At 67.4% G+C, this 56,201-nt stretch carries 50 protein-coding genes (1 of these 50 running past the window's edge); 33 read left to right on the forward strand and 17 right to left on the reverse strand.

What is annotated here, in order from left to right; all coding sequences use genetic code 11:
• Positions 1–662: AMP-binding enzyme (locus AC1Q6V_RS24585; protein ID WP_492316412.1), on the forward strand; the 662-nt coding region annotated here is incomplete at its 5' end.
• Between the two features lie 227 nt (positions 663–889).
• On the opposite strand, the gene AC1Q6V_RS24590 is transcribed toward AC1Q6V_RS24585, so the two are convergent.
• Positions 890–2,569 carry a Na/Pi cotransporter family protein gene (locus AC1Q6V_RS24590; protein ID WP_454749373.1) on the reverse strand — a complete coding sequence of 560 codons (1,680 nt, stop codon included), beginning with the start codon at positions 2,567–2,569 and terminating at the stop codon, positions 890–892.
• An 88-nt stretch (positions 2,570–2,657) separates the two neighbouring features.
• Entirely contained in the window at positions 2,658–3,878 is a 1,221-nt protein-coding gene (phnA, locus tag AC1Q6V_RS24595) for a phosphonoacetate hydrolase (protein ID WP_439669801.1), read from the reverse strand.
• A gap of 112 nt (positions 3,879–3,990) precedes the next feature.
• On the opposite strand from phnA, the gene AC1Q6V_RS24600 reads away from it, so the two are divergent.
• The gene (locus tag AC1Q6V_RS24600; protein WP_439669802.1) at positions 3,991–4,887 is read left to right on the forward strand and encodes a LysR substrate-binding domain-containing protein; all 897 of its coding nucleotides are present in this window, start codon (positions 3,991–3,993) and stop codon (positions 4,885–4,887) included.
• Positions 4,888–4,962: 75 nt separating this feature from the next.
• Here AC1Q6V_RS24600 and AC1Q6V_RS24605 read toward each other — a convergent pair whose 3' ends face one another.
• Both AC1Q6V_RS24605 and AC1Q6V_RS24610 read right to left on the reverse strand, forming a co-directional pair.
• Positions 4,963–5,358 (reverse strand): hypothetical protein, encoded by a 396-nt coding sequence (locus tag AC1Q6V_RS24605; protein WP_062804663.1) that lies wholly within the window; start codon positions 5,356–5,358, stop codon positions 4,963–4,965.
• 157 nt (positions 5,359–5,515) lie between these two features.
• On the reverse strand, positions 5,516–6,220 hold the full coding sequence (locus tag AC1Q6V_RS24610; protein WP_454749372.1) for a Crp/Fnr family transcriptional regulator: 705 nt from the start codon (positions 6,218–6,220) through the stop codon (positions 5,516–5,518).
• A 109-nt stretch (positions 6,221–6,329) separates the two neighbouring features.
• On the opposite strand from AC1Q6V_RS24610, the gene AC1Q6V_RS24615 reads away from it, so the two are divergent.
• Both AC1Q6V_RS24615 and AC1Q6V_RS24620 read left to right on the forward strand, forming a co-directional pair.
• Positions 6,330–7,100 carry a class II aldolase/adducin family protein gene (locus tag AC1Q6V_RS24615; protein ID WP_010813368.1) on the forward strand — a complete coding sequence of 257 codons (771 nt, stop codon included), beginning with the start codon at positions 6,330–6,332 and terminating at the stop codon, positions 7,098–7,100.
• A gap of 2 nt (positions 7,101–7,102) precedes the next feature.
• Complete coding sequence (locus AC1Q6V_RS24620) at positions 7,103–8,032, forward strand: 2-hydroxyacid dehydrogenase (protein WP_011616835.1); 930 nt, start codon at positions 7,103–7,105, stop codon at positions 8,030–8,032.
• Positions 8,033–8,061: 29 nt separating this feature from the next.
• Here AC1Q6V_RS24620 and AC1Q6V_RS24625 read toward each other — a convergent pair whose 3' ends face one another.
• Complete coding sequence (locus AC1Q6V_RS24625) at positions 8,062–10,071, reverse strand: alkaline phosphatase D family protein (protein ID WP_439672548.1); 2,010 nt, start codon at positions 10,069–10,071, stop codon at positions 8,062–8,064.
• A gap of 291 nt (positions 10,072–10,362) precedes the next feature.
• On the opposite strand from AC1Q6V_RS24625, the gene AC1Q6V_RS24630 reads away from it, so the two are divergent.
• Positions 10,363–11,196, forward strand: a complete 834-nt coding sequence (locus AC1Q6V_RS24630; protein ID WP_439669804.1) for a universal stress protein — start codon at positions 10,363–10,365, stop codon at positions 11,194–11,196.
• A 58-nt stretch (positions 11,197–11,254) separates the two neighbouring features.
• Here the strand turns inward: AC1Q6V_RS24630 and AC1Q6V_RS24635 are convergent, their stop codons facing one another.
• From AC1Q6V_RS24635 to AC1Q6V_RS24645, 3 genes are all read right to left on the reverse strand, one after another.
• Entirely contained in the window at positions 11,255–12,280 is a 1,026-nt protein-coding gene (locus AC1Q6V_RS24635; protein WP_011616837.1) for a Bug family tripartite tricarboxylate transporter substrate binding protein, read from the reverse strand.
• A gap of 9 nt (positions 12,281–12,289) precedes the next feature.
• On the reverse strand, positions 12,290–13,543 hold the full coding sequence (locus tag AC1Q6V_RS24640; protein ID WP_454749371.1) for an alkyl sulfatase dimerization domain-containing protein: 1,254 nt from the start codon (positions 13,541–13,543) through the stop codon (positions 12,290–12,292).
• Between the two features lie 222 nt (positions 13,544–13,765).
• Positions 13,766–14,698 (reverse strand): LysR family transcriptional regulator, encoded by a 933-nt coding sequence (locus AC1Q6V_RS24645; RefSeq protein ID WP_010813374.1) that lies wholly within the window; start codon positions 14,696–14,698, stop codon positions 13,766–13,768.
• Between the two features lie 200 nt (positions 14,699–14,898).
• Here AC1Q6V_RS24645 and AC1Q6V_RS24650 point away from each other — a divergent pair, with 200 nt between their 5' ends.
• From AC1Q6V_RS24650 to AC1Q6V_RS24705, 12 genes are all read left to right on the forward strand, one after another.
• Positions 14,899–16,122 carry a CaiB/BaiF CoA transferase family protein gene (locus AC1Q6V_RS24650; RefSeq protein WP_011616839.1) on the forward strand — a complete coding sequence of 408 codons (1,224 nt, stop codon included), beginning with the start codon at positions 14,899–14,901 and terminating at the stop codon, positions 16,120–16,122.
• Positions 16,119–16,808, forward strand: coding sequence for an enoyl-CoA hydratase/isomerase family protein (locus AC1Q6V_RS24655; protein WP_010813376.1), 690 nt, complete (start codon positions 16,119–16,121; stop codon positions 16,806–16,808). The genes AC1Q6V_RS24650 and AC1Q6V_RS24655 overlap by 4 nt, the downstream gene beginning before the upstream one ends.
• A gap of 14 nt (positions 16,809–16,822) precedes the next feature.
• Positions 16,823–18,046, forward strand: a complete 1,224-nt coding sequence (locus AC1Q6V_RS24660) for an acyl-CoA dehydrogenase family protein (RefSeq protein WP_439672550.1) — start codon at positions 16,823–16,825, stop codon at positions 18,044–18,046.
• 43 nt (positions 18,047–18,089) lie between these two features.
• Entirely contained in the window at positions 18,090–19,235 is a 1,146-nt protein-coding gene (locus tag AC1Q6V_RS24665) for an acyl-CoA dehydrogenase family protein (RefSeq protein ID WP_062804662.1), read from the forward strand.
• Between the two features lie 105 nt (positions 19,236–19,340).
• Positions 19,341–20,348 (forward strand): Bug family tripartite tricarboxylate transporter substrate binding protein, encoded by a 1,008-nt coding sequence (locus tag AC1Q6V_RS24670; protein WP_454749370.1) that lies wholly within the window; start codon positions 19,341–19,343, stop codon positions 20,346–20,348.
• 52 nt (positions 20,349–20,400) lie between these two features.
• The gene (locus AC1Q6V_RS24675; protein ID WP_454749374.1) at positions 20,401–21,426 is read left to right on the forward strand and encodes a porin; all 1,026 of its coding nucleotides are present in this window, start codon (positions 20,401–20,403) and stop codon (positions 21,424–21,426) included.
• Between the two features lie 453 nt (positions 21,427–21,879).
• On the forward strand, positions 21,880–24,354 hold the full coding sequence (locus tag AC1Q6V_RS24680) for a type VI secretion system Vgr family protein (RefSeq protein ID WP_492316411.1): 2,475 nt from the start codon (positions 21,880–21,882) through the stop codon (positions 24,352–24,354).
• A gap of 8 nt (positions 24,355–24,362) precedes the next feature.
• On the forward strand, positions 24,363–25,277 hold the full coding sequence (locus tag AC1Q6V_RS24685) for a DUF4123 domain-containing protein (RefSeq protein ID WP_454750028.1): 915 nt from the start codon (positions 24,363–24,365) through the stop codon (positions 25,275–25,277).
• Positions 25,264–27,870 (forward strand): T6SS effector BTH_I2691 family protein, encoded by a 2,607-nt coding sequence (locus AC1Q6V_RS24690; RefSeq protein WP_492316410.1) that lies wholly within the window; start codon positions 25,264–25,266, stop codon positions 27,868–27,870. The genes AC1Q6V_RS24685 and AC1Q6V_RS24690 overlap by 14 nt, the downstream gene beginning before the upstream one ends.
• Positions 27,871–27,879: 9 nt before the next feature.
• Positions 27,880–28,995, forward strand: a complete 1,116-nt coding sequence (locus tag AC1Q6V_RS24695; RefSeq protein ID WP_010813384.1) for a DUF6708 domain-containing protein — start codon at positions 27,880–27,882, stop codon at positions 28,993–28,995.
• Complete coding sequence (locus AC1Q6V_RS24700; RefSeq protein ID WP_454749195.1) at positions 28,992–29,654, forward strand: hypothetical protein; 663 nt, start codon at positions 28,992–28,994, stop codon at positions 29,652–29,654. Before AC1Q6V_RS24695 ends, AC1Q6V_RS24700 begins: the two co-directional genes overlap by 4 nt.
• Before the next feature lie 6 nt (positions 29,655–29,660).
• Positions 29,661–29,918, forward strand: a complete 258-nt coding sequence (locus AC1Q6V_RS24705; protein WP_454749194.1) for a PAAR domain-containing protein — start codon at positions 29,661–29,663, stop codon at positions 29,916–29,918.
• Positions 29,919–30,080: 162 nt separating this feature from the next.
• Here AC1Q6V_RS24705 and AC1Q6V_RS24710 read toward each other — a convergent pair whose 3' ends face one another.
• The 4 genes from AC1Q6V_RS24710 to sorA all read right to left on the reverse strand — a co-directional run bounded on the left by AC1Q6V_RS24710 (position 30,081) and on the right by sorA (position 32,978).
• Positions 30,081–30,566 carry an SRPBCC family protein gene (locus tag AC1Q6V_RS24710; RefSeq protein WP_010813386.1) on the reverse strand — a complete coding sequence of 162 codons (486 nt, stop codon included), beginning with the start codon at positions 30,564–30,566 and terminating at the stop codon, positions 30,081–30,083.
• Positions 30,556–30,942 (reverse strand): ArsR/SmtB family transcription factor, encoded by a 387-nt coding sequence (locus AC1Q6V_RS24715; protein ID WP_051398556.1) that lies wholly within the window; start codon positions 30,940–30,942, stop codon positions 30,556–30,558. The genes AC1Q6V_RS24710 and AC1Q6V_RS24715 overlap by 11 nt, the downstream gene beginning before the upstream one ends.
• Before the next feature lie 100 nt (positions 30,943–31,042).
• Complete coding sequence (sorB, locus tag AC1Q6V_RS24720) at positions 31,043–31,705, reverse strand: SorB family sulfite dehydrogenase c-type cytochrome subunit (protein WP_010813388.1); 663 nt, start codon at positions 31,703–31,705, stop codon at positions 31,043–31,045.
• A gap of 10 nt (positions 31,706–31,715) precedes the next feature.
• Complete coding sequence (gene sorA, locus AC1Q6V_RS24725) at positions 31,716–32,978, reverse strand: SorA family sulfite dehydrogenase catalytic subunit (protein ID WP_454749193.1); 1,263 nt, start codon at positions 32,976–32,978, stop codon at positions 31,716–31,718.
• 301 nt (positions 32,979–33,279) lie between these two features.
• On the opposite strand from sorA, the gene AC1Q6V_RS24730 reads away from it, so the two are divergent.
• Genes AC1Q6V_RS24730 through AC1Q6V_RS24740 form a run of 3 tightly spaced genes read left to right on the forward strand, consistent with a single transcriptional unit; the run spans position 33,280 to position 36,807 of the window.
• Positions 33,280–34,629, forward strand: a complete 1,350-nt coding sequence (locus AC1Q6V_RS24730) for a uracil-xanthine permease family protein (RefSeq protein ID WP_010813390.1) — start codon at positions 33,280–33,282, stop codon at positions 34,627–34,629.
• Between the two features lie 19 nt (positions 34,630–34,648).
• Positions 34,649–36,097 (forward strand): amidohydrolase family protein, encoded by a 1,449-nt coding sequence (locus tag AC1Q6V_RS24735; RefSeq protein WP_454749192.1) that lies wholly within the window; start codon positions 34,649–34,651, stop codon positions 36,095–36,097.
• A 2-nt stretch (positions 36,098–36,099) separates the two neighbouring features.
• A complete protein-coding gene (locus AC1Q6V_RS24740; protein ID WP_010813392.1) occupies positions 36,100–36,807 on the forward strand; it encodes a sulfite exporter TauE/SafE family protein in 708 nt (235 codons plus the stop codon).
• 4 nt (positions 36,808–36,811) lie between these two features.
• Here the strand turns inward: AC1Q6V_RS24740 and AC1Q6V_RS24745 are convergent, their stop codons facing one another.
• Entirely contained in the window at positions 36,812–37,849 is a 1,038-nt protein-coding gene (locus AC1Q6V_RS24745; protein ID WP_041688032.1) for a LacI family DNA-binding transcriptional regulator, read from the reverse strand.
• A 59-nt stretch (positions 37,850–37,908) separates the two neighbouring features.
• The gene (locus AC1Q6V_RS24750) at positions 37,909–38,844 is read right to left on the reverse strand and encodes a LysR family transcriptional regulator (protein WP_011616851.1); all 936 of its coding nucleotides are present in this window, start codon (positions 38,842–38,844) and stop codon (positions 37,909–37,911) included.
• 155 nt (positions 38,845–38,999) lie between these two features.
• Here AC1Q6V_RS24750 and AC1Q6V_RS24755 point away from each other — a divergent pair, with 155 nt between their 5' ends.
• From AC1Q6V_RS24755 to AC1Q6V_RS24770, 4 genes are read left to right on the forward strand one after another with little or no spacing between them, the layout of a single operon-like run.
• The gene (locus AC1Q6V_RS24755) at positions 39,000–39,206 is read left to right on the forward strand and encodes a DUF3311 domain-containing protein (protein ID WP_010813395.1); all 207 of its coding nucleotides are present in this window, start codon (positions 39,000–39,002) and stop codon (positions 39,204–39,206) included.
• Positions 39,207–39,218: 12 nt separating this feature from the next.
• Positions 39,219–40,601: a sodium:solute symporter family protein gene (locus tag AC1Q6V_RS24760; RefSeq protein WP_011616852.1), complete on the forward strand. Its 1,383-nt coding sequence runs from the start codon at positions 39,219–39,221 to the stop codon at positions 40,599–40,601.
• 12 nt (positions 40,602–40,613) lie between these two features.
• Positions 40,614–42,278: an amidohydrolase gene (locus AC1Q6V_RS24765; protein ID WP_371852247.1), complete on the forward strand. Its 1,665-nt coding sequence runs from the start codon at positions 40,614–40,616 to the stop codon at positions 42,276–42,278.
• Entirely contained in the window at positions 42,275–43,225 is a 951-nt protein-coding gene (locus AC1Q6V_RS24770) for a CobW family GTP-binding protein (RefSeq protein ID WP_010813398.1), read from the forward strand. Before AC1Q6V_RS24765 ends, AC1Q6V_RS24770 begins: the two co-directional genes overlap by 4 nt.
• A gap of 33 nt (positions 43,226–43,258) precedes the next feature.
• Here the strand turns inward: AC1Q6V_RS24770 and AC1Q6V_RS24775 are convergent, their stop codons facing one another.
• Positions 43,259–44,170: a YihY/virulence factor BrkB family protein gene (locus AC1Q6V_RS24775; protein ID WP_011616855.1), complete on the reverse strand. Its 912-nt coding sequence runs from the start codon at positions 44,168–44,170 to the stop codon at positions 43,259–43,261.
• Between the two features lie 201 nt (positions 44,171–44,371).
• Between AC1Q6V_RS24775 and AC1Q6V_RS24780 the strand changes: the two genes are divergently transcribed.
• Entirely contained in the window at positions 44,372–45,727 is a 1,356-nt protein-coding gene (locus AC1Q6V_RS24780; RefSeq protein ID WP_011616856.1) for a serine hydrolase domain-containing protein, read from the forward strand.
• Between the two features lie 39 nt (positions 45,728–45,766).
• On the opposite strand, the gene AC1Q6V_RS24785 is transcribed toward AC1Q6V_RS24780, so the two are convergent.
• Positions 45,767–46,705: a LysR family transcriptional regulator gene (locus tag AC1Q6V_RS24785; RefSeq protein ID WP_011616857.1), complete on the reverse strand. Its 939-nt coding sequence runs from the start codon at positions 46,703–46,705 to the stop codon at positions 45,767–45,769.
• A gap of 154 nt (positions 46,706–46,859) precedes the next feature.
• Here AC1Q6V_RS24785 and gtdA point away from each other — a divergent pair, with 154 nt between their 5' ends.
• From gtdA to AC1Q6V_RS24810, 5 genes are all read left to right on the forward strand, one after another.
• Positions 46,860–47,906, forward strand: coding sequence for a gentisate 1,2-dioxygenase (gtdA, locus tag AC1Q6V_RS24790; RefSeq protein WP_010813402.1), 1,047 nt, complete (start codon positions 46,860–46,862; stop codon positions 47,904–47,906).
• A 95-nt stretch (positions 47,907–48,001) separates the two neighbouring features.
• Positions 48,002–48,700 (forward strand): fumarylacetoacetate hydrolase family protein, encoded by a 699-nt coding sequence (locus AC1Q6V_RS24795; protein WP_010813403.1) that lies wholly within the window; start codon positions 48,002–48,004, stop codon positions 48,698–48,700.
• Positions 48,701–48,732: 32 nt separating this feature from the next.
• A complete protein-coding gene (gene maiA, locus AC1Q6V_RS24800) occupies positions 48,733–49,374 on the forward strand; it encodes a maleylacetoacetate isomerase (RefSeq protein WP_011616858.1) in 642 nt (213 codons plus the stop codon).
• 27 nt (positions 49,375–49,401) lie between these two features.
• The gene (locus tag AC1Q6V_RS24805) at positions 49,402–50,616 is read left to right on the forward strand and encodes a 3-hydroxybenzoate 6-monooxygenase (RefSeq protein ID WP_011616859.1); all 1,215 of its coding nucleotides are present in this window, start codon (positions 49,402–49,404) and stop codon (positions 50,614–50,616) included.
• A gap of 109 nt (positions 50,617–50,725) precedes the next feature.
• On the forward strand, positions 50,726–52,066 hold the full coding sequence (locus tag AC1Q6V_RS24810; protein WP_454749191.1) for an MFS transporter: 1,341 nt from the start codon (positions 50,726–50,728) through the stop codon (positions 52,064–52,066).
• 116 nt (positions 52,067–52,182) lie between these two features.
• Here AC1Q6V_RS24810 and AC1Q6V_RS24815 read toward each other — a convergent pair whose 3' ends face one another.
• The gene (locus AC1Q6V_RS24815) at positions 52,183–52,872 is read right to left on the reverse strand and encodes a GntR family transcriptional regulator (protein ID WP_041688034.1); all 690 of its coding nucleotides are present in this window, start codon (positions 52,870–52,872) and stop codon (positions 52,183–52,185) included.
• Positions 52,873–53,253: 381 nt separating this feature from the next.
• Here AC1Q6V_RS24815 and AC1Q6V_RS24820 point away from each other — a divergent pair, with 381 nt between their 5' ends.
• The 3 genes from AC1Q6V_RS24820 to AC1Q6V_RS24830 form a co-directional block, all read left to right on the forward strand.
• Entirely contained in the window at positions 53,254–54,201 is a 948-nt protein-coding gene (locus AC1Q6V_RS24820; protein ID WP_081225766.1) for an IclR family transcriptional regulator, read from the forward strand.
• Between the two features lie 102 nt (positions 54,202–54,303).
• Positions 54,304–54,963, forward strand: coding sequence for a TRAP transporter small permease subunit (locus AC1Q6V_RS24825; protein WP_231881493.1), 660 nt, complete (start codon positions 54,304–54,306; stop codon positions 54,961–54,963).
• Positions 54,960–56,201 carry the 5' portion of a TRAP transporter large permease gene (locus tag AC1Q6V_RS24830; protein ID WP_011616863.1) on the forward strand. It continues 66 nt past the right edge of the window, so only the first 1,242 of its 1,308 coding nucleotides appear in the window; its start codon is at positions 54,960–54,962; the stop codon falls past the right edge of the window. The genes AC1Q6V_RS24825 and AC1Q6V_RS24830 overlap by 4 nt, the downstream gene beginning before the upstream one ends.

Below are 56,201 nucleotides of genomic sequence, written 5' to 3' on the forward strand. Positions count from 1 at the left end.
CGCTGGTGCCGGGTTCGTGCACGCTGCCGCTGCCGGGCATCATGGCCGCCATCGTCGACGAGACCGGCCATGACGTGGCCAACGGCAACGGCGGCATCCTGGTGGTCAAGCGTCCGTGGCCGGCCATGATCCGCACCATCTGGGGCGATCCGGAGCGCTTCAGGAAGAGCTACTTCCCCGAAGAGCTCGGCGGCAAGCTCTACCTGGCCGGCGACGGCTCGATCCGCGACAAGGACACCGGCTACTTCACCATCATGGGCCGCATCGACGACGTGCTGAACGTGTCGGGCCACCGCATGGGGACGATGGAGATCGAGTCCGCGCTGGTGTCCAACCCGCTGGTGGCTGAAGCCGCCGTGGTGGGCCGCCCCGACGACATGACCGGCGAGGCCATCTGCGCCTTCGTCGTGCTCAAGCGTTCGCGTCCGACTGGCGAAGAGGCCGTCAAGATCGCGACGGAGCTGCGCAACTGGGTCGGCAAGGAGATCGGCCCGATCGCCAAGCCCAAGGACATCCGCTTTGGCGACAACCTGCCCAAGACGCGCTCGGGCAAGATCATGCGGCGCCTGCTGCGGTCGCTGGCCAAGGGAGAGGAGATCACGCAGGACACCTCGACGCTGGAGAATCCGGCCATCCTGGAGCAGCTTGGCCAGGCACGCTGAAGATGCGGCGCGCACAAGCCGTGCGCGCCGCGGCGCGACTATGCCCGATTCAGACAAGGTCGGCAATTGTGCAGTGCCGCCGAGCGCTGGCCCAAGGTGACCGCAGCCCCTTGAGCTTTCCAGACTTGACGCGCGGGATCATTCCGCAATGGTCTCGATCGTCAGGGTGACCTCGCCGCCCATCGCGGCCAGCATGGCCGGGCCGCCGCCCTTGTAGGCGACATGGGTCATGTCGAGCTTGGCCTGGGACTTGCGTGCGGCGTGCCGTGGTTGCCGGCAGCCAGGAACGAAGGGTCTTCGCGCAGGGCGCCAGGCATGCCTGCCGGCGCGGCGCACAGCAGCGCGTTCATCTGGGACAGCTCGCGCAGGGTGTCCAGGTGCAATGCGCTGGTTTCCACGCTCGCGGTGCGGCGCTGCGCCACCCGGGCAATGTGGCGGGCGGTGAAGCGCTCGGCGCGCGCCTGGAAGTCGCCGGCGCATTCGAGAAGCAATGCCGAAGCTGCGCGGTCGTTGGCAACAAAGAGCGACATCCTGGTACGCAGGTTGGCCACCAGCATGTCGCATAGTTCCAGCAGTTCGGCGCTGCCCTCGGCCGAGAAGCAGAAGTTGCGGGTGAGCTTGCGCTGGTCCAGGTCGACCAGGATCCGTTCGACGATATCGCCCGCGTACTCCAGGTTGATATTGACCAGCATGATCGCATCCCAGCGTTCCGCATCCTCACCGTCGAGGCTGCCGGCGTCGACGTCGGTCAGGTACATCTTGACGGACGAATAGAGGTCGTCGATGCGGTCGTCCAGCGCGCGGCAGCGGGCGTTAGCGGCGCGGTCGTTGCCCACGATCGAGAGCTTCATGCCATCGAGCATTTCCTCGATCACGTCGCCGATGCGCACGACCTCGCGCGTGGCATTGCCCAGCGCGACGGACGGGTGCCGCAGGTCGCCCTGGCTCAGGTAGCGCGCGCCGCCGGGCGCTGCGTCGTCGTGCGCATCAGGCAGCCATCGGGTGCAGAGGGCCGCCACCGGGTTGACAAACCAGATCAGCGTTGCGGCCAGGGTCAGGTTGAAGGCCATGTGGAAGTCGATGGCCATGGTGCCGGCACTGCTGCCCAGGCGCGCCAGCAGCCAGGGGATGGCGTCCAGCAGCGGCAGGAATGCCAGTATCCCCGCGAACCGGAAGATCAGGTTCGCGAGCGATACCCGTCGCGCGGCAGGCGAACTGCCGGAATTGGCCAGGCAGGCAATCAGGCCACTGCCCAGATTGGCGCCAAGCACCAGCGGCAAGGCGGTGGCAGGTCCGATGACGCCGCCCATGGCCAGCGTAGCGGTGAGCAATACCGCGGCCAGGCTGGAGTAGGCCAGCAAGGTCACGAAGGCGCCGATCACCAGGGCCAGCAGTGCGTCGTTACCAAGCGAGGTGAAGATGGCGCGCACGATCTCGGCGTGCAGCAGCGGCGCGGCGTAGAGGCGGATCAGCTGCAAGGCCAGCGTGATCAACCCCAGTCCCACGATGACTTCGCCGGCCTGTCCGCGCAGGCTGGCCTTGCCGGACAGGCGCAGTGCGATGCCGATCACCAGCAGCAGTGGCGAGAGCCAGGAGATATCGACCGTCAGCAGGCGCGCCATCAGGCTGGTGCCGACGTCGGCACCGAGCACGATCGGCAGTGCCGCCGGCAACGACACCAGGCCCCCTGCAACGAAGGCGCTGGTCATCAGCGCCGTGGCGCTGCTGCTCTGGATCAGTGCGGTCACGCCAAGCCCGGCCAGGAAGCCACGCGCGGGACTGGCCGTGCCCGCGGCCAGCACCAGCCGCAAGCGCGGCCCCAACAGCTCCAGCATGCCGTGGCGCGTCACATGCGCGCCCCAGATCAGTAGTGCGACCCCGGACATCAGGGAAAGCAGGATTTGCATGGCGCCGCCCCCTGGTGGTGGCTGTCTTCGCGGCCACCTTTATCTGCTTGTTGAGGAAGCGTGCCGGCCAGGCCGGCACGCACCGGACTTAGTCCGCGTGGTTCAGCGCCAGCCGCAGGATGTCGAAGTTGCGCAGCCGCTGGCCTGCGGGCGCAGTGACCTTGCGGTTGAACAGCAGCGGCACCTTTTGCTCGGACAGGCCGCCATGCGAGCGCAGCGGGGCATCCAGGCCGCTCAGGTCATGGCGCGCCGGCGTGGTGCCGAGCACGGTCAGGCGTTCGCTGACCACCACCAGGTCGCCGATGCGGTCGGGCGGCAGTTCGAAGCGCTCGCTGGCGGCGCGCTTGTCCAGCACCAGTTCGATCCCGGGCAGTGCGGCGATGGCTTCATGCACGGCCTGTTGATTGGTGCCGGCAGGCAGGTACACGGTCGCGTAGGAGCCCAGTGCGCCATGGTGGGCGACGTAGGGATCGGTGATCGGCAGCAGCACGCGCGTGGCGTCCGCGCCGAAACGCTCGTCCAGCACCTGCTGCAGGAACAGGATGTTGGCCTTGCCCAGCGAATCGGTCTTGGCATTCATGCCGTGGTCGGCGGTGACGCCGATGACCGCACCGAGCGCGTCCAGGCGCTGCAGGTAGCTGTCGATCATGGCGTAGAAGGCATTGGCCTGCGGCGTTCCCGGGGCATGCTTGTGCTGGATGTAGTCCGTGGTGGATAGGTACATCAGGTCGGGGCGGACGGTTTCCAGCAAGGCCACGCCGGCGGCGAACACGAACTCGGACAGGTCGGCGCTGTAGACCGAGGGCAGCGGCATGCCGACCTTGCGCAGCACGTCGTCGATGCCGTTGTCTTCGATGGTGGCCTGGTCGGCCTTCTCCGCCGAGAAGCAGATGCCCTTGAGGCTGTGGCCCAGCAGCGCGCGCAGCTTGTCCTTGGCGGTGACCACCGCCACCGATGCGCCGGCCTGCGCTGCCGCAGCCAGCACGGTGGGCGCGCGCAGGTAGCGGGCGTCGTTCATCAGCACTTCGGCGCCGGCTTCGGTGTCGTAGAAGAAGTTGCCGCAGATGCCGTGCACCGACGGCGGCACGCCGGTCACGATCGACAGGTTGTTGGGGTTGGTGAACGACGGCACCACGCAATCGCCGGTCAGGACGGTGCCGCGTTTGGCCAGGCTGGCGAAGAACGGGGTGGCGCCCGCCTGCACGGCAAGGTTGATGTATTCCTGCTCGCAGCCATCGATGCAGACGATGACGGTGGGGCGGGCGGGAAGCTGGTAGTGGTGGCCGTTGACCTGGATCTGGGTGCTCATGGCGTCTCTTGCGGAAGGATTGTGAAGGGGATTTGCCTGAGACCCATGCTAAGTTAGGCGATAAACTCTCACAATCGAGTTTATTTTCCAGATTCTGTCAGGAAATCTCACAATGCCGCACAAGCTGCCCCCGCTCAACGCCCTGCGCATCTTCGAGGTTGCCGCCCGCGCCGGCAGCTATTCGGCGGCCGCGCGCGAGCTGCACCTGACCCATGGCGCGGTCAGCCGGCAGATCGAGATCCTGGAGCAATGGCTGGGGCAGCCGCTGTTTATCCGCCAGGGCCAGCGCATGGTGCCGACTGTCCACGCGCAGGCGTTCGCGCGCGAGATCAGCACGGCGTTCGACCAGATCAGCGCCGCTTCCGAGCGCTATGGCCGCATCGCCACGCGCAAGGTGGTGCGCGTCAATGCCCCGGCAACCTTTGCCATGCGCTGGCTGATTCCGCGGCTGGATGACTTCCGGCACCGGCAGCCCGAGGTCGACGTGCGTGTGTCGACCGCCTTCAGCAACGAGGCAGGATTCAATGGCACCTTTGACGTGGCGATACGGCGCACCCTCGAACGTGGCGAACAGTTCGAGTCAGTGCCGATCTTTTCGGAGTACCAGACGGTGATCGCCAGTCCGGCGATGCTGGAGCAGGTGCCGTTGCAAGGTGTAGAGGACCTGGTGGAGGGCGTCTTCCTCTATACGGAGACCCGGCCGGGAAGCTGGGAATCGTGGCTGCAGCAGGCGGGACATGCCTCGCTGCTGCCGGTGCGAACGCTGCGCTTCGACCATTTCTTTGTCACGCTGCAGGCGGTGGTGGACAGCCTTGGCTTTGCCATCGGCACCTTTCCGACCCTGGAAACGGACCGCGCGGGCGGGCGCATTGCGACGCCGTTTGCCGCCATCCGCGCACCGGGCAATACCTATCATGCGCTGGTGCCGCGCGATGCCGACAAGCCGCTGCATCTGCGCGCGTTCCTGGAGTGGCTGCAGCAGCAGGGGCAGACGGCCGCAGCGACCTGAAGCGGCGCGAGCCGGGGAAGCGGGGCGAGTGTGGCGCGCGGCCCGCGCGATGCGGGCCTGCGCTGAGACGGGAGCTCAGGCCCCGTCGAGGAACGCGCTGCGCTGGCCCAGGCGCGAGCCGAGCGCATCGGGGGCCAGGCTCATGCTGGCGGGGTCCACGGCCGAGGCGGGGCTGCCTGCCATGGTCGGGTCGGCGGCTGCCGGCGCCATGCCCGGCTGGGCCGCCTGTACGGGAGCCTGGGCATAGCTGCCGCCCGCTGCGGGTGCCACCTGGGCCGACGGCGCTGCCGACGGCATGGCTTGCACGGGCTGGGCGGACTGCACCGGCTGACTGGATTGCATCGGCTGCATCGGCTGCGTCATTGGCATCGGCTGGCTCGGCTGCAGGGGCTGAGCCTGCTGCGCAAACAGCGGGTAGGACGCGATCATCGCGCCAGCCACGACCAGGGATTTCGCCAGATGTTGCTTCATTCGTGTACCTCCTAGAACGCCTACAGGCAAGGGAACAGTCACTGTAGCGCCGCAGCACCTGACATTCTGTTTGATTTTGCAACGGTCGTTAACCAGCCTTGCCATTGCGGCCAGGGCAGGTTAATTGCGCGCGCGGCCTGCAAATCTTGCGCGGCCGTCAACGCCGGGCCAATCGCTTGAGCGCCGCGGGGTCCAGCAGTTCGATCTGGCGGTACTCGCGGCGGATCAGGCCCGCGTCTTCCCACGCCTGCAGGTACTTGGCCACGGTCTGGCGCGAGCGGTTGACCATGTCGCCAAGGTCCTCAGCGCTGATGCGCACGACATGGTCGGTGCGGTCGGCCAGTTCCAGCAGGCGCGCCGCCATGCGCGCGTCGATGGGCGCCTGCGCCGCGCTTTGCGCGTGGTCGAACGCTACGCGCAGGCGCGCGCAGATCTGCTGCACGATCAGCTGCATGCCTTCCGGATGCGCGGCCAGGATGCGGTGGAAGTCGCGCTGGCTCAGCACCATCAGTTCCGTATTGCCTACGGCGAAGGCGTCGTGCGTGCGCGGCTTGCCGTCCAGCAGCGAGATCTCGCCGAACCAGCGGCCACGCCCGATCACCGAGTACACCGACTCGCGCCCGCCCGTGCTGACCCGGCTCATGCGCACCCGGCCCGACAGCACCATGCAGAAGTAGGTGGGCGGATCGCTGCGCGCGAAGATCATCTCGCCGTCGCCAAAGCGCAGGCGGCGTGCGGCGTTCGCCACGGCATCGAGCACGCCCGGCGGCGCATTGCGCAGCCAGCCGCTGGCCAGCACGCTGCGCGGCAGCGTGCGCGCCGGCTCCACCGCTCTCGATCCACTCTTCACATCAGCCTTCACATCGCTCCCCTGCTGGAGCCGAGATTGTCCAATACTTAACAGACTTTGGCGCGGTGCGCCCGGACAATGCATCGATTCAATGACTCACATGCCCCCGGGAGGTACGCATATGGCGCAAATCCAGCTCGTCGATTCAATCAGGGACCGCGTCTCCGACGCCGAATGGCAGATGCGCGTGGACCTGGCGGCCGCGTACCGCCTGGTCGCCCACTTCGGCTGGGACGACCTGATCTTCACCCATATCTCGGCACGCGTGCCCGATGCGCCGGACCAGTTCCTGATCAACCCGTACGGGATGATGTTCGACGAGATCACGGCATCGAGCCTGGTCAAGGTCGACCACGAAGGGCAGCCCGTGCTGGAAACGCCGTATGACGTCAACCCGGCCGGCTTCATCATCCACAGCGCCGTGCACGAGGCGCGCCCCGAAGTCGGCTGCGTGATGCACACGCATACCTCGCACGGCGTCGCCGTCTCGGCGCAGCAGGCGGGCCTGCTGCCGATTTCGCAGCAGTCGATGTTCGCGCTGACCGGGCTGGCGTACCACGACTATGAAGGCGTGGCGCTGCGCGAGGACGAAAAGGCGCGGCTGGTGGCAGACCTGGGCCGCTGCAAGCAGATGATCCTGCGCAACCATGGCCTGCTGACGTGCGGGCGCACGGTATCCGATGCTTTCCTGACCATGTACACGCTCGAGTCCGCCTGCCGCATCCAGATCCTGGCGCAAAGCGGCGGCACGCCGCTGACCATGGTGCCCGAAGCCGCCAGCGCCAACATGGGCCAGCAGGCGCGCCAGGCCACCAAGGGCAAGGGCTCCAACCTGGCCTGGCCGGGCCTGCTGCGCCGCCTCGACCGCATCAACCCTGACTACCGCAACTGACCATGGCCATCCTCGTTCACCTGCCGTCGTTCATGGCGGTTCCCATCACTGCCGCGCTGCGCGAAGCCGCGCCGGACATCACCGTGTGGAACGGCCGCGAGGCCGCCGTCGCGGAACAGGTCGAAGCCATCATCGCCTGGGGCCTGAAGCCCGGCGTGCTGCCGGCCTACCCGAAGCTGCGGCTGGTCTGCGCTGCCACCGCGGGCGTCGACAAGCTGCTGGCGGCGCCGGACCTGCCGCCTGGCATGCCGGTCACGCGCATCGTCGATCCCGGCCAGCAGGCCGGCATCGCCCACTACGTGCTGGCGATGGCGCTGCGCCATACCCGCGCGCTCGGCCGGTACGCCGAACAGCAGCGCCGCGGCGAATGGAAGCGCCACCCCGGGCGCGATGTGTCGCGCTGCCGCGTGGGTGTGCTGGGGCTGGGCGAGATCGGCAGCGAGGTGGCGCGCATGTTTGCCGCCATCGGCTACCCGGTCAGCGGCTGGAGCCGCAGCGCCAAGCATCTGCCCGGCGTGACCGACTTCACCGGCGACGACGGGCTGGATGCCATGCTCGCGCACAGCGACATCCTGGTCTGCACGCTGCCGCTGACGCCGCGCACCGAGGGCATGCTGAACCGCCAGACGCTGTCGCGGCTGCCCAAGGGGGCGTTCCTGATCAACGTCGGGCGTGGCGAGCATGTGGTCGAGCCAGACCTGGTCGCACTGATCGACGAAGGCCACCTTGCCGGCGCGGCGCTTGATGTGTTCGCCAAGGAGCCGCCCTCGGCGGACGATCCGGTCTGGAACCATCCCCGCATCGAGGCCACGCCGCATATCGCGGCCGACCCCTCGTACGAACTGGTGGCGCGGCAATGCATCGAGAACCTGCGGCGCGCGCGCGACGGGCGTGAACTGTTGAACCAGGTGGACCGGCAAGCGGGCTACTGAGCGCCCGGCGTGCCGGTCCGTCCGGGTGGCTATGTCACGCTTACATCCGCGGTTCCCGCCGCCACCTCCAGCAGCCGCGTGCTCGCCGTGGCAGGTAGCGCCGGCGCCGTGCCGCCCTCGAGCGGCTTGAGCGTATGGAAGGTGCAGCTCAGCTTCTCGGGCGTCAGGGTGACCAGCGTGTAGCCCTCGGCGTTGGAGTCGGCATGGCGCAGCCACGCGTTGAAGGTGCGCAAGGTGGTGTCGAAGGTGTTCACCACCGTGCTGCCCACGTCGCTGTAGACCAGTTCACGCAGTGCGGCGAAGGCCTGGTCGTTGTCGACGATCGAGCGGAATGAACTGAGCAGGGAGTTGCTCGACAGTCCGGCCGTGACCAGGTCCACCATCACCGGCGCTGGCGTCGCCGCATCGTAGTCGTCCATCACCTGGCCGGCAAAGAATGCGTGGATATCGCCGCTCAGCGCCACCACATTGCGCACGCCGTTGTTCTTCAGGAACGCCATCAGGTTCTTGCGCTCGGCGTTGTAGCCATCCCACTGGTCGGCATTGAGGATAAAGCGGTCGAGCAGCGCGATGGCCGGCAACCGGCTTTCGATCAGCGGCTTGATGTTGGCATCGAACGTGGCGCTGTCGATGCCGACCTGCGCCAGTACATTGCGCAGCGCCGTGTAGGCCAGGTTGGCATAGGTGCCGGCGGTCTTGGCCGCGCGCAGGTCGTCGGCCAGCGCATTGGCAATGGCGCTCTCCAGCGAGGACAGGGAATTGTTGGCCAGCACCAGCGCCCTGGCGATCAGCCGTGCCACCGCCTGGATCACATCCACCTGCATGCGCAACAGCGACAACTGGTTGGCCCACAGCTTCCACGCGGTGGCGTCGGCGCCGACGCGGTCCTGCCACCACGCGCGCTGCGCATCGCCCAGCATCGACACCGGTGTCAGCGTGCCGCCGGCGGCGGCAATCTTCTGCGCTTCGGCCGCAGCCAGTGTCTCGGCCGGGACGAAGTACAGGGCGCCGACTGCGCGGCCGGTGGCTTGCTCGGAGATGATGTGGTCGGCGCGGTACAGGCGCTCGTCGGTCATCAGCAGGGTGGCGAGATTGCCGAAGGTGAACGAGCGATAGATCTGGATGTTCTGGAACGACGGGTTGTTGACGTCCAGGCTGACATCGGCCGGCATGAACTCGAACCACGCCTGGTTGGCAGCGCGCCGGCGCGCGGTGCGCGGCGTCAGGTCGTCGTCGGAGTCGTAGGTCTGCCGGTCCTGCCAGCAATTGTCCGAGAATTCATGGTCGTCCCAGATCGCAATCATCGGGAACGCGGCATGCAGGGCCTGCAGGCGCGCGTCGGTGCGATAGCTGCGGTACAGGTAGCGATAGTCGTCCAGCGTGGTGGCGTAGACGCTGCCGTCCGGCAGCGCGGTGCCATTGGGCAGTTGCAGCACGCCGTGGCGATCCTCCACATTGCCGGCGCGCGAGCCGCCCGGGACGGCCTCGTAGATGTAGTCGCCGACATGGACGATGAAGTCCAGGTCCTGCTGCGCCAGTTCTTCCATGCCGGCCCAGTGGTTGGCATTCCAGTCCTGGCAGCTGACAAAGGCGAAACGCAGCTGTGACAAGGGCGTGCCGGCCGCTGCTGCGGTGCGGGTGCGGCCGACGGTGCTGGGGCGGTTGCCCAGCAGGAAGCGGTAGTAGTAGCGGGTGCCGGGGCTCAGGCCCGTGACCTTGTTGCGGATGGTGTAGTCCCAGTCCGGCAGGGCCATCAGCGGTTGATTGACCAGCAGGCTCGGCGGCGGGAAGTCAGGCTGCGCCGACACCTGCAGCCGCACCACCACCGGCCGCTTGCCATTGCTGCCTTCCACCCGCGTCCATACCACCACGCTGTCGGGCTTGGGGTCGCCCGAGGCGACGCCATGGACGAAATTGAAATTTTCCGGATTGCCGGTGTCGGGTTCCGGGTCGTCGCCGCCGCCGCAGGCGCTCAGCCCGCCGGTGGCAACGGTGACGGTCAGGAAACTTCCCCACTTGAGAAACTGTCGGCGGTCCATGGCGCTCCTCCTGTGCTTGCGGTCTCGGTCCACGCAGCGCGCAGCCGCGGCCACGATGCCGCTTGCGGCACCAGGATTCGTGGGGGCGTGCTGGTTGCTGAATGCATACTAGTGGCTGGCCTGCACGCTCGCCGTCGGTGAGGTTCCGACATCGATATAGGAGGAAGTCGACTGGTTCGTGCCGGCGCTGGCGCACCGCGCACCACCATTGCTGGCGCGATCGGCAAGTCGGCATGCATTGCCTGCGACGCGGCCTAGACTGAAAGCAAAAGATTCGGACGCGAGGGCATCATGGCGTACGACAGCATCCTGGTCCATCTCGACGGCAACCGGCAGGCCATGCAGCGCTTGCAGGTTGCGGCACGCCTTGCCACCGCCAGCCAGTGTCCGCTGATCGGCCTGCTGGCCGGGCGCGTGCCAGACCCCAGCTGGTTCTACCGCATGAACAATGCCCAGCGCTGCCTGGCCGAAGACCAGGAGCGGCGCCGGCTGCAGCGCGAGAACATGCGTTGTGCCTTCGCGGCCGCCACGCGCGAGCTGGCGGTTGCCTGCGACTGGCGCACCGTCGAGCGCGATCCGGTGCCACTGGCGCTGCGCGAGGCGCGCGAGGCCGGCCTGATCGTCTCCGGCCAGTATGACGCCGACAACGCTGAAGGCCCGGTGGCGCGGCAGCTGTTGGAGGCGCTGCTGCTTGAGAGCGGCCGGCCGGCGCTGGTGGTGCCCTGTTCCGGCGCTTTCGCCACCGTGGGCACACGCGTGCTGGTGGCCTGGAACGGCAGCCGCGAGGCCGCGCGTGCCTTGCACGACGCGCTGCCGCTGTTGGCGGGGGCACGCGCGCGGGTGCTGGGCGCCCATGCCGCCAGGGAGTCGCGTGCCGATGCCACTCCGGTCAGCCACGCCGTGCACGTGCTGGAGCGACAGGGTGTGGCAGTTGAGGTGGAGCACGGCCCGGGCGGTGGCGACCTGGCCATCGGTGAGCTGATCCTGTCGCGAGCGTCGGACTTTGGTGCCGACCTGATCGTGATGGGCGCCTACGGCCACGGCCGGCTGCGCGAGCTGGTGCTGGGCGGCGTGACCAGGGTGGTGCTGGAGTCGATGACGGTGCCGGTGCTGTTCTCGCACTGAAGCGCAGCGCCAGGGTTCATGCGGCAAGCCCCTCCAGGGCGGCGCCCCCCGGTGGTCTTCAGTCGACCGTGATGTGGTTGGCCTGGATCACCTTGCCCCACACGCCCACGTCGTCGCGCACGGTCTGCGCGAACTGCTCGGCACTCCTGGCGGGCGCCATGCCCATGTTCAGCTGCAGGAAGCGCTCGCGCATGGGCGCGTCAGCCAGCAGGCGGGTCACTTCCGCATTGAGCCGCTGCACGATGGCGGCACTGGTGCCGGCCGGCGCGAACAGGCCATACCAGCTGTCGGTATCGAACCGGTAGCCCTGTTCAGTCATGGTCGGCACGTCCGGCGTGGCCGGCGCGCGGCGCGTGCCGCTGATGGCCAGCGCGCGCAGCTTGCCGGCGCGGATCAGCGGCAGCGACGACGAGGTATCGACAAAGGCCACCTTGACCACGCCGCCCTGCATGTCGGTCAGGATCTGCGCCACGCCCTTGTACGGCACGTGGCGCAGCTTCATGCCGGTCTGCATCTTGAGGGCTTCCATGGTCAGGTGGCCGCCCGAGCCGATGCCCCATGAGCCGTAGTCGTATGCATCCGGGCGCTTGAGCACGTGGGCGACGAGCTCCTTGAGCGTGCGCGCCGGGAAGTCCGGCGTCACCACCAGGAAATTGCCGCCCGCGCCGACCTGCGCCACCGGCAACAGGTCGCGCAGGCCGTCATAGGGCAGCCTGGGCTGCAGGGTCTGGTTGATCACCACCGTGGCGGCATAGGTGAACAGAAGCGTGTAGCCGTCGGGGCTGGCCTTGGCCACGGTATCGTTGCCGATGATGCCGGTCGCGCCGGGCTTGTTGTCGACCACGATGGTCTGGCCCAGCGCCTTGCCGAGCGATGCGGCCAGCGCGCGCGCGAACAGGTCGGTGCCGCCGCCGGGCGGGGCCGGCACCACCAGCCGGATGGGCTTGGCGGGCCAGGCATTGCTGGCGCATAGCGGGCCGGCCGCAGCACCAAGACCAAGTGCGGCAAGCGCGCGCAGCACGTCGCGCCGGCGCGCGGCGTTGCCAGGCAGTTCCGTCGGAGCCGGGTTCATTGCTCGGGGCATGGCGTCTCCCTAGTGCATGCCGAAGTTGTCCGCCGCGTCGCTTTCCAGCGCGTCGGCGGCCGCGCCGTACAGGCTGCGCGACACATAGCTGCGGATCTGCGTGGCGCGCTGGCGCAGCCAGGCGGCCTTGAGTTGGCGGGCCTCGCGCACGGTGGGCGTTTCATCGGGCGCCAGCGCCAGCACGTCGATCACGTGCAGCGCCAGCTGCGTGTCGCCGCGCGCGGCCAGGGCCTGCGCGTGGCGGATCAGTGCGCCATGGTCGGCCACGGCCGCGGCGATCTCGGCGGCCGCCTGTTGAGGCGCGGCTGGATGCAGCGTGGTGGCATTGCGGTCCCACCAGCCGTTCTCAGAGCGGTAGATGTCGCGCGCGATGTAGCTGGGGTCGCCATAGGTGGGGCGCATCCAGGGCTGGTCGAACAGGTCCGCCGGCGGCTTGAGCGCGGCCAGCACCTGGCGTTCGTTGCAGCCGGCGTTCATCAGCCGCACCACCTCCGCGCGCAGCCAGCGCAGGGCCCTGGCGGTCTGGCACAGCACGCGCTGGCATTCTTCCTCGCCCTGCAGCGTGGCGCCGAACTCTTGCACCACGGTGCGCGGCTGCAGGCCGGCCAAGCGTTCCAGCGTATCGGCCCAGCGCACGGTGTCGCGCATGGTGCGGAAGGGGGTGCCGATGTTCGGGATCGAATCGATCACCGCGGGGCCGCCGTACAGCAGGCGCCGGCCCGGCAGCCAGACCGCCACGGCGTCGTCGGTCTCGGACGGTGCCCACAGGATTTCCGCGCGGCGCTCGCCCCGGCCCAGGGTCAGGCCATCGGCGAAGGTCTCGGTGGGTTCGATGTGGACCAGCTTTCCCGCCAGCGCGCCGGCCGGCTGGCGGAACTGGATCTCTGCCATGCGCTCCTGCATGCGCTGGGTCTCGCGGTAGCGCGCCTGCCGCGCCAGCACGTTGACGTGGGCCAGCACCCGTGGCGCGGGCTCGCCGCGCGCGGCGGCGTGGTCCAGCCATTGCTGCAGGCCGGCGTTGTAGCCCATATGGCCGTGGCTGTAGCAGACTGCCAGCACCGGCAGCCCGGTCTGCGTGCGCAGCGCCTCGATCATGCCGCGCGTGACGCGCCCGCCGGGGCCGCTGTCGACCACCAGCAGGCCGCCGCCCACGTCGGCGACAAAGCTCTGCCCTTGTCCGTGCAGCAGCCACACGCCGTCGCCGACGCTTTCGATGCCGGTGCCAGTGACCAGTGCGGCCGGCCGGTCCTCAATGTCCTGCATGCTTGCCTCCTCTGCGAACCAGGTCGCGTCCAGCGCAACTGTCACGCAAGAAGGGGCATCCCGGGGATTGGGGAAAATCCCGCCGGGATGCGGCGAACCGGCCGCAAACCAAGCGCCGGTGCGGCCCGGCGGAGGTTTTGGAATTTCATGTGTAAACCGCTGGTTAGCACCGCGCGGGTGCAGGGAGTTCCCCGCCGGCGCGCGCTGCGGTAGCGGCTGCCTTCAGTCAAGTCGGCGCAGCGGACTGTCAGGCAGGTTGGACAGATAGTGGACTTCACGCCGCAGCAAGGTGGCGAACTGCGCCGCCACCGGCGTCATCGGCGAATCGGCGCGGTAGATCAGGCTGACGGTGTGGCTGGGCAGCTTGTCCTCGATCGGCAACGGCACCAGGCCATTGGCGGCCAGCCGGCCTGCCACCATCTGGCGCGGCAGCATGCACAGCAGGTGGCGGTCCTGCATCAGGTGCTCGATCATGCCGATGGTGTCGCAGCGCACTGCCACGCGCGGCAATGGCAGATCGCGTTCACGGAAGGCATCGAGGATGGCGGCGCCCGGGCCGTGCATGCGCTGGCCGGTCAGGATCCAGTCCGAGCCGATCAGTTCGCGCAGGCTGCGGGCGTTGCGCAGCGGATGCTCGCGGTGCGCCATCACGACCGAGTCGTTGTTGTAGAGCGGCTCGCAGGTGAATTCGCGCTCGATGCCCTCATCCGGGACCGGGCTGACTGCCATGTCCATCACGCCCGAGCGCAGTTCGTCCAGGTGGGTCGGGTAGCCCCAGCTGTCGATGCACACCAGCACGTCGGGGTGCTGGACGCGAAAGCGCTTGACCACCGCGGGCAGCAGCACATGCGCCGGGCCGCGGGTGGTGCCGACGCGCACCACGCCGTTGCGCGCGCCCAGCATCTGCGCCATTTCCTCGCTGGCCTTGCGGGCCTCGGTGGCGATCAGCCGCGCGCGCCGCAGGAAGGCATCGCCGTAGCGCGACAGCACCACGCCGCGGGTGGTGCGGGTCAGCAGCGGCACATGCAGCTCCTCTTCCAGCTGGCGGATGCTCTTGGTCAGTGCCGGTGCCGACACGTCGCGCGCACGGGCCCCGGCGCGGATGCTGCCGTGCTCGGCCACGGCGATGAAGTCCTGGACTTGGCTCAGACGCATGGATTTGGCTCCACTCAAACGACGCACTGGGCGCACAGCATAGCGGCATTCCGGCGGGTTCGGGATAACCCCAGGGTGCTAACCATTGGTTTGCACCGAGGCAGTTTTAGCATCTGCCGTGATGCGCCGTGCCAACGCATGATCGCTCCACATCGTCGCAAACCGCCGGCTGCGCCGGCATCTTCGAGGAGTGGCATCGCATGACGAACCGGCAAGACCTGCCGCTGGCAGGCATACGCGTGGCGGAGTTCGGGCAGTTCATCGCGGCGCCGGGCGCGGCCATGATGCTGGCCGACCTGGGCGCCGACGTGGTCAAGGTGGAGGCCTTGCGCGGCGACAGCGCGCGGCGCTTTGACGGCACCAGCCCGCAGAGCCCGATGTACCTGGCCTACAACCGCGGCAAGCGCGGCATAGCGCTGGACCTGCGCACGCCCGGCGGGCTGGACGCCGCACGGCGGCTGGCGCTGGCCAGCGACGTGGTGCTGCACAACACCCGCGCCGGCGTGATGGAAGCGCTGGGGCTGGACGCCGCCACGCTGCGCGCGGCGCGTCCCGACCTGATCCATGCCTCCATCAGCGGCTTCGGCACGCGTGGGCCGTCGCGCACGCGCCCCGGGCTGGATATTGCCGCGCAGGCCGAGAGCGGCATGATGTCCGTCACCGGCGAGGCCGGCGGGCAGCCGCTGAAGGCCGGTTTTGCGCTGATCGACGCGGCCACCGCGCTGGCGACCGGCAACGCCATCCTGGCGGCGCTGTTCCGGCGCGAGCGCACCGGCGCCGGCGAGACCATCGAGACCTCGCTGCTGTCGGTCGGCGTGCAGATGCAGGCCCAGCTGTGGGCCGAGTACCAGTGCTCCGGCGCGCTGCCGGTGCGCAGCGGCAACAGCCAGCCCAAGGCCGCGCCGGCCGCGGATGTGATCGCGGTGGCGGACGGGCATATCGTGCTGTCGGCCTATCTCGACGAGCACTGGACGCGCCTGTGCGAGGCCATCGGCCAGCCGGCGCTGGCGCACGATCCGCGCTTTGCCTGCAACGCGCTGCGCGTGCAGAACCGCCCGGCGCTGCTGGCCATCCTGCACGACGCCATGCGCCACCTCAGCGGCGACGCCGCGCGCACGCTGCTGGAGCGCCACCAGGTGGTGGTGGGCGTGGTGCGCGACTACCACCAGGTCAACGCGAGCCCCGACGTGCGCGCCAGTGGGGTGCTGCAAGCCGTTGACGACGGCGAGGGCGGCCAGCTGGAGCTGCCGGGACTGCCCTTCACCATGGCCAGCATGCCGGCAGGCGCGATGCCCGCGGTGCCGCGCCTCGGCCAGCATACGACCGAGGTGCTGGCCGAGCTCGGCTTCAGCGCCGCGGAGATTCACACCATGGCCCGCGCCGGCGCGATCGGCGTGGAACAAGCCCGGCAGGAGCCCGCATGAACACCCCCCAATCCCCTGTACTGCTGCAGCGCCATGCCGGCTGGGCCGAGGTGGTGCTGAACCGCCCGGCCCGCCGCAATGCCGTCGACATGTCGCTGGCACGCGCGCTGGGCGACGCCATCGAGACCCTGGCCGCCGACGACAGCGTGCGCGCCGTGCTGCTGCGCGGCGCCGACGGCGCCTTCTGTTCCGGCCTGGACCTGCAGGCACTGCAGGCGGAGCGCGGCGGGCTGGCCGCGTTTGCGCCGCTCTGGGAGCGCGTCCACCTGGGCCTGCTGCAAAGCCGCAAGGCATGGATCGTGGCGCTGGAGCGCCATGCCATCAACGGCGGCGCGGCGCTGGCGCTGGCCGGCGACCTGCTGGTGTGCGGCGCCGGGGCCTTCCTGCAGATCGGCGAGATCCGCCTGGGCATGGCCGCGCCGCGCAATGCCGACTGGCTGGCGCTGCGCCATTCCGAGGCCGTGGCCGCGCGCCTGTGCCTGCTTGGCGACCGCGTGCCCGCGCCGGAGCTGCTGCGCCTGGGCATTGCCACCGAACTGGTCGAAGACGCCGAGGTGCTGGACCGCGCGCGCGGCCTGGCCGCCACCATCGGGGGTTTTCCGGCCGATGGCGTGGCTGCGATCAAGGGCGGCATGCGCGCCGCGACGAGGCGCATGGCATCTGCTGCGCGCGACAAGAATTCCTGAGGACCGATATCTCCATGACAGATTCCATCACCACCGACGACGACGCGTCGCTGCAGGACTTCCGCCGCGAGGTGCGCGAATTCGTCGCCCGGTCGCTGCCCCATGCCGTGCGCGAGAAAGTCCGCCTCGGACTGGAACTCAGCAAGCCAGAGCTGGTCGACTGGCAGCGCCGGCTGGCCGAACGCGGCTGGCTGGCGCCGCACTGGCCGGCTGAATGGCAGGGCTGCAACTGGAGCGCCGAGCGCCGCGCCGCATTCCAGGAAGAACTGGTGCTGGCGCACGCGCCCGAGAGCGGCGGCATCACCTTCGAGATGATCGGCCCGATCCTGATCCGCTACGGCACGCCGGCGCAGCAGCAGTACTTCCTGCCGCGCATCCTGAACCAGGAGCACTGGTGGTGCCAGGGCTATTCCGAACCGAACTCCGGCTCCGACCTGGCTTCGCTGAAGACGCGTGCGGTGCGCAAGACGCGGCCCGACGGCACCGAGGTCTACGTGGTCAGCGGCAGCAAGATCTGGACCTCCTACGCGCAGTACGCGGACTGGATCTTCTGCCTGGTGCGCACCGATACCGAGGCGCGCGCGCAGCGGGGCATCAGCTTCCTGCTGATCGACATGCGCAGCCCCGGCGTCAGCGTGCGGCCGCTGGTGGGCATCCATGGCTGGCACCTGTTCAACCAGGTGTTCTTCGACGAGGTGGAAGTGCCGGTGCAGAACCTCGTCGGCGAGGAGAACGCCGGCTGGACCATCGCCAAGTCCCTGCTCGAGCATGAGCGGCTGAACCTGGCGCGCGTGGCGGAGAACCGCCGCCGCCTGGCCAAGGTGCGCGCCATCGGCAACGAGCTGGAGGAGGGCGGCCAGCCGCTGTCGCAGCGCCCGTGGTTTGCACGCCGGATGCGCGCGCTGGAGGTGCGGCTCGAAGCGCTGGCTGCAACCGTGCTGCGCTTTCGCAAGCGGGCGCGCGCCGGCGAAACGCTGGGGCCGGAGACCGGCATGCTCAAGCTGCTGGGCAGCCGGCTGATCCAGGACATCGAGAACCTGGCGGTCGATGCGCTGGGGCCGGACACGCTGGCCTATGACCGCGCCGCGCACTTCGAGCCCGCCGTGCCGCAAGCGGGACAGTCGGCGTACGCCGCGGCGGCATCGGCGCGCCGCTTCGTCACCCGCGGCTACTCCATTGCCGGCGGCTCCAGCGAGATCCAGCACGAACTGCTGGCCAAGCAGGTGCTGGGCCTGTAGTGGCTCCAATCGTGCCCGCAACCCAGGACAAGGAACTGAACACATGAGCGATCCAACGGACGATCGCCGCATGCTGCAGGAAAGCGTGCGGCGCTATGTCGAACGCGGCTACGGCTTCGAGCAGCGCCGCGCGGCGCTGGCCGAGCCCGATGGCTTCTCGCGCAAGCACTGGCAGGCGTTTGCCGAAATGGGCTGGCTGGCCGTGGGGCTGCCCGAAGCCTGCGGCGGCCTGGGCGATGCCGCGGACCAGGCCCTGCTGGCCGAGGAACTGGGCCGCGCCCAGCCTGCCGAGCCCTGGCTGGCCAATGCCGCGCTGTGCGCGCCGCTGCTGGCCGCCTGCGGCGATCCCGCCCACGCCGCGATCGCGGCGGCGATGGCCGAGGGTGGCGCGATGCTGGCGCTGGCCGCATGGGAAACGCAGGGACGCTATGACGCCTTCGATATCAGCACCACCGCGCAACAGCATGAGCCGGGGCAATGGACGCTGGACGGCCGCAAGACCCTGGTGCTGGGCGGCGGCAGCGCCGCGGTGCTGCTGGTGCTGGCGCGTAGCGGCGGCCAGCGCCGCGACCGCGACGGCCTGACACTGTTCGCGGTGCCGGCCGACATGCGCGGCATCAGCGTCGATGCGCTGCCGACCTACGACGGCCGCCAGACCGCCAGCGTGACGCTGCGCCGCGCGACCGTGCCGGACAGCGCGCGCATCGGCCCGGTGGACGGCGCCTGGCCGCTGGTGGAAGCCGCCATCGACCAGGCCACGGTGATGGCCTGCGCCGAAGCCGTGGGCACCATGTCGCGCGCGTTCGACCTGACCCGCGACTACCTGGTGACGCGCGAGCAGTTCGGCCGCGCGCTGACGGCCAACCAGGTGATCCGGCACCGGCTGGTGGACCTCTATGTCAGCGTCGAGCAGGCACGCGCCATCACCGAGCTGGCGGCCAACGCCCTGCATGGCGATGCGGTGGCGCGCATGCGCGCGGTATCCCATGCCAAGGCCTTTGTCTCGGATGCCGGGCGCGCGCTCGGCGAAGACGTGGTGCAGCTGCACGGTGCGGTGGGCATGACCGACGAGATGGAAATCGGCCACTGCTACAAGCGCCTGGCAGCCCACGCCAACCTGTTCGGCGATGCCGACTGGCACTACGAACGGCTGGCGGCACTCGATCACGCGGCGCAGGCGCAAGCCTGAGCCGGTTCAGCCAGGGCGCCCGGGCCGCTGCCCGGTGCGCCCACCCATGACACGCCGGCAACGCACCGGCATGCGCGGCCAATGCGCCGCAACGGAGACAGCAATATGAGCAGCCAGCACACTGGCGCCCGCAGGGCTTGTGCCACGCGCACAGCAGCCCTGGCCGCGGCGCTGGCCCTGGCGGGCGCCGCCAGCGCGCACGCCGAGGCCCCGTACCCCAGCAAGCCCATCCGCATGGTGCTGCCCTCGGGCGCGGGCACCGTCACCGACCAGACGGCACGGCTGGTGGCCGAGCGCCTGACCGCCGCGCTCAGGCAGCCGGTGGTGGTCGACAACCGCCCCGGCGCCAACGGCATCATCGCCAACGAGACCGTGGCGCGCGCCGCGCCCGACGGCTACACGTTGCTGTTCACCTATGCCGCGACCATGACGGTGAACCCGTGGACCACGCCGTCGCTGCCCTATGACCCGATCAAGGACTTCACCCCCATCGCACGCCCCAGCCAGCCCGGCGGCAACCTGCTCGCGGTCAGCGCCAATGTGCCGGTGCACAGCCTGCAGGAGCTGATTGCCTACGCCAGGGCCAGCAAGACGGAACTGGCGTACTGCTCTTGGGGTGTGGGCTCGGGCGGCCACCTGGCCATGGAATACCTGAAGGCCAAGACCGGCATCCACCTGCGCCATATCCCCTACAAGACCGCCACCCAGTGCAGCAACGACCTGGCCGCGGGCCACGTCACCATCGGCATCACCGACGCCATCTCGTCGGTCCCGCACCTGAAGTCCGGCCGCATACGGGGCATTGCGATCTCCGGACCGGAGCGCCTGCTGACGGCTCCGGACGTGCCGACCATGTCGCAGCAGGGCGTGCCCTTCCAGCAAGCCAGCTGGGTCGCGATCTTCGGCCCCAGGGGCCTGCCCGCGCCGATCGTCAACCGGCTCAACGCCGAGGTGAATCGCATCCTGCAGACACCGGGCGACCGCGAGAAATTCACCGCCATGAACCTGCAGCCGGCCGCGCCGTCGAGCCCGGCCGACCTGGGCAAGCTGGTCAGCGCCGACCTGGCCGCGTGGGGCGAGGTGGTGAAGGTGGCGGGGCTGCAGGCGAAATAAGGCTGGACCACAACAACAACGGGAGACAGGCAGCGTGAAGGTAAGACAGTGGATGGTGATGGGTGCGGCGCTGGCCGCGGGCAATGCCGTGGCGGGCACGATGCAGTTGTTCGGGGTGGTCGATGCATCGATCGAATACGCCAGGGGCTCGGAAAGCGTGGTGCGCATGCGCGAAGGCCAGCAGGCCGCGTCGCGCTGGGGCATCCGCGGCATCGAGGACCTGGGCGGCGGGCTCAAGGTCAACTTCCTGGTCGAGTCGGGCTTCAATATCGACAACGGCACCGAGTTCTTCGGCAACAACCGGCTGTTCGGGCGGCAGGCCTATCTGGGCCTGTCGGGCAACTGGGGCGAGTTCCGGCTGGGGCGGCAGTACACGCCGTCGTTCTATGCGCTGCTGCGGCTGGATCCGTTCCTGCTCAATGGCGCGGTGTCGCCGTTCAACCTGCTGAGCGCGACCGCATCACAGGGCACCGGGCACGTGGCCTACGGCGCCCGCTTCGACAACGCGGTGCAGTATTTCTCGCCCAAGTGGGGCGGCTTTTCCTTCGGCGCAGCGGTGGCGCCGGGCGAGGTGCCGGGGTCGGCGCGCTCAGGGCTGAACTTCGGCATGAATGCGACCTACGAGGCCGGCAACGTCTACGCGTTCTACTCCTACCAGGGGATGTATTCGGGCGCCAACGTGCCGGTGGAACCGACGCTGACTTCCAACCATTTCGTCGGCGGCTCCTATCGCTTCAAGCCGGTGGAAATCGGCCTGCTGTACAGCGCCGCCAGCAGCGACCGGCCCGAGACCCGCTCGGCACGCCACTACGGCGTGACCTTCAGCTGGAACGTGACGCAGCGCGACACCTTCAAGGCCGCCGCACTCAAGCGCCAGATCCTGGGCGGCGGCCAGCGGCCGCTGGCGGTGACGCTGGGGTGGGACCATGACCTGAGCAAGCGCACCACCGCCTATGTGCGGGCGGTGCTGGTGCATAACAGCCCTGGCGGCAGCGTGAGCAACAACAGCATCGTGATCGATCCGGGTAGCGGGGATGATGCGAAGTCGGTGAGCGTGGGGTTGCGGCATCGGTTCTGAAACGGACTGCTGCCCGTTCATGCGGCGCTGAGGCCAAGCGGCTGAGGCTACGGAGACCCGGGGCGGGCTGCCACCTGTCCCGTGGCGCTCCCCGCAAAGTGGGGGAGGGCGCCAATCTCCAGAACGCATACCGGGCTGTCGCTCGTGTCGGGTCATTTTCCTTTGTGCTTACTCTTCGCGCTTCACAAGGCGAACGAAATCGCACGGAACGACCCTATAGATCATGGCGATACGAGATTGATATAGGACATCCCTTAATTTCTATTGGAATTCTCATTCAATCGAAAACAATGGCGATATCTGAATAATCCACCTTCCTTCCTCAACGCATAACGGCTACCGTACGCGACGAACGCATCTTCTTGACGGTCATGCAAATGACGCGAGAAGCAAAGCACCGGAACACTGGTGCTTCTGCGGCAAGAGAAAGTTCAACGCTACGGAGTGCTGCACTTGGATAACCGACCGCCGTTCCTTTCCTCCCGCACCGTCACCGTGTCTGGTCCGGCGTTGCCGGAACTCTTCGGACAGTCCCCCTTTACCTTCGTACGCCTGGATGGCAAGGAAGGCGTCTGCGGCCTGTTCGAATACGACATCGAACTGAAGACGCCGGACAAGGCCTACAACTTCCACGGCCCGGAAGGCAACTTCGACTTGCGCGAGATGAACGGGCGCGAGCTGACCGTTCGCATCGAACTGGATGGCATGGGCACCGGGATGGCAGGCGGCGTGGGTGCCGGCACGCGTGAGATCAGCGGCATAGTGGACCGCGCCCGCTACCTGCGCGCCGAAGGGCGGCACTTTGTCTACGGACTGACCCTGCGTCCCTGGCTGTGGATCGCCTCCCAGAACCGGAACAGCCGCGTCTTCGAGAACCGCACCGACATCGAGATCATCGAAGAGGTCCTGTCTGCATACTCCTTTCCGGTTGAGCGCAGGCTCGACGTGGCGAAATACCCCAGGCGGGTCTACCGCACCCAGTGCGACGAGAGCGACTACACCTTCATCGCCCGCCTCATGCAGCACTGGGGCATATCGTGGTTCTTCGAACATTCTGACGGCAAGCACCGCCTGGTTCTGGTCGATCACGTCGGTGGCTATTTCAGCATGCCGAGCGAGGCGTACCAGGTGCTGGAAATCCATCCGCCTGGCGTCAGGGTCGACCAGGAACACCTCGATGCGTTCTCGGTTGTCGATGCCGTGGTCGCAGGCAAGTACACGACCAATGCCTACAGCTTCACCCAGCCGCGCGGCAACCTGAGCGCCAGCAGTTCGGACCCGCGGGACACGGGCCTGAACACTGGCGCGCTGCACCAGGAGGTGTACGACTTCCCCAGCGAGCATGCCCAGCCGGCCACGGACAACCGCCCGTGGGACGAAGGCGACATGATCGCCCGCATCCGCATGGAGGAAATCCGTTCGCGTGGCCTGCGCTGCTTTGGCACCGGCAACCTGCGCGCGGTGGTGCCAGGCTGCACCATGAACGTGAAGGGACACCCCCAGCAGGCGGCCAACCGCGAGTACGTGGTGCTTGGCGCCAACCTCAGGCTGGAAGACGTGGCCGAGGCCTCCGGCGAGGGCCAGCGCTGGCATTGCCGCGTCGAGTTCGAGTGCCACCCCACCCATGAGGTCTTCCGTCCGGCGCTGAGCATCCCGTGGCCGGTGGTCGCTGGGCCGCAAAGCGCGACCGTGGTCGGGCCGGAAGACAGCCATGTCGTGTGGCCGGATCAGTATGGGCGCGTCCGCGTCCAGTTTCCGTGGGACCGCTTCAACAAGATGTCCTGCTGGGTGCGCGTGGCCACGCCGTGGGCGGGCTCACAGTACGGCCAGATCAGCATCCCGCGTATCGGCAGCGAAGTTCTGGTGATGTTCCTGGACGGCGGCGATCCGGACAAGCCCATTGTGATGGGGGCGGTGCCGAACAGCCTCAACATGCCGCCATGGCAGCTGCCGGACCAGCTCGCTCTCACCGGCATTCGCAGCCGCGAGCACGATGGTGGTCGTAGTAACCACCTGGTGCTGGACGACACCAAGGGACAAATCCAGGCGCAGCTCGCATCGGACCACCTGCAGTCGCAGATCAGCATGGGGTACATCACCGGCATTCCTGACGTGCAGGGACGCCGCGACAAGCGTGGTGAGGGGCTGGAGGCGCGCACCGATGGACATGCCGCGCTACGCGCGGCGTTGGGCATGCTGCTAACCACCTACCCGCGCGAACGGGCCGAGGGCAACGCCATGAACGTGGAGGATGTCATCCATGTGTTCATGGAAGCCCTGACCCTGGCGGATTCGCTCGCCCAGAGCGCGGTCAATGCCCAGGCCCAGACCGGGCAGCAGCAGGAGGTTGCCAAGACTTTGCGCAGCCAGGCCGATGCGGTCAAGGGCGGCGGCAAGCTGGGGGAATTCACCGAGCCGCACATCACCGTTGCCAGCCGGGCGGGCATCGCCACCACCGCGCCGGGATCCACGCACGTCTACAGCGGCGAACACATTGCGCTGACCAGCGGCCAGCACCTCTCATTCTCCTGCGGCGGTGGCATGTACGCCACGATCAGCGACCGTTTCTCGCTCTTCGTCCAGCGCGACGGGATCAAGCTGTATTCGGCCAAGGGCAAGGTGGAGGTGCAGGCCCAGTCGGATGACGTCGATGTGATCGCACAGAAGGTGCTGCGCCTGCTGTCCACAACTGACTGGGTGGAGATCAGCGGCAAGAAAGGCGTTCGGGTCAATGTCGAGGGCAACGAGTTGCGCATCACGCCGGAGGGCATCGAGAACATTTCGACGGGCAAGTGGATTGTGTTCTCGGCCAGCAAGTCGCTCACCGGGCCAAAGAATGCTCCCTATACGTTGCCCACCACCAAGATCTGCTCGCACCTGGCGGCGGGAGCGGCGGCATCCGGCGCCGGTGCCGTGCCTCTGCATTGAGGACGAACATGGCCGCACCCATCGGCAACCCATTGACCCAACTGCCCTGGCCGCAGGCCTGGGGCGACGGTTACCTGGTGCTCGATCCGCTAAATCACGATCCCATCCTCGCGGATCTGTCTGCCCTGACGCTACATCAGTGCTTGCCCGCCGGCATCGGCGACAACGCACACCTGATGCCCGCCGTGGTAGAGCTGGCCACCGTGTCGCCGGCAGACCGGCAGATGCTATTGAACGTGGCCCAGGATGAAGCCGCGCGTGGAGATCCGCCCCTCATCTGCGCGTGGCTGCAGAGCGCCGCCCCTGTCCAGGAAGTCAGCAGCCATCTGGCGTCCTGCCTCACCGGTACCGACCATGCCGGCGGACACGCGCTGTGGCGCTTCTACGACCCTCGCGTATTTGCGCACATGACGTGGCTGCTGCGTCCCGTCCAACTCCATGCGCTCCTTGGCCCGAGCGAGTCGTGGGGCTTCGCCTGGGCGGGCGATTGGTACCAGTTCGCCAGACCGACGCTGGCGGAGGCACCGCCGACGTTGCCGCGACCCTGGTGGCCAGACGCCAGGCAGTGGCCCACCGTCGAGCAAACCGCCGATATTGCGCAGGTCCTGACACGCATTGCCGGGCGCAACAAGCCGTCCCTGGCACAGGCCCGCACAGTGGACCGCGCCTTGCGGCACGCCAACGAAGTGCTGCATCTGACCCTGCCGGCGGATCGCCGTCACTACGCCACACACGTCGCGGCGTTTGGGCAGCCGTTCGAAGACCAACCGAAACTGCAGGCCGCATGGCCCGCCGTGGCCGCAGGCGAAATGACGCTGCGCCAGGCACTGGGATCGCTGTCCAGCGACGACTGGGAACTCATGAAAATCATGGCGCAGCACGCCAGGCAAATCTCATCGGAACGCCACCATGGTCATGTATAGCGTTGACAGCACGCTGGAATGTTCATCCAAACCGGTGAAGGCGTGCAATTTTTGCCATCATGCGCCCGGCTTGGCCGTGCTGCCGGTCCGGTACGCCGTCGTCGGACCCGAGGACAAGAACGGGGCGCCGCCGCTCTCAGGGAATTTCAGGATCGAGAACGCCCCTGCCCAGCTCGGCAGCGGGGTGCAGTACATCCTTCGCACGATGCGCCCCGGCTTCCTGTACGTCTTCCATGAAGCCATGCAAATGTGGGATGCCTATGTGGTCATGAAGGGCGGTCACCTGTGGAAGGTCATACCGGAGAATCCTGGCCCAGCCAAAGTCCCGGAGGCGTTCAGTTGCTGTGTTAGTTCGCACCACAGCCTTGAATCCCTGTATTTCACCATTCCCGATCCCGCGCACGCGACGCGTGTCTGGTACGCCTATTCGCATGTGGCCTGGACCAAGGCCCAACTGAACGACAACAAGCACAAAGTCGATGTGCGCAGGGCTCATATGCAATGCCTCGACGTGGCCGCCTGGATGGGCAACCAGAACCAGCCACACGCCGGCCGCGCGACGGAAATCAACAAGCGCGTGGCATCGTTCGCCATGACGCCAGAAGCGCAGCAACAAGCATTCCGGCATCTGAGCGCCACACCACCCGGAACCATTAACCTGGGCGAGATTGCTCCGATTGGCCCCATAAGCGGTTCGATGCTTGCGGATCGGATGGAGATCGTGTCCCCCGGCAAGGCGATGATGCTGGCGTTCAATGATCCGCTCGCAATCACTGAAGACCTGGGCATCCTGACCAATCCCAAGCTGCACGCTAAGGCAAACAACGGCGTCATCTGGGACAAGGCAACAGATCTGTTCCTGGATACGCTCGAAAAGAACATCCGGGCCAACGCCGAGGCGCAGCACACGAAAGAGGCGGAGGCCGCGGCGGCCGAGGCTGAGCGCATGAAGACCACGCCGGATGGATTTCCGGCTTACGAACTCATGTCGGTTCTGTTTAATGGAAAAGCGACGGCCGAGCGATGGAAGCGCGAAGATGCGGAGCGTGAAGCCACGCGACTTGCCCGCAAGAAAGCCGCCAGTGACGCCGCCTGGAAACCCTACGAAGACGAACTCACGCCAGGCAAGCGCCACCAGGACCTGAGTCCCAGACTGAAGGCCCTCAACGAGGACGTGCTGGCACCCATTGCGACCTCGCTCGCACAGTGGCTCATGAGTCCTCAGCTTGCTTCCTACATGCAATACCGGCATGACAAGATGGACCTGCCGCACGGCTATGTCTACAACGAATCCCTGACGCGCTGCCTGGAGAACGCGCTCGACACCGTGGAATGCCGTCGGGTCATCCAGCGTTGGTTCAACGAGGCGAATCCGGAGAACCACAGCAATCTGCTTGCGCGCGCCCTGTTGCTGGACCACAAGCCCATCATCGACACGGTGCCGGACCCGACCGACCAGGGCTATGCCGCCATCTTCGGCATCCTGAAGAGCGGTCTCGACAAGATGGACTCCATGGCAAAGGGCCTCACTCTTCCCGAAGCCCTAGCGAAGATGGGCCTGGTACCGCGCCTGACCTGGATACTGGCCGACCAGATCATCCCGACCCTTGCAAACAGCGTCAGCTCGGCATCGGCCAGGCTCGCCTTGTACGGGATGAGCCTGCTAGGCGGCGTGCGCCTGATCGCCCCCACGGCCAGCGTCATGCAAATCCGCGCGGTCGTGCTGAACGATCTCTCCACAGTGAATCCGGAGTTGTACAAGCAACTGGACCGCACCCGACGGCGCGAGGACGCCGTGGCACTTGGACGCGCGGCCAAGCGCATGGCTCAAACCGCCAGATTGGTGTGGTTCAAGGCAGAGGACCTGGAGCGCATTCCGGAACTGAGCGCCCTCAAGCTGCGTACCGCCAATGACGTGCCTGGGGTGCGGCAAGTCAAGGCGGTCCTGGGTTCACGCTTCGTGAATGTCGGGGCGGTCGCCTGCATCCTGCAGGGACTGGCACTCTATCACGCCACGCAATCGTTCCGCGCAGCGGGCGAGTTCGATGAACCCGAAAGAGGAATCAAGCTGGTCGGCGGCCTGGTGTCCATGGCCGGGACCCTTGCCGAGCAGACTGGCGTCGTGCTGGAGAAGGCGCCGACGCACATAATTGTCCGGCGCATCATGCGCTCGCCGCCGAAGGCGGAATGGCTGGAAATGGGCAAGAAGCTGGCTGTCAGAGGGCGTTGGATTGGTTTTGCCGGGGCTGCAGTTGGGGTGGGATGGGATGCGTACCATGCCTACGATGAAGGCATGAGGGGAAACCGGACAGTCTCAATACTATATTTTGGCTCTGCGATGTCCGGAGGCGCAGCAGCCGTCCTCCCGCTGGCGACTGAAGAATTCCTGGCCTTCCTCGTTGGCGTGCCTAGCTGGCCGTTCCTAGTCGTGTTGCTCGCGGTGAACATCGGCATCCTGATACTAGACGACCCGGCGACGCTCAAGTGGGCCAAGCGTTGCCGTTTCAGCAAGGGACCCGCCAGCGAACGCTACACCAGCCTGGAGACCGAGTCGTTCGAGTTCGTGCAACTGGGCCTCAAGGACGTCAAATAGGACTCTTCGATGAAATTCCCGACCAAGGATGAACGCACGCCTTTCTACTTCCGCCAACAGGGCAAACCGCTGGGCAAGTGGGAGCAAGAACACCGGCTCCATGTCGGCCAGCCTGCCAGCGAGCATGTGCTGGAGAGCGGCAATATCTACCGCATTGATTCGACCTGCCTGGAGATCACCGATGAGTCGCAGGCTCGGATGCAGAACGTTGGTCTGCTTTGGATTATCTGTTCAGCATTTGCGTCGTTTTCTCTCTTTTACGGATTATTGCTTGCAACTAGCCCATTCAGAGACTCTGAGGAAATGATGGCGAAGAACGGGTATTGGTTCGGTACGATCGTCGGCATATTACTTGGCTTTAGTTCTGCAGGCTTCTTCGGTCTGCTTGCCTTCGATCCGATGCGTCGCAACATGTTCACGCTGAAGCGCCGCCCCATCCGCCTGAACCGGAAGACCCGTCGTATCTATGCCATTCGCACCAAGGACCCGGGCGGCATCTGGGAAGTGCCATGGAACCATGACGAATTCTTCTGTGTGGGCCATCGGCGCATGGGCGGCTTGTCACGCGCCTATGACATGTACGACATCCGCCATTACCAGCTCGACGCGAGTGGCAACGTCGTCCGCGCATTCGTGCTCGGCCAGTTCGTCTTCACCCTGGAAGAAGCCTACGCGCAGTGGGAATACTACCGCCGCTACATGCAGGACGGGCCGGCTGGGCTGCCCGAGCCATATCGCTTCTGGGCGCCGCGGGAAACGTTCTGGGAAGGCTACAAGATCTGCAGAGGGGGTAAATTCTCCGGAGCGTTCTTCACCTTGACCGACGTCATCTTTGCACCGTTCGCACTGCTGGATGCGATCGCCCGCTGGCTCGTGCTCGTCACGTGCAGTGATCCCGTGTGGCCGCCGGAGATCGAGGCGGCGTGCAAGCCCATGCCCAATGACCCGTACGCGCGCCCGTACGCCGACGACTACATCGGCGTGCCGAGCGGCCCGGATGCCAGGCCTTCCCGCGAGGATCTGGCGCGAATGCTCGACCAGCAGCAGGAGCGACGCAAGGGTGGCGCGCTGACCCGCGCGGAAGCGGAAGCCCTGCTTCGAAGCACTACGGAACAGACCACATGACCGCCACTTCGCCGCTACCAGCGCCTCACGTTATCTTGATAGAGCAACCTTCCAAGGTACCGGGCAAGCGCGGAATGGAAGGCTTCTGGGGCATGCGCTACGGGAACAAGACGGTCCTGACTGCCTACCTGTCGCCGATCGACCTGCTGTTGGACTCAATGCGGGGCAGCGCCCCCAATCAAGCCTTCAAGTTTCCATCCCTTGACCGGCTGCCCGCAGCCCGCGTGAAGCAAACCTTCCCGACCGGCGTGGAGTTGGACATTGCCTGCGGCTTTCTCGCCCGCGACGGACAGCTCCTGCTCAGCCCAAGCGGCAAGTGGCGGCGCAACGTCTTGGTGCATGACGTGCGCGCGCCATTGCGGATGGGAATTCTTATGCCTGAATACACCACCGATGGCCGACGCGAGATCAGCCGTCTCTTTGAGGGCGCAGGTCTCTTTGCCTGGCAGGACACACTGCAGTCGCTAGCCAGGATCTGGAAGGGCGACCGCATGAAGCACGCAATAGACAGCGCGCTGGCAACCGCAAGTACGGTAGTGCATTCGGCTGGCCAGGTCGTGAACCAGATCGCCGTATTCGATCCGGAGGCGGAACAATGGCATTTTGTCCCTTGCCAGACGATGGACGATGTGCCGGAGAACAATCACCCACATGGATAAGCACAAATGGACAAGAGCATGATCAAGGTCGGCGACATGCATTCGCATGGCGGCCCTGTCAGATCCGGGTCGCCCGGGAGCCTGCTCGACGGCAAGCCCATTGCCCGACTCGGGGACCTCGTGGACTGCCCCCTGCACGGTGTCAACGAAATCGTAGAAGCCAGCTCAGACATGGATGTCGATGGGCAACCCGCGGCGCTACAAGGGGATCGCACGCGATGCGGAGCCACGCTGATTGGCGGCGACAGCGCCACGGTAGGCTGACGTTGATTCGGAGCGTCTCGGCCAGACGACACGTTGTTCAATTCAGCCTTTCCTTGAGGCCATGTAATTTGAGACCCTCACCTCACCATGCAGACCGGCGAAATATCAAGGAAGTCGCGCCGGCACGGTATCCCGTGCCGGCGCCATTCACTTGCCGCAGCCTTACTTCAACTGCTGCGCAAACTCATCCAGCTGCGTAATGCAGATGCCCCAGCCTTCATAGAACCCCAGCTCCTCATGCTGCTTGCGCGTGGCCTCGTCCGGATGCATCACGCGCGCAATGTAGCGGGTGCCGTCACCCTCGTCGGCCATGGTGATGACCGCGGTCATTGACAGCCACGGCTTGTTGGGCCGGTACCCGGCCACCAGGGCCGAGGTGGAGACGATCTTCTCCATCGGCACGATCTCGAGGAAGCATCCCGGGTTGTCGCTGACGCCGCCGTCCGGGCCTTTCATGAGGGTATGGAAGGCGCCGCCGGGGCGCATGTCGAAGGCCAGGACCTCGGTGGTCCAGGGTTTGGGGCACCACCATTCCTTGAGCAGCTTGGGATCGCTCCATGCACGCCAGACCTTGGCACGCGGGGCCTTGAGCAGGCGCGAGATGACCAGGTCCTGGCTTTCAGGGCTGGCGGCGTTTTCATTCGGCATCTGACTGTTCCTCCTGATGAAGGGCTTCGACAAGAGCGGCCAGGCGGTCGGTACGGGCCTCCCACATGGCGCGCTGGTCGGCCAGCCATTGCTGCGCGTCTGACAGCGGTTGCGGTACCAGTTCGCAAGTGCGCACGCGCCCCGTCTTGCGCGAGCGGATCAGGCCGCTGCGCTCCAGCACCTGCAGGTGCTTCATGAACGAGGGCAGTGCCATCGTGAACGGTGCCGCCAGCGCCGAGACCGTTTCCGGCCCGCGGCCGAGCACGCTGACGATGGCGCGGCGGGTCGGGTCCGCCAGCGCGTAGAACACGTCGGAAAGCGGGGAAATATCGACAGCCTGGGACACGTCAGCAAACTCGGCACAATGGTTAGCCATGAGGCTAAGTATAGGGAGGCAAGCGGAAACTGCAAGCGCGAAATGCAAGACGCCCCGGCATCAGCCGGGGCGTCTTGTGATCGGGGAAGCGGGGCGCAGGCTATTGCTGCCGCACGTACGCCGCCAGCGCCTTGACCTCATCCGCCTTCAAGCCGGCAAACGGCGGCATCGGCACCGATCCCCATTTGCCGCTGCTGCCGCCGCGGATGCTGGCTTCCAGCTTGGCCTGTGCCTGCGCATCGCCCTTATAGCGGGTGGCGACTTCGTGATAAGCCGGGCCGACCACCTTCTGCGTCACGCTGTGGCAGCTCAGGCAGGCGTTCCTGGCCAGCAGGCCCTGCACGTCCACCGCGGCGGCGGCAGGCGCCGAGGCGGCCGCGGGTGTGGCCGGCGCGGGCTTGCCCGCCTTCTGCGCGATCGCCACGATCTCCGGGTCCTTGATCCTGGCGGAGCCGTAGGCCACCGCGAGGTAGGCGCCGAGCTGCTCGACCTCGCCATCGTCGATCGGCGCACCATAGGCCTGCTGCATTTTCTTCATCTCGGCGGTCCACTGCGTCAGGCTCAGGCCGGGCGGCTGGTAGGAGACGTAGTCGGCCGAATGGCAGATCGCGCATTTCTGCATGGCGATGCCGTAGCCGGGCAGCTTGGCGGGTTTGAGCTTGACGTTCTCCGCCGGCAGCTTGATGTCCTGGGGGGCCGCGGACGCGCTGCCCGCGCCCAGCAGGGCGAGCGCGAGCAGCACTGGGGTGATGGATCGATGCATGGTGCGCTCCTCAGGCGATGGTGACCGGCGTGGATTCAATGACGTTGCGGCGATAGCCGGCCGGGTTCCAGTTGGCCTTGGCGGGCTGCACCTCGCCCTGGACGCTGGTGGCGCGCACCATCAGCACCGCCGGGCCCTTGCGCGCGAACTTCACCGGCAGTTGCCAGGCGCGGAACGAGAAGCGCCCCAGGTCCTGGCCCAGCGTCGCGGCCTGCCAGCTCTGCCCGCCGTCCACCGAGACCTCGACGCCGCGGATGCCGGAGCCGCCATCGAAGGCAATGCCTTTCAGCTCCACCGTGCGCCCGGCGGGCAGCACGCCGCCGGCGCCCACGCTGGTGATGAAGCTGCGTACCGCCAGCGTCGAGATCGGTCGCGTCTTGCTGGCGGGGGTGCCCGGCGCCACGCATTGGCAGTCGTTATCCGGTACGCGATAGCCCTTGGTCATGAAGAACGCATCATGGCCTTCGAGCGGGTGGTCCAGCACCTCGATCTCGGACAGGTGTTTGATCCAGTAGGTGCCGAAGTAGCCCGGCACCACCAGCTTGACGGGGTAGCCGTTGAGCAGCGGCAGGTCTTCGCCGTTCATGCCCCAGGCCAGCATCGGCTCGCCGTTCATGGCATGGGCGATATCGAGCGACTTGCGGAAGTCCGGCGTGCTCGGCAACACCGGCGTATCCATCCCGTTGAACGTGACCACCTTGGCGCCGGCCTTGACGCCCGCGTGCTCCAGCACCTTGCGCAGCGGCACGCCGGTCCAGCGCGCATTGCCCATTGCGCCGTTGGCAAGTTGGGCACCGAACACGCGCGGCTCGGAGAAGCCGCGGCTGTTGCCTGAACACTGGTTCACGGCGACGATGTCCACCGGATCGGCCAGCCGCTTCAGTTCATCGAGCGACAGCTTCAGCGGCTTGTTGACGTGGCCGCCGACCGTCAGGCGGAAGGTGGCAAGGTCTACAGACAGCGGAATGTTGGCCAGGTGGTAGCGCACGAAGAAGGCGTCGTTGGCGGTGATCGGCCCCTCGTTGAACGCAGAGAAGGGCGTCTCAAGGTGTGGCGGCCGGGTGCTGACGCGCACCAGCGGGCGCTTGCCCGGATAGCGCACCAGCGGGCGGGGGCCGTCGGCCAGCGTGACGCCGTCGCTGATGCGCGCGGCCAGTGCGCCGAGCGGGGTGGCGCCGAGGGCGAGCAGGCCCGCGCCCTGGACGATGCGGCGCCGGGCCGGCAGCGGCTGGGCGGGGTCGGCAGATTCCGCCGGACTGTTCTTGTCTCGCATGGGGCGTCTCCTTCAGGGGCTTGTTGTGTCTCGCAAGGCGCTATGGCGGGTACTTTGAGGCCGCGGCATCAACTTGTGAAACGTGTTTTGCTGCTAGCACTTATCGATTGAATCGATATAGGGGAAGACCACGGGCGTTCCGCCGAGAAACCGCTTGCATCGCGAATTCCATTTCCCTACACTTACCAAAACGTTTTTGTTTGCGGAAATCGATAATATCTGAGGCGAATTGCGCACAGACGCAGCAAGTGGCTTGCGAGCCACCGGCACAAACGCTCACACACCAAACGAGGAGCAAAGCATGTCCCACCCCGCCCCCGCGCCGGTGGATGAACGGCTGCCATGGCGGCGCCTGTTTGTCTTCGGGCTTCAACACGTACTGGTCATGGCCGCGTCGCCGATCGCGTCCGTCTTCCTGATGAGCAAGGCGCTGAACTTCCCGCCCGCGCTGGCGGTGCAGCTGCTGAGCGCCACCTTTGTGATCTGCGGCCTCGGCACGCTGTTGCAGTCGCTGGGCAAGCGCGGCATCGGTGCCCGGCTGCCGTTCGTGATGCTGCCCGGCGGCGCCCCGATCGTGCTGTTTATCCTGATCGCGCAGCAGACCGACGTGCAGACTGCTGCCGGCGCGGTGATCCTGACCGGCGTGTTCTACTTCTGCGTGCTGCCGGTGTTCCGGCGCTGTCTGCGCTATTTCCCGCCGGTGGTGGTGGGGACGATGCTGCTGCTGGTGGCGATCAACCTGGCGCAGGTATCCGGCAAGCTGGTTGCCGGCCACCCGGCCGCGGGCAGCACGGTGGACCCGCTCAACCTGCTGCTGGCGTTCGCCACCATTGCCTGCACCGTGGCGGCATCGCGCCTGCTGTCGGGCATGCTGGCGCAGCTGGCGATCCTGCTGGGGCTGCTGGGCGGTGCGCTGGTGGCCGGGCTGGCCGGCGCGTTCCAGCCTGGCCATGTGTCGATGTCGCCCGTGTTCGCGTTGCCCACGCCGTTCCCGTTCGGGTGGCCGCATTTCGATGTGGTGGCGGCAATCCCGCTGATGGTGTTCGCCGTGATCTCGATGGTGGAGGCCACCGGCCAGACGCTGGCGATCAGCGATGCCGTGGGCCGGCCGGTTGACCAGCAGCGCGACGTGCCGCGCACCATCCGCGCCGATGCGCTGACTTCGCTGCTGGGCGGGATGTTCGGCACCTCGCTGATCATCACCAGCGGCGAGAACATCGGCATCGTGCGTGCCACCGGCGTGCGCTCGCGCTTCGTCACGGCGATGTCGGGCGCGATCCTGGTGGTGTTCGGGCTGCTGGTGCCGGTGTCGTCGCTGATCAGCGCGATTCCCGAGGCCGTGGTCGGCGGTACCGGGCTGGTGGTGTTCTGCATCGTCGGCACCATGGGCATCGACATGCTGCGCAAGGTGGACCTGCGCGACCACGCCAATATGTACGTGGTGGCCGTGGCGCTGGCCGTGGGCCTGCTGCCGATCCTGGTGCCCGGCATCTATGGCGGCCTGCCGGCCAATGTGCGCATCCTGGTGGGCAATGGCGTGGCCATGGGGGCCATTACCGCGGCGCTGCTCAACTTCCTGTTTTTCCATACGGGCCTGCGAGCCGCGGCAGCGGGCGCGGTTGCCCGCGACGATGCCGCCGCCACGCATTGACCCGGCTTCCTGAATTGCAATGACTGATCGTTCTGACTCGACGCCGGCCTGGCCCGGCGATACCAACCCGGCCCTGGTGCCGGACAGCTTCAGGCAGCCGCGCATCCTGCTGCCGGAATGGACCTTGCTGCGCCAGGGCACGGTACGCGGCCACGCGGTGGTGGTGGAGGGCGGCCGCTTCACGGCAGTGGGCACGGCCGCGGAAGTCGCCGCACGCTTCCCCGAGCTGGAAACCCTGCCGCTGCCGCGCATGCTGCTGATGCCCGGCATGATCGACACGCACCACCACCTGACGCAGTCGTTCGGCAAGTCGCTGGTGTTCGGCGAACCATCGGAGATCTTCCGGCGCGTGTGGGTGCCGCTGGAAGGCAGCCTGAAGGCGGAGCACCTGTACCTGTCGTCCAAGCTGGCGGCGCTGGAAGCGCTGCGCGGCGGCTTCACCACCGTGGTCGATGCCGGCACGCGCAGCGACGCCGGGCTGGATGCGGTCGCGCGCGCGGTCGCCGATGCCGGCGTGCGCTGCGTGCTGGGCCTGATCTGCAACGACAAGCCCGGTGCCGAAACGCTCGACGCCGCGCCGATCCTGCGCCGCGCCGCCGCCCACCTGGACAAGTACGCCAGCGATCCGCTGGTGGCCCCGTCGCTGGCGATCTCGATTCCCGAGGTGGCCTCCGACGCGATGCTGCACCACGTCTACCAGTTGTGCGCCGAGTCCGGCCGCATCTTCCAGACCCATGCCAACGAGCACCTGGTGGCGGTGGAGCGCTCGCTCAACGCCTGCGGGCGCCGTCCGATCGAACATCTCGCCGCAGTCGGCGCACTGGGTCCGGCGGCACTGCTGGCGCATGCCACGCTGGTGACGCCGCATGAGATCCGCTTGCTGGCCGACACCGGCAGCGCGGTGGCTTACAACCCCGTGGCCAGCGCCTGGAAGGGCAACGCCGTGGCACCGGCCGAGACCATGGCTACCTTCGGCGTGCGCCTGGGCCTGGGCACCGATGGCACCCGCAGCGACGGCTTCCGCCTGCTGGACTATGCCGAGGCCGCCCAGCGCTTCGCCTTCGGCATCGGCGTGGGCGATTCCTCCTGCGGCGCGGGCTGGCGCTGGGTCGACATGGCCACGCACGACGCGGCCGATGTGGCGGGTCTCGGTGCGCTCACCGGCGAGATCGCCGCGGGCAAGCGCGCCGACTTCCTGCTGGTCGACCTGGACGTGCCTGAGCTGACGCCGTCCTGGGACCTGACCTGGGAACTGGTGCGCCTGGCCAACCGCGACCAGATCCGCGCGGTCTTTGTCGATGGCAGCCTGCGCCTGTGGCAGGGCTGGCCCACGGACTGGGACGCACGCGCGCTGATGCGGGCGATCCACGCCATGGCCGAGGACACCGTCGCCAACGCCCCGATCCGCAAGCTGCATGAAGCCGCGGACGTGCACCGAGTCCGCCATGCCGGCACGGAGGCATCCTGACCATGGACATGACGTTGTTCAGCGTCGGCGTGGCGGTCTTTACCGGCGCGCTGGTCCAGGGTGCGACCGGCATGGGCTTCGCGCTGATCGTGGTGCCGGTGCTGGCGCTGGCCGCGCCGGCAATGCTGCCCGGCGCGCTGCTGCTGGCGATGCTGCCGCTCAACGCCTATGTGGCCTGGCGCGAACGCCATGCCATCGATATGCGCGGGGCCGGCTGGATCAGCGCCGGGCGGCTGGCCGGCACCTTCGGCGGGCTGTGGGTGCTGGTGGCGATGCCGATGGCATGGCTCAACGCGCTGGTCGGCGGCAGCACCATTGCCGCAGCGGTGGTGTCATTGCTGGCGCCGGCCTTTACGCCGGGGCGGCTGACCTTTGCCTCGACCGGCCTGATCACCGGCGTGACCGAGACCGCAACCGGTGTCGGCGGCCCGCCGCTGGCGCTGGCCTACCAGCATGCGCCGGTCGCAACGCTGCGCGCCACCGTGGCGCTGTGCTTCCTGGTCGGTGAAGCGATCTCGCTGGTGGTGCTGGCGCTGAGCGACCGGCTCGGCATGGAGCAGGTGCTCTATGCCATCGGGCTGCTGCCGGTGCTGATGGTCGGCATGGTGGCCAGCCACCTGGTGCACAAGCGCATCAACCAGCGCATGCTGCGCATCGGCGTGCTGGTGTTTGCGCTGGTTTCCGGTGCGGTGGTGCTGCTGCGCGGTTAGTGTCCTAGACGCCTGGCGTGGACGATGCCCGCACCACCAGTTCGGGCGCGGGCCCGGTGATCACGTCGCGGCTGCGGTCGCCGGACAGATGTGCGAACAGCAGCTCCACGGCCAGCGATGCCACGCGCTCCAGGTGCAGGTTGACCGCGGTGATCGGCGGCTGCGCGCTGCGGGCGCGGATGCCGTCATAGCGCGTCACCACCAGCACATCGTCGGGCACGTGCTTGCCCAGCGCTTGCAGGTGGGCCATGGCGCCCACCGCAAACGCATCCACCGGCGCGCACAGCGCATCGAGCGCCGGCATCTGCGCCAGCAATTGCGCGCAGGCGTCGGCGCCAGCGGCTTCGCCGTGTTCCTCGGCTGCCTTGACGATATGGCAGGGCAGGCCCATTGCCTGCGTGAACTCGCGGTAAGCGCGTTCGGTTTCCACATACGACTGGCGCGGCGCCGCGCCGATCATCAGGCCGATATGCCGGCGCCCGTGCCCGTGCAAGTGCGCCAGCAGCAGCCGGGCGGTGTCGGCCGATTGCAGGTCGACGCAAGGCACCGGCGTGTCGGTCAGCGGCTCGCGTCCGATCGACACGATGCTGACGCCGCGCTCGCGCAGCCGCGCGATATGCGGGTCGCCCGCAATCGGCTCGATCACGATCGCGCCGTCGATATCCAATGTATCGAGCAGGCCCCCCGCGCCTTCCAGCGGTGGCACCAGCACCACGCCCAGGCCGCGCCCCATTGCCGCCTCGGCGGCAATCGCCGCCACTTCCATCATGAAGCCGAGCCGCGATGTGCCGCCCGCCACCGCGAATGGCATCGACGACAACAGCGCGATGCAGTTGGCGCGGCCCGACTGCAGCCGCTGCGCGCGCACGCTGGGACGGTAGCCCAGCTCGGCGGCAACGCGCTTGACGCGCGCACGCGTGGCCGGGTCCAGCACGCCACGGTCGTTCAGCGCGTGCGACACCGTGGTCAGCGACACGCCGGCGGCGCGGGCGACGTCATGGATGGTGATGCGGCGAGGGCGGTCTGGCGTGGATTCGGTCATGCGGGACACGGGCGATGGTTCAGGGCGGAGCATACAACAGCGCGCGGCAAGGGGCAGGCTCAGCGGCGCGCGTTGGCACCGCCAGCTTCGGACGACAGCGCTTTCCAGTGTTCGCGCGTGAACCGATAGAGCACCTCCAGCGCCGGCGACAGCGAGCGCGCCGCCATGCGTGCAATGCCATAGCGGCCGCAGCGGCGCGGATCGGGCGGCATCGGCACTTCGGCCATCAGCCCCGCGGCGCGCTCCTGCCGCGTGATCGAGAGTACGCCGAACAACAGCGTATCGCTGGCCAGCGTCACGCTGCGCAGCATGTCGAGGTTGTCGCAATGCAGGGTGAAGAGCTTGTCGGGCGCGGCGCCCGGCCCCCATAGCTCCGCCAGTTGCCGGCTGATGACGGTGCTGAGCGTGGTGGTTGCCACCGGGTAGGCGCGGATGGTCTCGATATCGATGCGGCGCTTGCGCAGGATCGGATGCCCGGCGCGGCATACAAGACCTGCGGGCAATTCACCCAGTGGCTCCACGTCGATGTCGTCGGCCGCACGCAGCACATAGGCATCGCCGACGATGGCGTCGATGGTCTCGTTGCGCAGGGCCTCCAGCAGGGCGCTGGTGGCGCCGCTCTCGGTGCGCACCTTGATGCGCGCGTGGGCCTGCGCCATGTGGATCAGGAACGGCGTCAGCAGCAGCGCCGCCGGCGCGGGCGCCACCCCGATCGTCAGCGAGCCTTCCTCGGCGCCGCGCAGCAGGTCCAAGTCGCGCCGCAACTGGCGTTCTTCCAGCCGCATGCGGCGCGCGCGTTCGGCCACCAGCTCGCCGAACACCGTCAGGCGCGCGCGCCGCGCGCCGCGGTCAAAGAGCGGCGCCTTGAGTTCGTCTTCCAGCGCGCGGATGCTGCGGCTCAGCGCCGGCTGGGTCAGGTGCACGGCACGGGCCGCTTCGGAGAACGTGCCGTGCTCGACCACGGCGAGCAGATGCAGAAGTTTCTGTGTGTCCATGCGGAAAACCATGCGCGTTGGTTATGGGAGCGGTTCAACATTTGCATTTGAATCATACCCCCGCGCTCCCTATGATGACCGGAACACAAGAGCGGGCCGGTGACAGCACACACGGCGTCCGCCATCCACCGTCCATCGGAAATCGGAGAGACATCATGCTCAAGCTGTTTATCGGCCTAGGCCTGCCGTTTATCGGCGTCATCGGAATGCTGCCCTGGGTGGCGGCTGTCGAGCGCTTCGTGCTCGGCGTGCCCTTCATCTACGCCTGGATCTTTGCCTGGTTCGTGCTGACCTCCGGCTGCATGCTGGCGTGCTGGCTGCTGTTCGACCGCCACGCCGCCGACGCGGCGCATGAAGCCTGAAGGGAGACCACCATGACCACAGCGGTATTCGTCGGCTTCATTGTCTTCTCGCTCTACCTCGCCATCCGCTCGAAGAAAGGCCACGGCGCGCAGAGCGTGCATGACTTCTTCGTGGCGTCGCGGCAGTTCGGCGCCTACCTGGTGTTCTTCCTCGCGGCGGGCGAGATCTACAGCATCGGCACGATGGTGGGCTTTCCCGGTGGCATCTACGCCAAGGGACCGACCTACGGGGTCTGGTTCCTCGGCTACATCCTGCTGGCGTATCCGCTCGGCTATTTCCTCGGGCCCAAGATCTGGCAGGCGGGCGCGCGCTATAACGCGATCACGCTGCCAGACCTGTTCAAGGGCCACTATGGCAGCCGTGCGCTGGAGCTGATCGTGGCGGGCTCGGCGATCCTGTTCCTGCTGCCCTGGGGCCAGCTGCAGTTCACCGGGCTGGTGGCGGCGCTCAAGGGGCTGGGCTGGGAGTTCGAGCCGGTGTACCTGGTGATGATCTCGGCGGCACTGGCCTTTACCTACATTGCCATCTCCGGCGTGCGCGCATCGGCCTATATCGCCATCCTCAAGGACATCCTGATGGTGGTGGCGATCGTCGTCACCGGCGTTGCGGTTGGCTGGAAGGCGGGCGTGGGCGAAGTGTTCCATGCCGCCAGCATGCAGGTCAGCAACCAGATGAATGACACCCAGCTGCGCTTCTCGATGAGCACCATGCTGTTCCAGGCGCTGGGCTTCTACGTGATGCCGTTCGCGGTGCAGAACTTCTTCACGGCCAAGAGCGCCAACACCATCCGGCGCACGCAGGTGGCGATGCCGCTGTACATGCTGATGTATCCGTTCCTGGTGCTGGCGTCGTACTACGCGATCAGCCAGAACCTGCAGCTCGCCTCCCCCAACGAGGCCTTCTTCGCGGCCGCGGTGCGGCTGTTGCCGGACTGGCTGCTCGGACTGGTGACCGCCGGCGCGGCGCTGTCGGGACTGCTGGTGCTGGCCGGCATCTGCCTGGCGATCGGCCCCATCGTCACGCGCAACCTGCTGCCGGGCATGCCCGAGGCGCGCCAGAAGCAGGGCGCCAAGGTGGTGATCGTGATCTACCTGGTGCTGTCGATCGCCATGACACTGGCCACGCCGAACCTGATGCTGACGCTGATCAATACCACCTACTACGGCGTGACGCAGTTCTTCCCTGGCGTGCTGGTGATCCTGTTCTCGCTGAAGGTGCGTCCGCTGGCGATTGCGCTCGGCATCGTCACCGGCCAGGCACTGGCGATCGCGCTGTATGTGCAGCAGGTCGACTTCGGCGGCATCAACCTCGGGCTGGTCAGCCTGGGCGTCAACCTGCTGGTGACCGCGCTGGTGAACTACACGCCCCGACTGGCCCGCGTGCAGGCGGCGTGAATGACCGGAATCATGCAATCCATGACACAAGACGACACGGCGCGCACGCAGGTATTCGTGGCGCGCAAGATCCTCACGATGGAAGCCGGCCAGCCCGAGGCGACACATGTCGCGGTGCGCGACGGCAGGATCCTTGCCGTGGGCGGCGCCGCCGAGATGGCCGGCTGGCCGGATGCGGTGCAGGTCGATACCTTCCGTGGCAAGGTGCTGATGCCCGGGCTGGTGGAAGGCCATTGCCACCTGATGGAAGGCGCGATGTGGGATGCGGTTTACGTCGGCTACTTCGACCGCCGCGATCCGGACGGCAAGCTGTGGCGCGGCCTGCGCACGCTGGAGCAGGTGATCGATCGCCTGGCGGGCGCGGCAAGCCAGATGCATGACCCGGACACACCGCTGCTGGCCTGGGGCTTCGACCCGATCTATTTCGGCGCCAGCCGGCTGTCGGTGCGCGAGCTGGATCGCGTCTCGGCCACGCGGCCCATCGTGGTGATGCATGCCAGCGTGCATCTGATGAACGTCAATTCCGCGATGCTGGCGCGGGCCGGCATCGACGAGGACACCGATATCGACGGCGTGCACAAGGACGCGCGGGGCTTGCCCACCGGCGAGCTGCAGGAATTCGCGGCGATGTTCCCGGTGCAGCGCGTGCTTGGCAGCGGCCTGTCGCTGGCGGCGGCCGAGAATGCCGACGCGGTGCGCCGCTTCGGCCGCGTGGCGCAACTGGCGGGCGTGACCACGGCGACGGATCTGGTCAACGACCTGTCGCCCAAGGGGCTGGAGACGCTGCAGGCGGTCACTGCCGACCCCGGCTTCCCGCTGCGCATCGTTCCGGCGTTCTCGCCGCAGCGCAATGCGCAGGGCGGCCCCGCCCGCGTGCAGGCCGCGGCGGCGGCCGGCACCGACAAGCTGCACTTCGGTCCGGTCAAGTTCATCGTCGACGGCTCGATCCAGGGCTTTACCGCGCGCTTGCGCGCGCCGGGGTATGCCGGGGGCCAGGCCAATGGCTTGTGGCTGATCCCGCCGGAGCAACTGCTCGACGCCTTCACGCCATTCCACCTGGCCGGCCTGCCGCTGCATATCCACACCAATGGCGACGAGGCGACGCAAGTGGTGCTGGACGTGCTGGAAGCCATGCTGTCGCGCCATCCGCGCGCGGACCATCGCCATACGCTGCAGCACTGCCAGCTGGCGGACGAGGCACAGCTGGCGCACGCGGCGCGGCTGGGCCTGTGCATCAACTTCTTCTCCAACCACCTGTACTACTGGGGCGATGCACATGCCGGCCAGACCGTGGGACCGGCGCGGGCCGCGCGCATGAACCCGGCGGGCACGGCGCGGCGGCTGGGGATTCCGTTCGCGATCCATTCCGATGCGCCGATCACACCGCTGAACCCGCTCTTTACGGCGTGGTGCGCGGTGCAGCGCCAGACCGCTTCCGGCCGCGTGCTGGGCGAAGCTGAGCGCCTGCCGGCCGCCGACGCGCTGTATGCCATCACCATGGGTGCGGCCTATACGCTGAAGCTCGATCACCGCATCGGCAGCATCGCGCCCGGCAAGCTGGCAGACTTTGCCGTGCTGGAAGATGACCCGACCGAGGTGGCTCCAGAGCGCCTGAAGGATGTGCGTGTCTGGGGCACGGTGCTGGGCGGGCGCGTGTTCGCGGCGCCGGCACGATGAACGCGCGGGCTCCGGTCCCGCTGGTGGTGGTCGGCGGGTACCTTGGCGCCGGCAAGACCACCTTGCTCAACCGCCTGCTGGCCAACGCGCAGGGGCGCCGCATCGCGGTGCTGGTCAACGATTTCGGCGAGATCAATATCGATGCCGCGCTGATCCGCACGCGCAGCGACGACGTGATCCAGCTGGAGAACGGCTGCATCTGCTGCTCGATTGGCGGCCGGCTGGCCGAGGCGCTGGTGGCCATCGCAGCGCGGGAGCAGCGGCCGGACTTGCTGGTGATCGAGGCCAGCGGCGTCTCGGACCCGCAGCGCATTGCTCAGGTCGGCTTGCTGGATCGGGCCTTTGTGCTCAATGCCGTGGCGGTGGCCGTGGACGTGACCGAGGTCGGCCACAACCTGCACGATCCGCTGGTGGGCGACATGGTGCGGCAACAGATCGCGGGGGCCTCGGTAGTGGTGCTGACCAAGGCAGATCTTGCCGATGCGGATGCGCTGGCAATGGCTGCCGCCACGGTCGACGCCATCGCGCCGCATGCCGCGGTGCTGACCGCATGCGAGGGCGAGGTGCCCTTGTCGGTCTTTGTCGACGCCGCCCCGCCGGAACCACATGCCGATGCCGTGCTGCAGGCGGGCGGGCACTGGCGGCGAGCCGTCGGCACCGTGCCCGCCGGCATCCGCAGCATTTCATACCAGACCGGCCGCGACTTCGACAAGGCGCTGCTGCGGCAGGCGCTGAAGGCGCTGCCGGTGCGGCTGCTGCGCGCGAAGGGCATGGTCAGGCTGGCAGCCGATCCGCGCCTGCACGAACTGCATGTGGTCGCGGGCCGCATGCGGCTGAGTCCGATGGCGCAAGGCGATGCGGCAGGGTCTGCAATGGTCCTGATCGGTGCCTTCGGTGCGGAGGAGGAGAGGCGTATCCGCGCCTGCCTCGATCTGGCGCTCGCCTGAGCGGGCGCGCGAACGGCGTCGCTGCGGCGCCGCTCAGGTGTGGAATTCTTCCGGTTCCGCATGCGCCGGCCTTCCTTCCCAGCCGCCACGCTCGAACTCCGCAATCACCTGCGCCCCAAACAGCAGCAAGGTCGCCGCGATCTCCAGGCTCAGCAGCACCACGATCGCCGTGGTCAGCGAACCATAGACCCGGCTCACTTGCGACAGCGTGGTGAAGTACCACGCCAGCACATGGCGGGAGATTTCCCACAGCACGGCCGCAACCAACGCGCCGCTGAGCGCATGCCGCAGCGACAGCCTGCCAACCGGCATCACCATGTAGATCGAGGTCAGCATCAGCACCTCGCCAATGAAGCCGAGCAGGTAGAGCAGGCCGGTCGAGAGCCGGTCCAGCGACCAGTCGCGGCCCAGCACTTCCACATGCCGTTCGCCGATGGCGAGCAGGCCGCCTGACACCACCGTGACCAGCAGCAGGCCCACGCTAAGTACCGCGATATAGCAGTAGGGCAGCAGCGCCGAGACCAGGAAATGCCGGCGCCGGATCGCCACGCGGTGCTCGAAGATGACCGACATGGCATTCTCCAGCACGGTGAAGGCGAGCGAACTGAAGAACAGCATGGTGACCAGCAGCACCCAGCCGATCGTGCCACGGTTGCGCAGGAAGGCGGCAAGCTCGGTGATCAGCGCCCTGGACTGCCCCGGCACCACCCACTCCAGGTAGCGCGCGAGCGTGGACAACAGCAGGTCTGGTTCGATCACGTGCGACAGGGCAATGATCATCAGGATCAGCAGCGGCACGATCGACAGCAGCGCGTAGTAGGCCACCGCGCCGGCCAGCAGCAGCCCCTGGTTGGCGCGGAACTGCCTGAGCGTGTGCCAGGCAAAGCGCCCCGGATGGCGGAGCAGGTCACGGACGCGGGCGTCGGGAAGCTGCATGGCAGACATCGGAGAGGAAGGGGTTTCGCCATTATGCGGCTTCGATGCCTGACATTCCACCGGGTTATGGCTCTATTCCGAATGCATCATTGTGGTCGGAATCCGCTTCCTCCAAGATGGCGCCCGCGGCCTGCACCATGCGGGCTTGCACCTCATGCATACAAGGCGGCGCACCGTGCGTGCAACCGCCTGGACAGGAATGGAGACAGCATGCAAGCGCAAACAGTGTCGCGCAGGACGGGATTCGGACGCAGTCGGGTGTGGCTGGCCGTGGCGCTGCTGGTGGCGCCGATGAGCGTTGCGCTGGCGCAGGGCACCGGCCAGCCTTTGGCCGTTGCCGAGGACGAGGTCATGCAGGGCTTTCCGCCGCCGCCCGACAAGCAGGTCAGCCGCGGCAGCGGGCTGCGTCCGCCGTATATGCGCTGGGCGTTCCGGCATGCGCGCGAGATGTCGCCGACGGCGGGCATCCGGCATGCCAGCCAGCCGCTGGCCCTGGCCGGCCAGCCCGGCACGGAACTGGACGGCACCACCTTTGCCGTGGCCGGCAAGACGGTCCGACTGGCCGACTACCTGCGCGACACCCATACCGACGGCTTTATCGTGCTGCACCAGGGCAAGGTCGTCTATGAGCGCTACCTCGCGGGCTTTGGTCCTTACCAGCCGCATATCTGGGCCTCGATGACCAAGTCCGTCACCGGGCTGCTGGCCGCCATGCTGGTCGAGGAGGGCAAGCTCGATCCGCAGGCCCGGCTGGCGCAGTATGTGCCGGAACTGGCCGGCAATCCGTTCGGCGAGGCCACGGTACAGCAGAACCTGGATATGGAGGTGCCGGTGGGCTACCCGGAGGGGCTGCCGCCGGACCTGGCGCTGTTCGGGGCGGTGGGGATCGTGCCGCGCAAGGCGGAGGCGCCGGACACCATCTATGACTTCCTCAAGGTCGTCCACGCCACCGGCGGGCGCGACGATGGCGGCGTCTGGTACTACCAGAACGGCTCGCCGGAAGCGGTAGCATGGGCGCTGCGACGCATCACCGGCAAGAGCTGGGCGCAACTGGTGACCGAGCGGCTGTGGGCCCGCTTTGCCGACGATGATGCCTACACCCAGGTGGACCGCCAGGGCACGGAAATGGCCAGCGGTGGCATGAATTCCACGCTGCGCGACGCCGCCCGCTTTGCCGAGGCCGTGCGCCGGGCGGCCGCGGGCGACGCCTCGGGCGGGATCTCGCCGGCGGCGGTGCGCATTGCGCTGCAGCCGGCCGGCAACCAGGCCCGATTTGCGCGCGGCAACACCATGCCGGGCCGCGACGGCTATGGCTACCGCAACTACTGGTTCCAGCGCAACGACGGCGACGGCAGCATCGAGGCCAGCGGGCGCTTCGGACAGAAGATCTATATCAATCCGGCCAGGGGGCTGACGGTGGTGAAGTTCTCCGCCAGCCCGGACGGCGCCGCGCGTGCGACCAGCGCAGCCGCGGTGCGCAAGCGCGACGATCCGGCCCGGGCGCTGGAATCCGCCGAGGCCATGGTGGCCGCTGCGCTCGCGATCCAGCGCGCGGTCAGCCGCTGAGCCACGCCGGCAGAGGCCGGCAGAGTCTCCCGATCTGGACTAGGCCGGCGTTTCCGCCGGCACCTGCGGTGCCCCCGCCGCCCGCCGCAGGCAATCCAGCATGGCCATGACCGCCGCGCGCGACTGCGCGTCGTCACGCCAGTACATCGACACCGAGCCGAACCCCGCCAGCCGCAGCGGCACGATGCGCAGCGCGCCCAGCTCTTCCAGCCTGCGCGCGGTGCGGTGCGAGGCCAGGCCGATCATGTCGCTGTTGTTGAGTAGCGTGAGATTCAGCACAGTGGAATTGCTCTCCACGCAATCGGCCGGCAGGGCACGCTCGGCGCTGGCCAGCGCGCCTTCCAGCGCGTTGCGGATGGGCGTGCCGCGCGGCCACACCACCCAGCGGTGGCGATACAGGTCGTCCCAGCCGATGCGCCCGCCTTGAAGCAGCGGGTGGCGTGGCCGGGCGACGAAGTGGATCGGCTCCATGTAGAGCGATTCGGTGCGCATGTGCGCGTCCTGCAGCTCGGGCGCCGAGCGGCCCACCACGATATCCAGCTCGCTGTGCGCCAGCTGGCTCATGAGCCGGTCCATGGTCGTTTCCACCAGCCGCACGCTGGCGCGGGGCATCTGCTGCAGCAATTGCAGCGCTGCCAGCGGCACGGTATCCGCCGACGACGCGCCCGACGTACCCACCACCACGATCCCGCTGCCGCCGTCGCGCATGGCCTGCAGGTCGTCGCGCGCGGTATCCAGCTGGGCCTCGATCCGGCGGGCGTGCTCGATCAGCGACTCGCCGTAGGGCGTGGGCCGCAGCCCGCGCGCCTGGCGCTCGAACAGGGGCAGCCCGATATCGTCCTCAAGGTCCTTCAGCCATTTGGAAAGTCCCGGCTGGGTCGTGTTCAGCATGGCCGCCGACTGGCTCATATTGCCGGTCTCGGCCAGGCTCAGCAGCATCTGCAGGTTGCGCAGCCGCAATCTCTGGGTCCAGTCCATGAAGCTACCTATATAAAAAAACGTATCGATAAGATGAAAAGTTCATTTCAAATCTTATAGGGCCGGGCGTATAACGACAACAAGACGGTGCGCATCGACACAGGCACCCGCAAAGAGCGCTCCCCAAAGCACCTGCAAAAGTCACGGAGACAGCATGTCCGAACACACCCCAGACCCGGCCCGCGTGGCCTATTACGAAGAAATCGGCCGCAGCCACATGACCCCGCTGTGGGAGTCGCTGCACGCGCTGGTGCCGCCGCAACCGCGGCCGCAGATCGTTCCCGCCATCTGGAAGTACGCCCAGATCCGCCCGCTGGTGATGCAGGCCGGCGGCGTCATCAGCGCCGAGGAAGCGGTGCGCCGCGTGCTGGTGCTGGAGAACCCGGGCATTCCCGGCAAGTCGAGCATCACCTCCACGCTGTACGCCGGCCTGCAGCTGATCCTGCCGGGCGAAATTGCGCCCAGCCACCGCCATACCCAGTCCGCGCTGCGCTTTATCGTGGAAGGCAAGGGCGCCTGGACCGCGGTCAACGGCGAGCGCACCACCATGCATCCCGGCGACTTCATCATCACGCCGTCGTGGACCTGGCATGACCATGGCAACCCCGCCGTCGAGGACGGCGGCGAGCCGGTGGTGTGGCTGGACGGGCTGGATATTCCGCTGGTGCAGCAGTTCGATGCCGGGTTTGCCGAGAACTACCCGCAAGCCCAGCAGCCCGTGACCCGCGTCGAGGGCGACAGCTTTGCCCGCTTCGGCCATAACATGGTGCCGGTGCGGCACCGCGTGACCGATCCCACTTCGCCGGTCTTCAGCTACCCGTACGAGCGCTCGCGCGAGGCGCTGGACCAGCTCTACCGCAACGGCGAGCTCGATGCCTGGGACGGCGTCAAGCTGCGCTATATCAACCCGGCCACCGGCGGCTGGCCGATGCCGACCATCGCCACCTTCATGCAGTACCTGCCGGCGGGCTTCCAGGGCAAGACCTACCGCAGCACCGACGCCACCGTCTACAGCGTGGTGGAAGGGCGCGGCACGGTGCGCATCGGCGACGACCAGTTCCAGTTCGAGCCGCGCGACACCTTCGTGGCCCCGTCGTGGGCGCCGGTGCAGCTGGGCGCGCTGGAAGACGCGGTGCTGTTCAGCTATTCCGACCGGCCCGTGCTGTCCGCGATGAACCTGCTGCGCGAAGCGCGCACCTGAGCGTCTCGCGACCCTGATCCGACCTGCCTCAGGCGGTGCCTGCGCGCACCGCCTGAGGCTCCCGCTTACCTGACGACTTCCGGAAACCTCGAACCATGTCCTACGTCTTCACGCCCCCCGCCACCGTTTCCATCCCCGTTGCCGGCAGCGACGACCAGTTCGCCGTGCGCCGCGTCTATTGCGTGGGCCGCAACTACGCCGCCCATGCGCGCGAGATGGGCTTCGATCCCGACCGCGAGCCGCCGTTCTTCTTCTGCAAGCCGGCGGACGCGATCGTCCCGGTGCAGGCAGGTACCACGCTGGACCTGCCGTATCCGGCGCAGACGCAGAACTACCACTACGAGGCCGAGCTGGTGGCCGTGATCGGCAAGGCTGGTTCGGATATCCCGGTCGAACAGGCACTCGAACACGTCTGGGGCTATGCCGTCGGCCTCGACATGACCCGCCGCGACCTGCAGATGAAGATGCGCGAAATGGGCCGCCCCTGGGAAATCGGCAAGGCCTTCGATGCCTCGGCGCCGGTCGCCCCGATCCACCGCGCCAGCGAGATCGGGCATCCGCAGCAGGCCGGCATCTGGCTGACCGTCAACGGTGACACGAAGCAGCGCAGCGACGTGTCGCACCTGATCTGGTCGGTAGCCGAGACGGTGGCCTACCTGTCGCAGTTCTTCCGCCTGGAACCGGGCGATGTGATCTTTACCGGCACACCGGAAGGCGTGGGCGCGGTCAAGGCCGGCGAGACCATGGTCACGGGCGTGGACGGCCTCGGCGAACTGGCCGTGCGCGTGGTCTGAACCTCTGAATCGCAGCACAGGCATTACCGATCATGCAGCTCTATAGTTTCTTCAACAGCTCCACGTCCTACCGGGTGCGCATCGCGCTGGCCCTCAAGGGCCTGCCGTACGACTACCTGCCGGTCAATATCCGCACCGGCCAGCACCGCGAGCCGGAATATGTCGGAAGCATCAACCCGTCCGCGACCGTGCCCGCGCTGGTGGATGGCAGTTTTGCGCTCGGACAGTCGTTCGCGATCATCGACTACCTGGACGCGCTCCAGCCGGTGCCGCGCCTGCTGCCGCAAGACCCGGTGCAGCGCGCGCGGGTGCTGGAACTGGCCACGCTGATCGGCTGCGACATCCACCCGGTCAACAACCTGCGCGTGCTGCGCTACCTGCAGGACGTGCTGAAGGTCACGCCCGAGCAGAAGGATGCCTGGTACCGCCACTGGATCGATGAAGGCATGGCCGGCGTGGAGCGCCTGCTGGCGCAGCACGGGCATGGCAGGTGGTGCTTCGGCGATGCGCCGACGCTCGCTGACGTCACGCTGGTGCCGCAAGTTGCCAACGCCCTGCGCATGGGCTGCGACCTGAGCCGGTACCAGCGCGCGATGGCGGTCTACGCACACGCCAGCGTCCATCCCGCCTTTGCCCAGGCCGCGCCAGCGCACCAGCCCGACTACACCGCCTGACGCCACCACGCAGGCCAGGAGACAAGCATGAGCAGTACCAACAACGCGACCGGCAAGGTCCTCATCATCGGCGGCGGCATCGGCGGCCTCGCCGCTGCGCTGGCGCTCGCACGCCAGGGCATCCGCATCGAACTGCTGGAACAGGCCGAGCAGATCGGCGAGATCGGCGCGGGCATCCAGCTGGCCGCCAACGCCTTTGCCGCACTGGATGCGCTGGGCGTAGGCGAAGCTGCGCGCAGCCGGGCTGTCTTTACCGACTACCTCAGCCTGCGCGATGCGATCGATACCAGCGTGATCGCCGAGGTTGACGTTGGGCAGGCGTATCGTGAACGCTTCGGCAACCCCTATGCGGTGATCCATCGCGCTGATATCCACGTGTCGATCCTGGAGGCGGTGCAGGACCATCCGCTGATCACTTTTCGCACGAGCACGCGCGTGGAGCGGTTACTGCAGGACGACAAGGGTGTGACCGTGATCGACCAGCACGGCGAGCATCACCATGGCGACGCGGTGATCGGCTGCGACGGCGTCAAGTCCGCCATCCGCCAGGCATTGATCGGCGATGAGCCCCGCGTCACCGGCCATGTGGTCTACCGCGCCGTGGTCGACGTCGCCGACATGCCGCAGGACCTGCAGGTCAATGCACCGGTGGTGTGGGCCGGCCCGCACTGCCACCTGGTCCACTACCCGCTGCGCGGCGGCCAGCAGTACAACCTGGTGGTGACCTTCCACAGCCGCGAGCAGGAAACCTGGGGCGTGCGCGACGGCAGCAAGGCGGAAGTGCTGTCGTACTTCGAAGGCATCCATCCGCTGCCACACCAGATGCTGGACCGGCCCACTTCCTGGAAGCGCTGGGCCACCGCCGACCGCGACCCGGTCGAGCGCTGGAGCTTCGGCCGCGCCACCATCCTGGGCGATGCCGCACACCCGATGACCCAATACGTGGCCCAGGGCGCCTGCCAGGCGCTGGAAGACGCAGTCACGCTGGGCGCCGCGGTGCAGGCCGCCGGCGGCGACTACGAGGCAGCATTCAAGCTGTACGAGCAGGCCCGCATCCCGCGTACCGCGCGCGTGCTGTACGCCGCGCGCGACATGGGCCGCGTCTACCACGCCAAGGGTGTGGACCGCCTGGTGCGCAACAGCCTGTGGACTGGCCGCACGCAGGCGCAGTTCTACGACGCGCTGCAGTGGCTGCATGGCTGGCGTGCCGACCAGTGCCTGAGCCCCACGCCGTGGCTGTAAGCCGCTGGCGCAACTTTTCTTCGCAGTCAATCCGAAACGATCTGGCGGCCGAGCATAAGGCAGCCGGACGTGACTCGCCCCTAATCCTGGCATCAAGGAGGAGACCACCATGCCTGCCAGCCAACCCCTGAACGTCACCGCGTTCATCGACCGCCAGCCGCTGTCGGCGTTCCAGGTGAGCATCGTCGTGCTGTGCTTCCTGATCGTTGCGGTCGATGGCTTCGATACCGCGGCGATCGGCTTCATCGCACCAGCCATCCGCGCGGAATGGCAGCTGACGCCGGCCCAGCTGGCGCCGCTGTTCGGCGCCGGACTCGGCGGCCTGATGGTCGGCGCCTTCGTCTTCGGCCCGCTGGCCGACCGCTTCGGCCGCAAGGGCGTGCTGGTGCTGTCGGTGCTGTTCTTCGGTGCCGCCAGCCTGGCCTCGGCCTGGTCGCAGGACCTGTGGATGCTGGTGCTGCTGCGCTTCCTGACCGGCCTGGGCCTGGGCGGAGCCATGCCCAACGCCATCACGCTGACCTCGGAGTTCTGTCCGGAAAAGCGGCGCTCGTTCCTGGTCACGACCATGTTTTGCGGCTTCACGCTGGGCTCGGCTTTCGGCGGCCTGGCTTCCGCCGGGCTGATCGATGCCTTTGGCTGGCGCTCGGTGCTGGTGGCCGGCGGGGTCATGCCGCTGGTGCTGGCGGCGCTGCTGCTGTGGCTGCTGCCGGAATCGGTGCGCTACCTCGTGCTGGCCGGCAAGCAGCGCGAACGCATCGTCGCCACGCTGCAGAAGATCGCGCCGCAAGCCGACCTGCGCGACGCCACCTTCGTGGTCGGCGAACAGCGCAGCACCAGCTCGCCCGTGCGGCACCTGTTCCGGCCCGAGCTGCTGCGGGGCACGCTGCTGTTCTGGCTGACGTTCTTCATGAGCCTGCTGGTGATCTACCTGCTGTCCAGCTGGCTGCCGACGCTGCTGCGCACCGCGGGCCATTCGCTGCGCACGGCCGCGCTGGTGACAACCATGTTCCAGGTCGGCGGGACGGTGGGGGCGATTGCGCTGGGTTGGCTGATGGACCGGATCAATCCGCACTATGTGCTGGCGTCCAGCTACTCACTGGCGGCGCTTGGCATCGCGGCGGTGGGCAGCGTTGCTTCCGAGCCGGTGGCTGCGGGCATGGCGGTGTTCCTTGCGGGCTTCTGCGTCTCAGGGTCGCAGGTGGGTGCGAATGCGCTGTCAGCCAGCTTCTATCCGACCGACTGCCGTGCCACAGGCGTGAGCTGGGCCAACGGCGTTGGCCGGATGGGGTCGGTGGTGGGGTCGGTCGGCGGGGCGACGATGCTGTCGATGGGGTTGGGGATGCCGGCGTTGTTTGCACTGATCGGCGTGCCGGCACTGGTCGCAGGGTTGTCGATGTTCTCGTTGGGGATGGTCAGGCGTCAGAGGGCGGTGGAGCGCCTGGCAGTCTGAAGGCGGGCGGCCGCGGGAGCCATTGACTGAGGGGGAGGCGCATGGTCGGTCGTCGGGAACACGCTGACCGAGGTCTTCTGCAACACCGTGTGATGCGCGGCCGGCTGCCTGCGCCATCAGCCGAACACCGCCTCCCAGTCGACATCCCCCTTGTCGCGCGGCCCGAGGTTCAGTTCGCGTTCCACGTGATCCAGGTGCGCAAGCATCCGCGCGCAGGCGGTAGCGGCATCGCCAGCCTCGATCGCATCGACGATGCCGGAGTGCTCGTCATCCGGGCAAGCCGGTGCGTTCGGTGCGTTGTAGAGCGCGATGATCAGGCAGGTGAGCGGGCAAAGCTCCCCCATCAGCTTGATGAAAAAACTGTTGCCGCCCAGCTCTGCCAGCAGCATGTGGAATTCGCCCGTGAGCTTGATCAGGGTGCGATGATCGTTATCCGCGCGGGCGCGGGCCTCCTTGGCCAGGTGTTGGCGCAGGCGGCGTAGCCCGGCCTTGCCAGCGCGCGCGACCACATTGCAGACAATGTCACGTTCGACCACGCGGCGCGCCGCGAACAAGTCTTGTGCTTCCTGTACCGACGGACTGGTGACATAGGCACCGCGGTTCGGATGCAGCTGCACCAGTCCTTCCTTGGCCAGGACCGTCAAGGCCTGCCGTATCTTCGTGCGGCTGACGCGAAAAGCCAGTGCGAGCCGTTCCTCGGCCAGCTTCATGCCAGGCGCAACGCGGTGCTCCATGATGGCCTGGCTGATGCGTTCCGCAATGGAAGGCGCCTCTGCTTTTGCGGCCATGCTTTGCTGGGTCGTCAACGTTATCTGCTCGATAGGTGGAGAAGTGGCGCCTTTTTGCCCGCATCCGGGATGCTGGTGAAGGCAATCCGGATGCCAGGCAACGGCTGGAAATATTGTATACAGGTTAAAACGGGCCGCCCACAAGAGCCAGCACAAGAAAACAAGGGATTTCCCTCTTCGTGTTTCGGCCGTTGGGCGAGATATTCTTAATGGCTTCCATCATGGTTGTACACAATTTTGTGCACTAAAGTCGGGCGAAGGGCGGGGCGGAGCGAGTGCATGTGGCACGGCGGCGGTGCGGGCTGACCGCATGCCCATGTCCGGCGTGGGCCAGGCCCGTGACCGGGCAGTGGCCCGGAACTTGCGTCCGCGTGCGGCAACGCAAGCAAGGGGACTCACATGGCAGGCACCACGACCAGGACAAGGGAGGCCAGGAAGGAAGCCGCAACACGGGCGGTGGCGCCTGCCGCCAGCGCCGACCCTCCGTCACGGGAAGGGCGGGAATGCCGGGACGGCGACAGCACGGTGCAGTCCCTGACGCGCGCGCTCCAGTTGATCGAGCTGTTGTCCGATGACGACGAGGGCTACCGGCTGGTGGATCTGGCGGCACGCAGCGGCCTGTCTACGTCGACTGTCCATCGCCTGCTGACCACTCTGGAGCAGCGCCAGTTTGTCCAGTTCGATCGCGAGCGCAGCCTGTGGTACGTGGGCGTGCGTTGCTTCTCGGTGGGTGCCGCTTTCGCCCGCCGGCGCCGTATCAGCGAACTTGCCCTGCCGGTGATGCAACGGTTGAGCGCGTTGTCCGGGGAGACCGTCAACCTGGGCGTGGCCAGCGACGGGCAGATTGTTTTCGCCTGCCAGGCAGAGGGCCCCCACGGCAGCCGCGCGCTGGCCAGGCCGGGCCAGCGTGCGCCGCTGCATGGCACGGCCATGGGCCAGGCGGTGCTGGCCGCCAAGAGCGAGCCCGACGTGCTGCAATACCTGCGCACCTTTGGCCTGCCGCGCCTGACCAACAACACCATTGCACGCCCCTCGCGCCTGCATGAGACCCTGGCCGAAGTGCGCCGGCGCGGCTATGCGGTGGACGACGAGCAGAATGCGGTCGGCCTGTGCTGCATTGCCGCCGCGATTTGTGACGAGCACGGCCGGCCCTTCGCCGCGGTCTCGCTGGCCGGTTCCAGCCAGCGCATCGTGCGTGCCCGTTTCGATGAGCTTGGCGCCTGGGTGCGTTGGGCTGCCACAGAGATCAGCGCAGCCTACGGCGGGCGCTGCACCCGCGTGCCCTGCCCGATGCCAGTGCCCGCAGCGTCCTTGCCTTTCCACGCGGGCGCGCCGGAAAGCTGTTGATTCCTAAGGGTTTATTCAAGAAGTTCCGGCGTGCGGGAAAGCCGCCGCGCGGGTCTGGCCATGCGCTTCAATGGAAGCAATGTCACGACCGGCCCCCGCACCATGAAGACCCTGCTTGCCGATACCCCCTGGAGCCGACGGCTTGCCGCCGGCATTGACCGTATAGCCATCCTGTGCGGATGGTGGCTGATCGTGCTGTCGGTGGCGACCTGCGTCGAAATGCTCGGGCGCAAGCTGGGTGGCTTCAGCTTGCAGGGTATCGATGAAATCGGCGGCTATACCTACGCCATCCTTGGCGCGTGCGGCTTTGCCTACACCCTGGTCGGGCGCGGCCATACCCGGGTGGACTTCCTGCTGACGCGCTTTCCGGTCAAGGTGCGGGCCGTGCTCAACCTGCTGGCGATGCTGAGCCTGGCTGCGGTGGCCGGACTCTGTCTCTGGCGCGCCGGCCATGTGCTGGTGGACACCATCGACCTGCACAGCACCGCGTCCACGCCGCTTGCCACGCCCCTGTGGATGCCCCAGACCCTGTGGCTGGCCGGCTATGCCCTGTTCGCACTGGTGGCGGCCTGCGCCGCCTGGCACGCCCTGCAGCTGCTGGTGCGGCGCGACTGGGCCCGCCTGAACAGCCAGTTCGGGCCGCAGACCCTGGCCGAGGAGATCGAGGCGGAGGCGGACATCCGCGTCGCCGCCGCGCCCGCTGAGGGCAATGGCGCAGGCCAGGGCAGCGCTGAAGGCAAGAGCGAAGGAGCGGCAGCATGATCGGTCCCATTGAAATCCTGCTCGGGCTGTGCCTGATGCTGGGGCTGATGTTCCTTGGCTTCCATGTGGCCACCAGCATGCTGGTGGTGGGCGTGGCCGGGGCGCTGGCCTATTTCGGCATGCCAGCGATCGACGCATTGGGCGAACAGTTGTGGGCAGCCGGCGAGGACTACCTGCTGCTGTCGATCCCGCTCTATATCCTGCTGGGCGAGATCCTGATGCGCGGCGGCGCGACGGACAAGATGTACCAGTCGCTCGGCGACTGGCTGAACCGCCTGCCGGGCGGCCTGCTACATACCAATATCGGTGCCTCGGCCTTGTTCTCGGCGGTGTCAGGGTCATCGGTGGCCACCGCGGCGACGATTTCCACGGTCGCGCTGCCTTCCTTCCGCAATCGCGGCTATGACCAGCGCATGGTGCTGGGCTCGATCGCGGCCGGCGCCAGCCTGGGCAACCTGATCCCGCCCGGCGTGGCCTTCATCATCTACGGCTCGATGACCAATACTTCGGCGGCGCGGCTGTATGTGGCGGGCGTGCTCCCCGGGGCCATCATGACCGTGCTGTTCCTGGCCACGATCCTGCTGATCTGCCTGTGGAAGCCCGCCGCGGGCGGCCCGCGCGAGGCCCGTGTGCCGCTGCTCGCCAGGCTGAGCAACTCGCGGCACCTGGCGGGACCGCTGCTGGTGTTCACGGTGGTGATGGGCAGCATCTACACCGGCTGGGCCACGGTCACCGAGAGCGCCGCGCTCGGCGTGCTGGTGTGCCTGCCGGTGGCGGCCGCCTACGGCAAGCTCAGCGTCGCCATGCTGCACGACTGCTTCCGCTCCACGCTGCGCCTGACCGCGATGACCGCGCTGATCCTGGTGGCCGCGCTCTACCTGAACTTCGTGCTCTCCATGCTGGGGGTGCCGCAGGCGCTGGCCGGCCTGATGAAGCAGGTGGACGTGTCGCCGGCAGTGTTGCTGTGGCTGCTGGCAGCCCTCTACCTGGTGCTGGGCATCGCGCTGGAGACCATGCCGATGCTGGTCGGCACGGTCCCGGTGGTCTTCCCGATCGTGCAGGCGGCCGGCATCGATCCCGTGTTCTTCGGCGTGTTCATGGTGCTGATGTGCGAGATCTCGCTGATCAGCCCGCCGATCGGCATGACGCTCTACGTGATCCAGGGCGTGCGCGGCGAAGGATCGATCAATGAAGTCTTCCAGGGCACGCTGCCGTTCTTTGCCGCCATGGTGGTAATG

The sequence above is a fragment of the Cupriavidus sp. GW823-FHT07B10 genome (genome assembly GCF_058794355.1).

Coding starts and splice junctions, on each gene's coding strand:
- AC1Q6V_RS24590 (WP_454749373.1), bottom strand. CDS start 2,569: ATGCAAATCCTGCTTTCCCTGATGTCCGGGGTCGCACTACTGATCTGG.
- phnA (WP_439669801.1), bottom strand. CDS start 3,878: ATGAGCACCCAGATCCAGGTCAACGGCCACCACTACCAGCTTCCCGCC.
- AC1Q6V_RS24600 (WP_439669802.1), top strand. CDS start 3,991: ATGCCGCACAAGCTGCCCCCGCTCAACGCCCTGCGCATCTTCGAGGTT.
- AC1Q6V_RS24605 (WP_062804663.1), bottom strand. CDS start 5,358: ATGAAGCAACATCTGGCGAAATCCCTGGTCGTGGCTGGCGCGATGATC.
- AC1Q6V_RS24615 (WP_010813368.1), top strand. CDS start 6,330: ATGGCGCAAATCCAGCTCGTCGATTCAATCAGGGACCGCGTCTCCGAC.
- AC1Q6V_RS24620 (WP_011616835.1), top strand. CDS start 7,103: ATGGCCATCCTCGTTCACCTGCCGTCGTTCATGGCGGTTCCCATCACT.
- AC1Q6V_RS24625 (WP_439672548.1), bottom strand. CDS start 10,071: ATGGACCGCCGACAGTTTCTCAAGTGGGGAAGTTTCCTGACCGTCACC.
- AC1Q6V_RS24630 (WP_439669804.1), top strand. CDS start 10,363: ATGGCGTACGACAGCATCCTGGTCCATCTCGACGGCAACCGGCAGGCC.
- AC1Q6V_RS24635 (WP_011616837.1), bottom strand. CDS start 12,280: ATGCCCCGAGCAATGAACCCGGCTCCGACGGAACTGCCTGGCAACGCC.
- AC1Q6V_RS24640 (WP_454749371.1), bottom strand. CDS start 13,543: ATGCAGGACATTGAGGACCGGCCGGCCGCACTGGTCACTGGCACCGGC.
- AC1Q6V_RS24645 (WP_010813374.1), bottom strand. CDS start 14,698: ATGCGTCTGAGCCAAGTCCAGGACTTCATCGCCGTGGCCGAGCACGGC.
- AC1Q6V_RS24650 (WP_011616839.1), top strand. CDS start 14,899: ATGACGAACCGGCAAGACCTGCCGCTGGCAGGCATACGCGTGGCGGAG.
- AC1Q6V_RS24655 (WP_010813376.1), top strand. CDS start 16,119: ATGAACACCCCCCAATCCCCTGTACTGCTGCAGCGCCATGCCGGCTGG.
- AC1Q6V_RS24660 (WP_439672550.1), top strand. CDS start 16,823: ATGACAGATTCCATCACCACCGACGACGACGCGTCGCTGCAGGACTTC.
- AC1Q6V_RS24665 (WP_062804662.1), top strand. CDS start 18,090: ATGAGCGATCCAACGGACGATCGCCGCATGCTGCAGGAAAGCGTGCGG.
- AC1Q6V_RS24670 (WP_454749370.1), top strand. CDS start 19,341: ATGAGCAGCCAGCACACTGGCGCCCGCAGGGCTTGTGCCACGCGCACA.
- AC1Q6V_RS24675 (WP_454749374.1), top strand. CDS start 20,401: ATGGTGATGGGTGCGGCGCTGGCCGCGGGCAATGCCGTGGCGGGCACG.
- AC1Q6V_RS24685 (WP_454750028.1), top strand. CDS start 24,363: ATGGCCGCACCCATCGGCAACCCATTGACCCAACTGCCCTGGCCGCAG.
- AC1Q6V_RS24690 (WP_492316410.1), top strand. CDS start 25,264: ATGGTCATGTATAGCGTTGACAGCACGCTGGAATGTTCATCCAAACCG.
- AC1Q6V_RS24695 (WP_010813384.1), top strand. CDS start 27,880: ATGAAATTCCCGACCAAGGATGAACGCACGCCTTTCTACTTCCGCCAA.
- AC1Q6V_RS24700 (WP_454749195.1), top strand. CDS start 28,992: ATGACCGCCACTTCGCCGCTACCAGCGCCTCACGTTATCTTGATAGAG.
- AC1Q6V_RS24705 (WP_454749194.1), top strand. CDS start 29,661: ATGGACAAGAGCATGATCAAGGTCGGCGACATGCATTCGCATGGCGGC.
- AC1Q6V_RS24710 (WP_010813386.1), bottom strand. CDS start 30,566: ATGCCGAATGAAAACGCCGCCAGCCCTGAAAGCCAGGACCTGGTCATC.
- AC1Q6V_RS24715 (WP_051398556.1), bottom strand. CDS start 30,942: ATGGCTAACCATTGTGCCGAGTTTGCTGACGTGTCCCAGGCTGTCGAT.
- sorB (WP_010813388.1), bottom strand. CDS start 31,705: ATGCATCGATCCATCACCCCAGTGCTGCTCGCGCTCGCCCTGCTGGGC.
- sorA (WP_454749193.1), bottom strand. CDS start 32,978: ATGCGAGACAAGAACAGTCCGGCGGAATCTGCCGACCCCGCCCAGCCG.
- AC1Q6V_RS24730 (WP_010813390.1), top strand. CDS start 33,280: ATGTCCCACCCCGCCCCCGCGCCGGTGGATGAACGGCTGCCATGGCGG.
- AC1Q6V_RS24735 (WP_454749192.1), top strand. CDS start 34,649: ATGACTGATCGTTCTGACTCGACGCCGGCCTGGCCCGGCGATACCAAC.
- AC1Q6V_RS24740 (WP_010813392.1), top strand. CDS start 36,100: ATGGACATGACGTTGTTCAGCGTCGGCGTGGCGGTCTTTACCGGCGCG.
- AC1Q6V_RS24745 (WP_041688032.1), bottom strand. CDS start 37,849: ATGACCGAATCCACGCCAGACCGCCCTCGCCGCATCACCATCCATGAC.
- AC1Q6V_RS24750 (WP_011616851.1), bottom strand. CDS start 38,844: ATGGACACACAGAAACTTCTGCATCTGCTCGCCGTGGTCGAGCACGGC.
- AC1Q6V_RS24755 (WP_010813395.1), top strand. CDS start 39,000: ATGCTCAAGCTGTTTATCGGCCTAGGCCTGCCGTTTATCGGCGTCATC.
- AC1Q6V_RS24760 (WP_011616852.1), top strand. CDS start 39,219: ATGACCACAGCGGTATTCGTCGGCTTCATTGTCTTCTCGCTCTACCTC.
- AC1Q6V_RS24765 (WP_371852247.1), top strand. CDS start 40,614: ATGCAATCCATGACACAAGACGACACGGCGCGCACGCAGGTATTCGTG.
- AC1Q6V_RS24770 (WP_010813398.1), top strand. CDS start 42,275: ATGAACGCGCGGGCTCCGGTCCCGCTGGTGGTGGTCGGCGGGTACCTT.
- AC1Q6V_RS24775 (WP_011616855.1), bottom strand. CDS start 44,170: ATGTCTGCCATGCAGCTTCCCGACGCCCGCGTCCGTGACCTGCTCCGC.
- AC1Q6V_RS24780 (WP_011616856.1), top strand. CDS start 44,372: ATGCAAGCGCAAACAGTGTCGCGCAGGACGGGATTCGGACGCAGTCGG.
- AC1Q6V_RS24785 (WP_011616857.1), bottom strand. CDS start 46,705: ATGGACTGGACCCAGAGATTGCGGCTGCGCAACCTGCAGATGCTGCTG.
- gtdA (WP_010813402.1), top strand. CDS start 46,860: ATGTCCGAACACACCCCAGACCCGGCCCGCGTGGCCTATTACGAAGAA.
- AC1Q6V_RS24795 (WP_010813403.1), top strand. CDS start 48,002: ATGTCCTACGTCTTCACGCCCCCCGCCACCGTTTCCATCCCCGTTGCC.
- maiA (WP_011616858.1), top strand. CDS start 48,733: ATGCAGCTCTATAGTTTCTTCAACAGCTCCACGTCCTACCGGGTGCGC.
- AC1Q6V_RS24805 (WP_011616859.1), top strand. CDS start 49,402: ATGAGCAGTACCAACAACGCGACCGGCAAGGTCCTCATCATCGGCGGC.
- AC1Q6V_RS24810 (WP_454749191.1), top strand. CDS start 50,726: ATGCCTGCCAGCCAACCCCTGAACGTCACCGCGTTCATCGACCGCCAG.
- AC1Q6V_RS24820 (WP_081225766.1), top strand. CDS start 53,254: ATGGCAGGCACCACGACCAGGACAAGGGAGGCCAGGAAGGAAGCCGCA.
- AC1Q6V_RS24825 (WP_231881493.1), top strand. CDS start 54,304: ATGAAGACCCTGCTTGCCGATACCCCCTGGAGCCGACGGCTTGCCGCC.